Source organism: Streptomyces flaveolus, from assembly GCF_014648815.1.
In the GTDB taxonomy this organism is placed as follows: Bacteria; Actinomycetota; Actinomycetes; order Streptomycetales; family Streptomycetaceae; genus Streptomyces; species Streptomyces flaveolus.
On record NZ_BMRV01000023.1, the window covers coordinates 57,672 to 100,445 of the forward strand.

Consider the following 42,774-nt stretch of genomic DNA (forward strand, 5'->3'; position numbering starts at 1 on the left):
GGAAGTCGAAGACGGCCGGCCGCCGTTCGGGTGCCCCGAGGTCGACCCGGCCGGCGGCACCGCGCAGCAGACCGGCGAGCCGCTGCGCACGCGCGTCCGGCGGCCCCGGAGCCTCGGGCCCCGGCGCCGGGGCCCGGCACACCGGCAGGCCCGCCGCCGCGCGGCCGTAGTCGGCGAGCAGCTCCCGCCACACGAGCGCGGCCGACCAGGGACCGGCGACGGCCCGGTGGTGGAGGAAGGACAGCAGATGCCGTCCGGGTGCCAGCGGCGCCAGGACGAACGCGACCGGCGGCCGCCCCGCAGCCGCGGCCGGCCGCGCGGCGCCCCGGGCCAGTTGCCGGTGCACCGCGTCGACGCCGTCCGCTTCCCCCGCCACCGCGCAGGGACCGGCGACCAGCGGCACCGTGTACGCGTCCAGCACCCGCCGCACCGGCCCGCCGGCCGAGGGGGCGAAGAAGGTCCGCAGCCCCTCGTGGCGGGCGCTGAGCGCGGCGACGGCGGTGCGCAGCGCGGCCACGTCGAGAGGGCCGGACAGCTCGGCGCTCAGCACACGGTGAGCGGCCCGCGATCGGTGACGGTCCGCCAGCGCCGCGCGCTGCCCGGCAAGGAGGGGCCGCAGCGGCCCGCTCTCCCGCCGGGCCGGCGCACTGGCCGGCACCGCGCGGGCCAGCGCCTCCGCGAGAGGGGCGGGCCCCATGAGCGCCGCCAGGTCCAGGGACAGCCCCAGCTGCTCGCCGGCCCGCCGCTGGAGCCGCATCGCCTGCTGGAGGGTGCCGCCCAGGGTGACGAACGGCGAGCCCGCCGCCGCGCCCCGCACCGTGCGCCGTTCGCGGCCCGTCACGTCCGCGGCCAGGTCGAGCAGCGCGTCCAGACAAGTCGGGGTCAGCATGAGGTCCGCCCTCTCTGTGGCTGTCTTGCCCCGCATGCTGCCCACCGGCCCTCGAAGCCCGCTCGAGCCGGTACACCGCAACCCGCCGTTGCCGAGAGCAGATTCCCTATCACTGACAACTTGAGTATCGCTGAAAGTGCTAGGGTGGCTCCATGACTCCCCGCGACCGCCGCCTGCGCGAACAGGTCCGCCGGCATCAGCTCATCCTCGCCACCGCACGCGAGATGGCCGAGTCGGAGGGCTGGGACAGCGTGACCACACGACGCCTCGCGGACCGCATCGAGTACAGCCAGCCCGTGCTCTACCAGCACTTCAAGAACAAGGACGCCATCATCCGCGCGGTGGCGCTGGAAGGCTTCGCCGAACTCGCCGCCGCCCTGCGCGCCACCCGCCGCCAGTACACCGGCGACCCGCAGGAGACCCTGCGCGAACTCGCCCGCGCCTACGTCGGCTTCGCGTCCCGCTCACCCGTCCTCTACCAGGCCATGCTCGTCCTCGACACCGGCGACGACAGCGACGGCCCCCGCACGCCCGCCCCGCTGGCCGAGGCCCTGGCCGAGATCGAGGAAGCCGTCGCCCCCCTCGCCGCGGGCCGCGATGCCCGGGTGCTCACCGAGGTGCTGTGGAGCGCCTGGCACGGCATGGCCACCCTCGTCGACGCCGGCCGCCTCGACGCGGAGCCGACCGGGGCACGCCTGGCGATGCTGACCGACCAGCTCACCGGCCCCGCCGCCCAGCTGGCCTGAACCGGCCAGGCCACGGGGGAGCGCAGCCGCAAACCGGCGGCTCAGACCGTGCTCTTCACCTGCTCCGGCTCCCCGGCGGGCGGCTGCTGCCGCCCGGCCGGCTCCTTGAGCCGCTTGCCCAGCAGCGTGAACAGCAGGATGAGCCCGACCGTCAGCAGGATGTGCCCCAGGCCCGCGACCAGCGACAGGGCCTCCGGCATCTCATGGCCGAGCACCGTCAGACAGCCGTGCACGCCCATCATGCCCACGGACACCGCGATACCCGCGTTGTAGAACCAGAAGAAGTTCGTGAACAGCTTCGACGGGGAAAGCCCGAACTGCTTGTCGAGACCCAGAACGATCAGGAAACCGAACATGCCCAGCGTCAGCAGGTGCGTGTGCATCACCGACAGCTGCGTGTCCCCGGTGAAGTCATTGATCTTGGTGAACTCCCGGTAGAACAGCCCCGAGACCACCCCGATGATCATGTAGACATGCGCTGCGTAAAACGACTTTCGCATCGCGGTGCTCGCTCCCTGCGGTCGATTACCGTGCCGACACCGCTCATTCAAGCACCCCCGGACGACTCCAACTGCCCTTGATTCAGGGCGGCTCGAGCGCTCGTCCAGCGAAGTTCGAGCGCTCCCCGACCGCCCTGCCGTACCTCAGCCGACGACCGCGTCCGCCCGCGCCCCCTGCACCAGGGCCGCCGGCAGCTCGGCCCGGCCCCGGATGCGCAGCTTGCGGTAGATCCGCGTCAGCCGCTGCTGCACCGTACTCACCGACAGCAGCAGACCCGCCGCGATCTCCCGGTTCGTCAGCCCACGCGCCGCCAGCGCCGCCACCCGCTGCTCGGGAGCCGTCAACGGCTCCCGCTCGACCACCACCGCCGCCGACCCCGGCCACAGCGCGATCTCCGCCATCCGCAGCTCCACCGCGGCCCGCGTCACGGCGTCCGGGCACACGTCGTGGGCGAGCCCCAGGATCCGCCCGGCCTCCTCCGGCCGCCGCTGCGCCAACAGCTCCTCGGCGACATCGCGCAGCACCTCCAGATCACCCGGCCGCACCGGCCGCCGTACCCCCTCGGCGATCGGCGCCAGGAAATGCCCCGCCACCGCCGTCGCCGGAGCCTGCGCCTCACGCAGCGCCAGCGCGGCCCGCCGGTGCAGACCCGCACGGGTACGCGGCGCAGTGAGCGCCAGCACCACGTCCCGCACCGCCGGATGCCCGAACCGCAGCCCGTTCAACAGCCCACAGGCACGCAGCGCCGCAAACCCCGGCCCCGGCATGCCCGTTCCCAGCATCCGCGCCACCACCGCCTCACTCGCCCCCGCACCCAGCACGGCCACCGCCCGGGCCGAGGCGACGGCAGCCGGGCCGCAGCGGGCCAGACACGCGGCAACGGCCCCGGCGAACGGCCCATCACCCGCAAACACCAGCGGCCCACCGGCCGCGCCCGCCTGCTCCTCCTCTTCGAGCAGGGCACGCAGCAGCAGCGGATTGCCCCCGCTGATGCGGTACAACTCCGCCACGGCGCGCACCGAACGGCCCTCCACGGCCTCCGCGACCTCGGACGGAGACAGCAGCCCCAGCGTGATCCGCCGGATGTGCAGGCCGTGCGTCAACTCGGCGACAGGCACCGCAAGCCGCTCCTGCGCCGGCGCGCAGAGCGCCACCACGAGCAGCACCGCCGCCGGCCGGGCGTGCCGGGCGATGTGGTCCAGATACCGCAGCGACTGCGCATCGGCATGCTGCACGTCGTCCACACAGAGCACCACCGGCCCCTCGCCGGCCAGCGCACACAACTGCGCGCAGAACTCCCGCACGGCCTCCTCGCGCAGCGCGCGGTGCTCAGGACCGATGCGCGCGAGCGCGAACGCCGGTGCGCTGGCAACTGCCTGGCGCAGCACCCCCAGCGGTGTGAGAAGCCCGTCCTCGGTCGCGGCGGCCCGCAGCACCAGGGCCCCGGCGGCGCCGGCCTGCGCGGCCACCGCCTCCAGCAGACGGCTCTTGCCGCACCCGGCAGCGCCTTCGATCACGACCGTCCCGGACCGGCCCGCCGCACACATCGCCAGGACCGTCTGCAGAGCACCGGCCCCCGACGCCCCGCCCGCCGCCTCCGTCATGAACCGCCCCTTCGCCGCCGTCGCCGTCCGTCCACTGATTAGGGACGAGGATCCGAGCAGCCGCTCTAGACCGGGTCGAGGACGGACGGAGATCGCACACCAGGCCGTCACGCACCGGCGGCAGGCCAGCCGACATCCTGGGTGGTGTCCTTGGGCGCGACGGGCCAGCCCACGTCGTTCGTGGTGTCCGCGGGCGCGACGGGCCAGCCGACATCGTTCGTGGAGTCCTGCGAGGCAACGGGCCGGCCGACGTCACCGGCGGAAGCCTGCGGGGCGGTGGGCCAGCCGATGTCGCCGGCGGTGGCCGCCGTGGCGGTGCCCGCCGTGGTGAAGGCGGTGACGACGACGGCGGCGACGGCGGCGATCCGGGCGATGCGCTTCATGGCTGGCTCCTGGGGTGACAAGTCCGTGTTCGCTCTTTGGCAACCTCTTGCCTCAAGGTTGGCAACGCGCTCTCGGGACTCACTAAGGAACGAACCGAGAACCACTCGAGAACCTCCTTCGCCTGCACCACCACGGCCGACCGGAACAGCCGCGCCGGCTTGGCAACTCTTGGCAAGCCGGCAACCTGAACGGGGTCGGTTCCCTACGATCACCCGGTACGGCCGGCGAAGGGGGCAGGGATGCGTGCGGACACCGTGGACGCGAGGGTCGCAGCGGTGCGGCTGGCGGAAGGCGCGCCCCTGCGCGGCACGCTCGATGTCACCGCCCCCGACCACTGGCTCGCCCTGGACGCAGCAGTGCGCGACGTGGCCTGGTACCGCTCGCCCCTTCTGCCGCAGTGGGAGCACACCGCCCCGCTGCCCGCCGATCCGGCCCACCTCGACGAGTCCCGGCTCGCCCTTGCCCTCTGCCACCGCGACGGACGCATCCGCCAGGAGGCGGTGCCCTGTGCGGCCCGGTACCCCGGCCTGCTCCCACTGATCGTCATCCGCTGCACCGACTGGGCCGGCCCCGTACGCGAACGCGCCCGGCAACACCTGCGCACGGCCCTTCACGCGGACACTGCCGTCACCCTCGCGCCCGTGATCCTGCGCGTCGGCCGCAGAGACAGAGGCGCCTTCGGCGTCGAGCTGCTCGAAGAGGCCCTGCGCCGGGCACCCCGCGAACGGCTCACAGCCCTCCTGTCTTGCCCCGACCGCACCGTACGGCGGTTCGCACACCGGCTGGCCGTCGGCACCCGGCTGCTCCACCCGGCCGAGCTGGCCCGCGCGGCCGCACAGGACGAGGACACCGTGATCCAGGACCTGTGCGCCACGGCGGCGCTCACCGCCCTGCCCGACGTGCAGGCGTACGAAGACGTACTGCCGCCACTGCTGACCGCGCGCAACCCGCGGACCCGCTCGGCCGGCGTGACCGCACTGCGGCGCGCGGGACGGCCGCAAGCGGCGGAGCCGTTCCTCGGCGACCGGTCCGCACTGGTACGCGCCTGCGCCCGGTACGTCGTACGGCAGCACGGAGGCGACCCGGCCGCCTGGTACCGGCAGCAGTGCACGAGGCCCGACAACCCCCACGTGCCGCCCGGTGCGGTCATCGGGCTGGCCGAGTGCGGGGAGCGCACGGATGCGGGGCTGCTGTGGCCGCTGCTCGCCCACCGGGCGCCCGGCGTGCGAGCGGCGGCGGTAGCCGGACTGCGGACACTGGACTGCGCGTCCGCCGACCGTGTGCGGCCACTCCTCGACGACCCCGCCGCCGGTGTCGTGCGCGAGACCACCCTCGCCCTGCTGCCGTCGGCGAAGGACCTGCCCGCCGACTGGCTGCTGGAACGCACCGGCTCCAAGCGGCCGCCGCACGTCCGCCGCGCCGCCTTCCGCCTCCTCGCCGCGCACGACGCAGTCGTGGCACACCGGGCAGCCCTCGGGCTCCTGCAGGACCCGGACGCGAAGCTGCGCACCTGGGCAGAGCAGTCCCTCCAGCGCTGACGTACACGATATGCACGCATCACGTACGCGATCCGTACGGTTCACCAGGTAGCGTGGGAGTCAGGAGGTGTTCGATGTCCGAGTTGTTCGACGCGGTCGACGCGCTGGTCGCGTCCCGCTCGGCGCTGCCGTCGGCGGAGGAGCGCAAGCGGCTGCGGGTCGCGCACGGCCTGACTCTGGACGAGGTCGCCGCCGCGCTGAAGGTGCGCCGGGCGACGGTGTCGGGCTGGGAGTCGGTCAGGAAGACGACCGAGCCGCGCGGCCCGGAGCGTGAGGCGTACGCGCGGCTGCTGAACAAGCTTGCGGAGCTCTACCCCGCGCCGACTGCCGCTGCAGCCGCGATGCCGTCCACAGACCCGGTCCCCGAGGCTGCGGCCATGACCGCACGCGAGAGCATCCCGGCCGCCCCCGCCCCCGCCCCCGCCCCCGCCCCCGCCCCCGCCTCTGCCTCTGCCGGCCCTGCGGAGCAGACGGGCGGTACCGGCCCGCGGTTCGAGAACGGGCCGCTGGCGGTCGTCGATGTCGAGGACGGGCAGGTGCTGGCGTACTGCACCGGCGGCCTGGTCCTCGAGGTGCCCGCCAGGAGCATGCCGGCCCTGATGGAGTGGACGCTGAAGGAGGCGCGGCTCGGACAGCCGAGGCTGTCCGCCGCCGGGAAGGACGCCGACCCGCTGCTCGTGCTCACCGAGGCCGCGCTGGAACGCTACGGCCTCCCCGTCACCCTCACCCAGCAGGAGCGGCTCGCCGGCCGGATCCCGGAGAACCACAAGGTCGTCAGGCAACTGGTCCGCGCGCAGTGGAAACTGACGAAGCGCGGGTTCGGGCCGTGGGCGCGGATCTACCGCCCGGCCACCGGCTCGGCACGGGCCTGCGTCCAGCTGTGCATCCCGTCCTGGCACGCGCTCGATACGCGTCACTGGGGGAAGGCCGCACAGCTCCCGCCCGCGGAACTCGCCCGCGTACTGGGCGTGTACGCCTCGCGGGTGATGACGCCGCGCGGCTCCACCGCCGTGACCGGCCTGGAACTGATGACCGCCCTGCACCCGCCCACCCGCGCCTCCGGGCCCGACGCCGACGGCAAGCGGCACTCCGAGCACAATCCCGGCTCGCTGGGCAAGGACCCGGTCGACCCGGCGCCGTGCGAGGCCCCCGACGGGCACCCGCTCCTGGCGGACCTGCCGCGCTTCCACGTCCGCGGCCCCGGCGAGAAGCTGTTCGAGGAGGCGTACGACTGGGCGCGGCCGATGACCGACGACGAGTGCACCCTGCGGCACCTGGTCGGCATCGACGTCAACATGGCCTTCGCCGCCGGCGCCAACGGCCTCGTCGTCGGCCTCGGTGCGCCCACCCGTGTCAAGGAGCCGGTGTTCGATCCGAAGCTGCCGGGCTCGTGGCTGGTGGACCTCTCCCACGTCGACCTGTCCCGGGTGAAGGTGGGCAAGGACAAGTGGGCGGAGCTGGACGCCTCGCTGTTGCCCAGCCCGTTCACGCCGAAGGGCGAGCGCCCCGAGGGCCCGGCCTGGTACGCGACGCCGACCGTCGCGTACGCGGTGGAGCTCGGCTACGAGGTACGCCCGGTCGAGGCGTGGGTGCGCTACGACAACGGCCGCTACCTGGACGGCTGGTACAGCCGCCTGCGGGACGCCTACCTCGCCACGATGGCCGACCTCGGCGTCGACGCCGACCTCGCCCCGGCCGACTTCCTGGCGGCGATGGACGACTACAAGAGCCGTGACCCCCAGTTGGCGATCGTCGTCTCGGCGATCAAGGCGACGGTCAAGGGCGGCCTGGGCAAGCTGCGCGAACGGCCCCGGGGCGAGGGCTGGAAGCCCGGACAGCCGTGGCGGGCGCTGTCCCGCCCGACGTGGCGCCCGGACATCCGCGCGGCGGTCATCTCCCGCACGCGCATCAACCTGCACCGAAAGATCGTCAAGCACGCGGCGTTCACCGGCCAGTACCCGGTCGCGGTCCTGTCCGACTGCGTCGTCTACGCGGCCAATGGCGAGAGCCCGCTGGACTTCCTGCCCTACCGCGACGGCAAGCCGCTGCCCGGCGGCTTCAAACTCGGCGTCAACCCGGGCCTGGTCAAGCACGAGGGCACCCAGAGCGTCCTGTGGGGCGAGGAGGTCCGCGAGCGGTTCGACGCCCCCGCGTTGAACCTCGCCCGGTACATCAAGGACGGCACCGTCACCGACGCCGACAGCGGAGAGTAGGAGTAGGCGATGAGCCTGTTCGGGGACGGCCTGGACGCCGCCGTGCAGAAGGCCTTCACCCGCCCCGCGCCCAAGAGCGCGGGCGCACAGATGAGGTACCTGGTCAAACAGCTCAAGGGCACCGGAGCGGTCGCCCGGACGCTGGGGATCTCCCAGCGCACCGTCGAACGCTACGTGAAAAACGAGATCAAAAGGCCCCGCCCGGACCTCGCCGCCCGCCTGGAACGCGAGGTGAAGAAGCGCTGGCAGCCGCAGGTCCGGGCCAGGGCCCGGCAGCAGGCGGCCACCACCGGCGGGATCGTCATCGACACTCGCGCCCGCATGGGCTACACCGCGCCGATCGGGTCGACGGACCAGGACCGCATCCGTCACCTGACCGTCGCCCTGCCCCCGCAGTACGCGGCCCGCCTCTTCACCGCCCAGGAGCAAGGCGCCGGCGACCGCGAGCTCAAGGAGATCGCCGCCGAAGCCCTCAAGGAGGTCTACTTCCAGGACAGCGGCCGCCGCGCCGGCTCCCTGGAGGAGGTCCGCTTCACGGACATCGAGCACCTCGAGTTCGACCTGTAGCCCTCCCGCCCGCGCGCAGCCCGGACCCGGCCAGGTCCGCGTCCGGGCGGGCCGGCGTGAACCCGGTGGACGGCAAGACCGGACTGCTCACCCGGGAGCCCGCTGCCCAACGACCGGCGGGTCATGGCGGCACGGGAGGCGGCCACGCGCCGGGCGAACCGCCTCCCTGCCCCGCGCAGAGCGAGGGCAGCCCTCGCCGCCCGGGCACCAAGAACCCTCCGCGGACGCCTCAGGGCCGCGTACGAGGGGCACATCACCACGGCGGTCGAGGAACGCACGTCGGCGCACCGCAGGCCCGACAGCGCCCCCCGGGCGCAGACCACGCCGTTCCGGCCGCCGCACCACGACCGCCCGCGGAGCACCAGGTTCAGGCACCTGTGGTCAGAAGGATCACGAAGGCACGGACAACGCCGACGCCGCCGTCAGGGCTCCCGCAGACAGGCCGGCCAGGAAACCGTCTCACTCAACCCGAAAGCAGCGGTGAAGATGCGGTCTCAGCGGAAGGCGGCAGCATGGTCCGACGCCCATTGCCGGAATGATCTGGCCGCGGACCCGGTGACCCGGGGAACGGTGTCGCGGACCCTCAGCAATGCGTCATTGACGTCCCCGCCCAGCAAGTCGAGGACCGCATCCGCGGTCTCGTCTCCCATGAAGGAAGCCATCTGCCGGTGGGCTTCCTCCCGGCTGACCTCGATACAGGCCACCTTGCGCCCCAACGCTGCAGCGATGGCGGCAACTTGCTGTCGAACCGTGATGCATTCCGGCCCGGTCAGTGCATACGTCCGCCCCTGATGGCCCGGCTCGGTCAACGCCGCACAGGCCACTGCCGCGATGTCCGCAGGGTGGATGGCCGGGAGACCGATGTCCGCATACGGCGCTCGGACCACACCCTGATCGCGAATCGACCGCGCCCACCACAGGGTGTTCGAGGCGAACTGCGTCGGCCGCAGGATGGTCCAGGCCATGCCGCTGTCCTCGAGCAGCCGCTCAACAGCCAGGTTCTCGCCGGCCGCAGGAAGATGCGGATGAGTCTGCACCGTGATCGACGACACGAGCACCACATGCTCCACGCCGGCCTGCCGGGCAGACGCCAGGACCTCCGCTTCCGCGCCCATACCCGACAACAGGAACAGCGAGCGCGCTCCCTCCAGCGCGGCCTTCAGGGAATCCGCCCGCCCGAGATCACCCTCAACGGCTTCAATTCCTTCAGGGAACGAGGCCCGTCCCGCATCACGGGTCAGACCTCGCACAGGTGCGGCACCAGCCAGGTGCAACTCCCTCAGCAGAGCACTTCCCACGTTCCCGGTCGCGCCGGTCACCAGGATCATCGCCGTCTCTTCCTGTCGTCAGCCGGTGATCACATTCACGGCACGCTAAAACCTCAACCTTGCTTGAAGTCAAGGTTCCACCTCACTGCCTCAGGCCGACTGGGACAGGACACACGCAGCGCCGAAGAAGCCCCCGCCTCCCACCTACGCCGACCAGCCGCTGTCCGAACTGGCGGACATCGAGACGTCCTACGCCGCGGCTGGTCCCGGACGTCGGTCTCCTTCCAGGCCGCCAGTCGGCGCCAGCAGGTCATGCCCGAACCGATAGCCCAGCTCCTGGGGCCGGTACGCCCATGGATGACAAGGTGCCGCGCAAGGCCTGCCTGTCGGGTACTCGCGGCCGTCCCTCGACCAGCTTCGGCTCCGGTTCGGGCAGCAACGGCTCGTTCGAGCGCCACCGTTCGTCAGAGGCGATGCACGGCCGCGACCGACGCTTGCCGATGCCCCGTCAACGAGCGACCTACCGCGCCCCGGCCGCCCGCGAGGCCACTGCCGGCCTTCTGCCGCCGCCGGCCCTCGCGCACGCCGCGCTGCTCGGTGGTGGGGTAACAGGCCCGCCTCTACCGGGCCTACGCCTCCCGCTAGGTCAACACCCGAACTGGCGTGGAGATATGCAGCCACACCATCGCCAGTACACAGAGACAAAGACCCACTTCTACGGCGCGCCGCCGAGACCCCAACGCCCTCCCGGCCACGCAGATGTGGCCCGCTCACCTCGTCGTTCTCGACGCATCTGCCGCCGTCGCAGAGTGTCAACGCGGCGCGGGCAAGCGCCGGGCGCACGGCCACGCGGTGAGATCCCTGTCGCGCCGGCATAGCACGTCGGCGTCGGAGCACCGGGTGAGAAAACAGGTTTGCCGGCTGCCGGCGAGCTGCCACGATGCGTCTGTTTCCCAGGCGGAGGACACGTGTTCATTTTCGTGTGTGCGGGATGCGGCGCCGAGCTGACCACCCCGCTGTCCCGTGTCTCACTGCCGGTCCATGCCCGTCAGAAGTACGGGAACGGGACGCAGCTTCCGGTGCTCATGGAGCCCGGGACGTTCGCTGTCGACCCGGAGCCCTGGGGAGGGCCGTGGCGGACGTGGGACGAGATCGATCCGGGCGAGGCGGAGGCACGCGGCATCTACGCGCCGGTCTACGCCCTGTCCGACAGCACGCCCGGGGCGAGTGTCATCGCGCCTGGTGATGTCCGTGGAACCCGGCTGATTCCTGAGAAGAGCGGCGGTGCCTGCTGCGGCCTCGACGGCGCCGACGGGCCCAACATGGCCTGCCAGACATGTGACCTTTCCGTGGCGACCAGGGTCGACGACTGCTCGCTCTGGCAGGCCGTGCGGCTCAGCTCGGACGCCGTGCACCGCGTCCCCGTCGACGGTATCCACGCGGCTCCCCTGTCCTGGGCGGAGTGGGAACAGAAGGGGGAGAGAACGCCCCCGTTCGAGCCGATCGCCACGTGGGGAGGGCGGTTGGGGTCATCCCACTACTGGTCGTGGAGCCCGCAGTGGGAGGCGGCAGCCGGCCAGGCACTCGCCCACCTGCTGGCCGCCTCCCAAGGACAGCCGGTGAAAGTCCCGGGCGGTCTGACCGCGGACGTGTTCCAACGCGCGCTCGACTCCCTGCTGTCGGCGGACCACCCGAGGCGGCGCGCCGTACTGGCTGGACCGGGACAGCCCTCCCCCGACCGGGGCGTGGACATCCTCCTGGTACCCGTCCATCCCCAGACAGGACAGACCTGGACCCCCGCCGGCCCCTCGGCGTCGGCGTACCTGGTGCCTCTGCCGCTCGGGGTGTGGCTGTACCTGACCTCTCCCCAGCCGTACGTGCCGGTTCCCGCGGCAGGCCGCATACCCCAGGACGTACTGCGCGACGAACCGCTCCCGCTGCTCCCCAACCACCTGTTCCGGGCCGACCGGGGAACGTTCCAGCACACCCTGGTGCGGCTGCCGGCCGTGCGCAGCCCATGGCTTCGCACGATCCTCGAGAACCTCACGCAAGGCGCCTCGGGCCACCTCTTCTAGCCGTCCGGCGCGGTCGGCATCTGCCGTCCAAGACCCCGTGATCGAGCCGGCGACGACAGTTCGCGACCGCTCTTCCGCGACCGGCGACGTTGCCTTGCCGCGACTCCCCGACCGCGGATGACGGGCGAGGCCCGCCCTCCGACCTCCGAACCGTGCGCGGCTCCGCTCGGGGCTCAGTGCGACCCGGCCGCCGTGTCCCTGCCGAGCGCCGTCGTCACGGGCACCTGCCCGCAGGAGACGGCCGGACGACGACTGGAGGACGTGTGGCCGTATCAGGGCAGGCCGCGGCGCCGTCACCGGACCGGGCGACGGCGCCGGAACAGGGACGATGCCGCCGCCCGGCGAGGGCGGGAGAGCAGGACCTACCCGCTCAGCCCCACGACGCCCCAGCCCTTGCCGGCCGCTTCGGTCAAGACCCGGCCCCAGTCCTCCAGCAGGGCCCGGAACGCCGGGAAGTCGCCGACCCATCCACCGGGAGCGGCGGCGTATGCGGCGAAGGGCTCGCGCACCGTGTCGAGGGCGGGCCGCGTCCGCTCCCACACCGAGGCCAGCGCCCGGACGCTGTCCGGTGACCGCGCGAGCAGCACACCGTGGGCCCGGGGACCGTCCCCGGCGAGTGCCGGTTCGACGTGCTGCGCCGCACCGTCCGGCCCGTCCCAGACGAGCCCGCGCAGCAACGCGTCCAGCTCTTCCCGCAGCGCGGCCCCGACGTGGCCGCGGACGGACTCCCACCGCTGCCCGGCCCAGAAGTGCGGCTTGAACGAGCCGCAGGTGTCCCGGAACTCGTACACCGCGAAGAAAGGGGCGTCGGGCCCTCGCGGCCGGCACCAGCCGCCCTCGACGGCTGGGGCGTCGTGGTCCCACAGCCCCGTCTCGTCGGCGTACCAGGCGGCCCTCAACCGCGGCAGCCGCTCCCGGGGCGGGACCTCCTCCAGCCACGCGCAGTCGGTGATCAGCACCGTGATGTCCAACCCCATGATCGTGAGCCTACCGACCGGCACGCGCCGGGCGGCGGCCTCCGCGGCCGGGTAGGTGTACACGTCATGGGCACCGTTCGCCAGGGCGTCGGCGGCGGGGGACGGGGGTAGGCCGTCGCTCGCGGCGATGCGCGGGTGAGCAAGGCTCCGGACCGCTTTCGACTCCGGCCGGACGGACGGCCCCCTGCTCGACGTTCGAGGAGCACCCCAGACCAGCCCAGATGACTCGATCAAACGTTTGCCACGGCTACGCCCACTCCACGCCCAGTTCCCGCAGCGCGTCCAGCTGGTCCTGGGCGAGCTTGTCGCGCCTCGATTTGGTGTTCGAGACCCACACACCCAGCTTGACGACCACCGAGGCGGCCTCGCCTTCCACCGCGATCTCTTCTGCGTGGGCCCTGGGGACGCGGTGGTGGCCCTCACGGGCGATGTACTGCGCAAGGGCCTGAACGCCGCGCTGGAACGCCTGCTGCGCCTTGCTCGGGCCCTTAGCCGTAGGCGTGGCGGCCGGGGCGGGAGACGAAGCCTCAAGCGGCTTGACGCCCAGCGCGGACAGCCGCTCCCGCTGCTCGGGCAGGAGCTGCGCCCAGGTGCCCGGATTCTTCTGCCGCTGGAGCCACTTGCCCAGGTCATCGCCCTCGAACAGCACGCCGGGCTGGATCTCGGGCAGGTGGCCGTCGGCGTCGACCAGATCGGCGAGCACCCGGTAGTGCCGCTGCCAGTTGAGCGGCCAGGGGCAGTTCCAGTCCGGGTCGATCGCGGCCAGCTGCTGCGCGCGCTCCTCCGCCCGCTTCGGGTCCTTCCCGAGACCGCCCTTGCGCCGAAGGTTGGCCATGTGCTGCCCGATGGGCACCATCGCCTCGCCTTCGCCCCACACCGCGTCCTGACGCGGCGCGAGGTGCCCCATGGCCCTCCGGTAGGACCGGAGCGCGGCGAGCTTGTTCTCCCACGCCTCCTCGCCCGGCTCCCAGACCATCCCGGCCTCCGGCGCGTCCAGCAGGGTCTTGCGCTGTCGTGGCCCAGTTTTTCTGAGTTGTTTCTGTCGATGTGAGCTGGGGTTTCTCAGTTTTTCTGGGTGATGTTCGCGATGCCTGAGGTGCTCGTCGCGTAGGGCTGGGTGGGACGGTGTCCCTCTGAACTGCGTGTACGCGGGTGCGCGCGGGTTGATCGAGCGTCGCGCAGTTCCAGTGAGCTGCTACTTGATGGGACAGGTCAGGAGACGGTTTAGCCGGGGTGGATGTCGATGGTGGTGAGGAGATGCTGTTGCTGGGGGTGCAGGCGTGGCCAGTTGCGGTGTTGGGTCTGGATCCATGTGGTGATGCGTGGCGGGTAGGGCTGGCCGGTGTAGTGGCAGGTCTGGGCTTGGTGGTAGGTGCGGTGCCAGTGGTAGGGCCAGGGTGGGTTCCACCAGGGGTCGATGGTGTCGAGGGCGTGCAGGGTGGCGGGGGAGAGGCGGCGTTGGCCTCGACTTCGGTGGGCTTCAGGCCCGGGCCCGCCGTCGCGGCGCCGGTGCGAGGCAGGCGGCCCGGACCGCCCCGGCGCACCTGATCGTTTTCGACGTCCTCGACACCGCCGACGGCCCGCTGCTGGACGAGCCGTACCGGGCACGGCGGGCACGGCTGGAGTCGCTGTTCGCCGATGGGGTGCTGGCCGCGCCGTTCGTCCTGTGCCCGGCGACCACCGACCGGGCGACCGCTGAGGACTGGCTCGACCCGGCGTGGGGCGCGGCCGGCATCGAGGGCGTCGTCGTGAAAGGCCTGGACCAGAAGTACCAGCCGGGGCGCCGCGGCTGGATCATGGTCCGTTCCCGCGCCAGCGCGGAGGCGGTCGTCGCCTCGGTGACGGGCCGGGTGGCCGCGCCGTCGACGCTGCTGCTGGGCCGCTGCGACGAGGCGGGCCGCCTGCGGTTCATCGCCCGGACGGCACCCCTGTCGGCGGCCGCGCGGCGGGAGGTCGGCGGCCTGCTCTACCCGGGCGGGGCGGAGTATCCGTGGCAGCACCGCCGTTTCTCCGCGGGCTGGGGCACCCGCGAGTCCATCGACCACCGGCCGGTCGTGCCCGACGTGGTGGTCGAGTTCGCCGGGGACACCGCGGTGGACGAGGGCCGCTACCGGCATCCCGTCCGCTACCTGCGGGTGCGCGACGATCTGAGCCCAGAGCAGCTGCCGCCCCCAGGGGCCTAGCCCGGCGCCACGCCCGCCGTCGCAGGCTGACTGCCCTCTGGCCAGGGTGGTTTTCCGCAGGCCAGGTTGGGACGATGCGGGGATGGCGAGTGATCTGGCGGAGCCGTCAGCTTCAGAGTTGGCAGAGGTCATGCGCGCTGCGCTCATCCGTGCCCGGTGGGATCCGGACGGTGATCCGGCGGTTGCCGTTGATGTGCTGAACGCCTTGGTAGCAGGTGTGTGCGGTCCGGTCGATTCGGTGGCGGCCGGACAGATGGTCTTCGACTCGCAAGCTCTGGGGGCGGTGTACCTGTTCTGCGCTTCAGTGAACAAGGCCCTTGATCGACATCACCCGGCACGGCCCTCTGCCCACCGGGGTCTGTCTCTTGCCGATCATCTCGCCTTCGTGCATCCCCTGCTGCCCGGACTTCACCGGCGGCAGCAGGAGGTACTCCAACTCCTGGAGCGGGAGTTTCCGCCCCACAAGTGATCCCGCAAGGAAGCGGAGCAGCACGTCCAGAGCCCAGGCGCGCTCACCGTGTGCAGTCGCTGGGAGCCAGCCGTCAGATCCTGGACCTGGCTGAAGAGGACAGTTCCTCCGCAGGTTCGACGTAGCGTTCACGATGGGTAACAGAAAGAGGTAACGCAGTCACGAGGAGCGACATGATGATGCAGAACGACACCGAGCACCCCCTGCGCGAGGCTGGCTACGCCGCTTACGTCGACCACCTGAAGAACTGCGCCGAATGCGGGCCCACGCGCTGCCCGGTCGGTGAGACGTTATGCACCGACTACCTCACCCGCGTCCGGACGATGACCCGAACCGCTCTCCCGTGACACCGGGGCGAGTACCCGCAGCGACGCAGCGCCGGGTCGTGCTCGCCCCGCCACGCCCTGCCTGCCGCCGAAGCGGCCGCAGAAGCCGAAGCGGTCGTTCATCCTGCGCCCGGGCGCAGGATGAACGAGGAGCAAGCGCGACCCGTGGCCGGGGCACGGCCGCGATACTGGCCGCCATGACCAGGACCCCCGAGGTGCCGGCCGCCCCGTTCTCCCGGATCAAGGTCCGTACCGGGGCTCTCGTCTTCTGCGGCGACGACGTCGCCCTGATCCGCCGTGACCGGGCCGGCTCCGTCCACTACACGCCGCCCGGCGGCAACGTCGAGGACGGGGAGGACTTCCGCCAGGCCCTCGCGCGCGAGCTCGCCGAGGAACTCGACCTCGACATCGACCGGGCCGGCGGCGGCGACCTGCTGTGGGTCGTCGACCAGCGTGTCACCCGCCCGGGCCCCACCCCGCCGCCGCGCAAGCACCACCTGATCTACCGCCTCCACATCACGCCCGACGTCCGCGCGGGCCTCGCCGAGCAGGAACTGGACGAACTGCCCGACGGCAGCCACGAGATCGGCGTGATCGAGTGGATCGACTACCGCACGGCCGCCGGCCTGCCCCTCTTCCCGCCCATCGGCCCCGCCCTGGCAGCCCTGCCCCACCCCCGCGCCACCGTCGGTGACGCCGCCCTGGACGCCGTCACCGACGACAACTACACCTGGCTGTAGGGCTCCTGACAGGCGCCCGGCCATCCCGGTCGACCCACCGACCCCACCTTGAAAACCTCAGTAGCCGGCGATCCCCGAGTACGTATCGCGTACAAGAACGGGAACGGTGATCACGGCGTCGGTGCCGTCCATGCATAGGGCCCCCTCGTCCCCTGCGAACGAACCGGTGTGCTGACGGCCGCCCGGCGGATCCGTACGGACCTCAGGACATGCTGCCCCGGCACACCGTCCCCACGGCCGGGGTGCGGCCCGTGCGGAGGTATGTGTCGACCGCCTCCGTGACGCAGCGGTTCTGCGGGTATGTGCCGTGGCCCTCCTCCTCGGCCGTCAGGAGTACGCCGACACCGTCGCCCAGGGCGCGGGCCATGCGGCGGGCGCCGGGGTACGGGGTGGTCGGGTCGCCGGTGCCGCCGACCACCAGGACGGGGGCCGCGCCGTCGGCGTTCACCTGGGGCGTGGCGCGCTCGCCGTCGAACGGCCAGTCGTAACAGAGGTAGACGCCGGTGGACCAGGCCTCGCCGAAAACGGGTGAGGCGGCTCTGACGCGGGCCTCGTCCCTGTCGAGGCGTTCGAAGCCAGGACGCAGGCTGGAGTCAGCGCAGGTGATCGCCGTCTGGGCGACGCGGCTGTTGTCGCGCGGGGTCGCTGCACGGTCGGCGGAGCCGGTGTCGTCCGCGCCCTTGCTCAGCGGACCGCCGTCGTTGTGGTCGATCAGCGCGGTGAGCGCCTCGGCGAGTGGCGACCAGCCGTCCGTGCCGAGGTCGAGATGGTCGCTGACGGCGTACGCGAGGTCGTCGGCGGCGAGGTCGTTTCCTCCGCCGGCCGGGGCGGGCTTCTTCTCCAGGCGGTCGGCCAGGCGCGCCATGCGTCGCGCGGCCTCCTCGGGCCCATCACCGGTCGGGCAGTGGCGGATACGGGCCGCGCAGTGCGCAACGAACCGGTCGAACGCCGCCTGGACCGCCTTGACCTGCGACACCTGCTCCTCGAGGAGGTCCTCGGTCGGATCGACGGGCGCCTCAAGGACGAGCCGTCCGACGTGCGACGGGTACAGGTGGGCGTAAACCGCGCCGAGCTCCGTCCCGTACGAGACGCCGAAGTAGTGCAGCCGCTCGTCGCCGAGGAGATAGCGCATCAGGTCAAGGTCGCGCGCGGTGTGCGAGGTGCCGATGTACGGAAGGAACGCCCCGGAATGCTCGGCACAGGCGTCGGCCCCGTCGTAGCCGGTGTCGTCCGCGGTCTTCCCGCAGCGCACCGGAATGGTCGCGCCAACGCCGCGCGGGTCGAAGGAGACCAGGTCGAAGCGGTCGAGGAGCGGCTTGTACTGATCGAGGTGTTCAGGCAGTCCGCTCACGCCGGACACGCCGGGACCGCCGAAGTTGAGGACGAGCGAGCCGATGCGCCGGGAGTCCGGGCCGGTGGCCTTGCGGCGGATCAGAGCGACGTCGATCGTCCTGCCGTCTGGTTTCCGGTAGTCGAGGGGGGTCTTCATGACAGCGCAGTCATAGCCCGTGCGCGCGGTGGGCGGCGAGGTGCAGCGGGACCAGTTCAGGTGCTGGCCGGTGGTGAGCGCGGCGGGCAGACCAGCGGGCGGATTGCTCGCGGTGAACTCCGTACGCGGCTGCGCACTCCGACCGGGAGCATCGTGCTGGAGCCAGGCGCCGACGGCCCCGATGGCGGCGAGGACGACCAAGGCGATGATCCGCGCACCGACCGAGAGGCCCGGTCTGCGGCTTCGTATCGGATGTGCGTCACTCATCGAATCCCCGCGCTCCCACCCCTGGACGCCCGACCCGTGCCCTCGTGGCCGTGTTCATGATTGTCCGATCGTCGAATGAGTGCAGAGTACAAGCCGCCTCCGACAGCAGCTCAGCTCCTGGCGTCACGGATCCCCAACCCGGTGAACGTATGCGGTCACAGCACCAGTAGTGATTCGTTACGTCGAGTGATATCGGGTGGCTATGGGCAGTCTCCCAGGGTGAAGTCGGGCGAAGTGGAACGGCTCCGGGGCGAGTTGGCGGAGTTCGTTGCTGATGTGTTCGGGTCGTTGTCGCGGCGGGATCAGCGGCGGTAGGGCGAGTGTTATCTGCGGGGCCTGATGCCGGAGGGCCGGCGCAAGTCGGTTTCAACCCGCTGGCTACTGGCAGACCCTGCTCGTGGAGGACGATCCAGAGCCGGAGTTCCGCACCCACTGTCACCTCTTCGCTGCCCGCCGGCCCTGGCGACGTGGCTGCATCGACGAGGTGCTCCGTGACATCGCCGACGACAAGGTGGCCGGATTCCTCATCACCGACACTCAGATGCGACGCATCCACCACCCCTACGACGGCAGCGCCGACGTCTTCCTCCCACACCACACGAAAGAGACCGCACTCGCGATCGGCATGTAGCGGGGAGCTGCCTGGCAGGGAGCAGGCGGGGCTCGGTATCAGGGGCTGCGGAGGTGGGACGAGTGGCTGGCGCAGGTCGAGGTAGCAGCGCAGTCGGACGCCCGCCGGCGGCGCGCTGCTGAATGTGGCCGCTGACGATCGCGCCCAGCAGCGTGGGGAGACGGGCAAGTCGTCGGCCTGGGGCCTGGCCGCTGCGGGAGTGGGCATGGAATGCGCTGGAGGGGGTCGTGGAGGGCAAGAGCGGATCAGAAAGAGCGGCAGGTTTGCTGTCGGTTTCATCGGAGCCAAGGCCGGTCTTGCCGCCAAGGCGCTGAAGGCCTTCGTGCGATGGACCTGGATGTCAACGGAACATACTGGGCCGGTGGAGTTCTCGCCGGAGAGGTTATGCAGGAGGAAAAATGTCTCCACAGGCGACGGCGATAACTGACAACTGGCCAGCGACCATCGTCATGCTGGTCTTTGGAGGCGCCGTCATCGTCTTCTTCCTGGTCAAGGGGAAGAAGAGGTACGGGCCGCTCGCACGAGGCCGTGCACCGGCACTTGGGTGCGAATGGTGCTGTATGGACTCCCCTCCGAACGCGGTGGTCTACTGCGCGCCATGACAACTGTTACGAAGCTTCAGCCGGGCCCTGTCATCGACGAGACCATCCGTCTTCTGACCGAGCACTACGTTTTCCCCGAAACGGCCGGACAGCTCGCCGATCTGCTGCGACGGCGCCACAGCGAAGGCGCCTACGCGGTGGATGATGCCGAACAGCTGGCCCGGCTGGTCACCACGGACCTCCAGTCCGTCAACGGCGACCGGCATCTGAGCTTGCAGTATCACGCCGACCGGGTGCCCGAGAAGCAGGGAGCGGCGGTCCTGGAGTCCATCCGCGGGGACTTCGACACCTCGCTGGGCGGTGTTCCCCGGGTGGAACTGCTCGACGGAGGGGTCGCCGTCCTGGAACTGGCACCGATGCTGTTCCCCCTGGAGTGGTCCGCCGAACCGCTGGGCGCCGCGCTGGCGTTGGTCTCCCGCGCACGGGCCCTGATCGTGGACCTCCGGGCCAACCGGGGTGGCGACCCGGACACGGTCGCCTTCGTTTGCAGCCACCTGCTGGACCAACGCACCCACCTGAACTCCATGTACTGGCGCGACGGTGAACGCACCGAGCAGTCCTGGAGCCAGCCGCACGTCCCCGGTTCACGCTTCGGCGGGAGCAAACCGGTGTACGTGCTGACCAGCAACCACACCTTTTCCGCTGCCGAGGAGCTGGCATACGACCTGCAGCAACTCGGCCGCGCGACGGTGGTCGGCGAGCGCACCCGCGGCGGCGCCCACCCGCGGGACGGCTGGACGGTGCACCCGCATCTGGAAGCCTCGATCCCCGTCGGCCGGGCCATCAACCCCGTCTCCGGCACGAACTGGGAGGGCACCGGCGTAGAACCGGACGTCTCCTGCGCTGCAGACGAAGCGCTGGAGCGCGCGCACGGTCTGACCCGGGCGATCTAGGACGCGCGCAAGCGCCTGCCCTGCCGCTGTACGGCCTTGCCGTCGCAGTAGTTGCACAGCGGCGACCGCGCACCGCGCCCGTACTTGTGGGTGGGTCGGCGGCAGACGTCGCACGGGAAGACACCTCGTGGGCCCTGTCCCTGGACGGCCTTACAGTCCGCCAGTAGGGACTCGCGCGAGGGTCCGCTCCACCACCGCAGGGCCTCGGGCGGTCATCCCTCGCTGCCGTAGTTCTCGTCCAGCTCGGGACCGTCGGGGTCGCCTAGCGTGCGCAGGACGCTGGTGGCCGGGGCCGAGGCGGTGAAGCTGTAGCGGCCGAGCAGATTCAGGTTGCGGTCCTTGAGCGGGACAGCCGGGCGATGTCCTCCTCGCAGATTTCGTGGCCCTCGGCGCGGAGCTGGGCGATGACGGCGTCGATGTACTTCGTCGTCCACGCCGTGGAGGACCAGCCGAGCGCGCCGAAAGCTAATCCTCCATCCCGTCGCGGTACGCCTGATGGATGGTGCCGCGCTTGCTGTGGCATACGTCCCGGGCCAGCTTGTGGCGAGACTCCTGCACGGTGAGCTGCCGGTTCACCTACCGCCGTGATCCTGCACACGGGCCTGGAGGACAAGAACGGCATACAGGTTTCTGGGACGAGAGGCCCTGAACCGACGGCGCCTCGGTCACGCACCGCAGAGAAGCGGCTGCACAGCGTGATGCAGCAGGCTGCCTGCTGTTGTCCGGCGAACGGGTGGCCTTTGTCGATGCTTTGACTACTCGTGTGCGTCGACGATGCCGGTGAGTGCGCGCAGGCCCGCGACGATCTCGGGGGCGTCGGGAGCCTGGTCGGGGTCGGTGAGCCACTGCGTCATCAGGCCGGTGAACAGGGCCATCTGTGCGGCGCCCAGGGTGCGGGCCGCGGTGTCGCCGACCTGGTCCTCGGGTGTGCCGAGCAGCAGCGCGGCGAGACCTCGGCGGCCCAGGGCCTGGCTTCCGGCCAGGTAGCGGCGCAGGTCGTCGGAGTGTTCCGCCTGGAGCAGGGCTTCGAGCGTGGCCAGCCACAGCGTCCGGTCGTCCTGGAAGGACTGGATGATCTGCGCCCACATCGCCTCGTAGCGCGCCGCCGGGCTGCTTCCGGTGTCGCCGAAGGAGGCCAGCGTGCGGCCGATCCGCGTGCCCCACTCGTCGATCGCCTCGATCAGCGCGGCGTTCAGGAGCTCCTCCCGGGAGCCGAAGTGGTAACCGATGGCCGCCATGCTCACGCCGCCGGCCGCCGTCACGATGTCGCGCACCGTGGTCCGCGCCCAGCCCTTCTCCTCCAGGCAGCGCCTGGCCCCCGCCAGCAGATCCTCGCGATTACCCATGCCAGGAACGTTACCCGTCCCGTTGTGCGAACGCCTTACGCGGCCGCCTTGCGCGTGCGTCTTATACAAATGTCTTGTGCAAGCGCCCAAATTCTGAGTACTGTCGTGCCGTACCCACCGATCGAGGAGATGTCATGAGCCACAGCCACCCCGTCAGCCGCCGTCTGCTCGGCCAGGCCACCGCCGTCCTCGCCGTGGGAACCCTCGGCACCGGCACCGCCGCGGCGTCGGCCCCCTCGGCTGCCGAGCCCATCAGCGTCCTGAACCGCAGTGCGCTGCCCCTGAACGACCTGGAGGGACTCGGCCGCATGGTCGGCGACGCCCGCGTCGTGGGCCTGGGCGAGGCCAGCCACAGCGCCCACGAGTTCTTCACACTCAAACAAAGACTCTTCTGCCACCTCGTCGCCGCCGAGGGCTTCACCACGTTCGCTCTGGAGGCGAGTTGGAGCACCGGCCTGCGCCTGGACGCCTACGTCACCCGCGGCACGGGTGACCCCGCGCGGATCATGCAAGAGGAGTTCCAGGGGCAGTACGTGTTCTGGAACACCCAGGAGTACCTGGACCTGATCCGGTGGATGCGCCGCTACAACACGAGCCATCCCGGCCGGCCGCAGCTGCGGTTCGTGGGCAACGACCTCGGTTACGCAGGCGGCGAGGCCTTCGCCCAAGTCACCGACTACCTCGCCGCGCACCGTCCCGACCTGGCCTGGCAGGTCTCAGACCTGTACGCGGGCCTGAAGCCGACGGCCGGGACACAGGCGGGGGCGTGGATGGCCGGCCAGCTGGGCAAGGACCCGTCGGCCCGCCGGGCGGAGGCCGACCGGGCCGACGCCGCCCTGGCACTGCTCCGTGACCACGGCCGGCCCCGCACGGCCGGCCGCGACGCCGAGCGGGCGCACGCCTGGGCCCTCCAGAACGCCACCGCCATCACTCAGAGCTTCACCGGCTACGCCTTCCCCGACGACCAGTTCCCCGAGCGCATGCGCTACCGCGACCGGGTCATGGCCGACAACACCGCCTGGTGGCTGCGGCATGAGGGCGGCCGCATCCTGCTCGCCTCCAACAACGGCCACGTCGCCTACACCAGCGACAACCCGAAGGAGTTCCCGGAGCCCACCGGCGCCTTCCTGCGGGCCGGGCTCGGTCAGGACTACGTCAGCATCGGCGTGACCTTCCACCAGGGCACCGTCAACGCCCTGCCCGGCTTCACGGCCCAGCGGCCCCGGCGGTACACCGTCGCACCGGCGCCGAGGGGCTACAACGAGCACACCCTCGACAGGCTTCGCCACCGCGACTTCAGCCTGGACCTGCGCACCGCGCCCGAGGCGGCCCGAGCCTGGCTCGCCGCGGCGCGTCCCACCCGCTCCTACGGCCTGTACTGGTCGACCGACGACCCGGACACCGCGCTCGGCCTGTCGTACGACATCCTCGTCCACTTCCACCGGGTGGAAGCCGCCCACGTCCTCCGGTGACTCAACAGGCGGAGGGAGCCGGGCTCCGAAAAGGGGTCCATCGACACGGAGCGGTGCGGCGACCTCCTTGAGGCTCACTGCGACGACCAGGTTGACGACGAAAGCGCGCCGCCCCCACCCGGGCGACGCGCTTTCGCCGCGTTGTGCAAGAACGCCCGGCGCCACGCTGAGGTGCTCAGTCGCTGGCCACCACCTACCGGACCGGTAGACGAGAAGGCGCCTTCAGCGACTAGGAGCGGTCGCGCCGGCCGGGGCCCCTGTCCTCAGGGAAGTTTCCTTCCGGGCCGAGCGGGTGTTCCTCCCACAGGAGAGCCTGCCAGCCTCGGCCGGGCGAGCCGGAGAGGACGACGACGCCGATGTTGCCGAGCGGGTGGCTGGACGCGTACGCCACGTCGACGTTGGCGGCTCGGGCTGCCACCCACGTACGGATCATTGCGCCGTGGCTGACCATGGCCACTGTTTTCGCACCTGTTCCCGCTGTCTCGGTGACGACAGCGTCGAAGCGGCCCAGGGCCTCCACGCCGTTCTCTGCGCCAAGCATCCTGCGGCCGGTGTCCCCTTCGGCCCAGGCGAAGGCGGTGGAGAGATAGATGGCGGCAGCGTCGTCCTCGCCACGCATCTCCAAGTCGCCGGCGGACAGTTCCCTGATCCCGTCCCGTACTTGGACCTCAAGCCGCGTCGCGGCAGCCAGTGGAGCTGCGGTCAGTTGGGTGCGCAACAGTGTGGAGGCGTCAGGGCATCGATCTGCTCCGCCGCCAGAACCTGCGGTAGCGCGGCGGCTTGCTCCTGCCCCAGGGGTGTCAGCGCCGGTCCCGGTGCCTCGGTGTCCAGCAGGTGCTTCAGGTTGGACGGAGTCTGGCCACGGCGTATGAGCAGCAGACGCATACGGGATTACCTCCACAGGGCGGAACAAGTCGCTCCACTCTGCCACCAGAGCCTTTCTCCCACCGCGCGGGGACCGGCACCGGCACCGGTCACCCCCATCTGCCACCCGCGACGCCGTTGGAGGCGCCGCGGGGCTTGGTCGCGGTGTCGGTCAGCCCGGCAGGCCACCGGTGTAGCGGTAGATGTCGCCGACCGAGTTGACGTGCCAGACGGTGCCGTCGGCCGCGGCTCCGATGTCGGTGCCCGCGCCTGGGATCTGCTGCCAGGGGCTGGCGTCGTTGTTGGTGTACGTGTAGATGCTGCCGCCCGCGTTCACGCCCCACACCGAGGTGCGGGAGCCAGAGGCGATGGCCTTCAGCCCGCCGCTGATCTGCTTCCAATGGCCGCTGTCCTGGTCGCGGTGTAGCGGTAGATGTTGCCGGCGGAGTTGACCCCCCGCACCGTGCCGTCGGCGCCTGCGCCGATGTCGGTGAGGGCGCCGGGGATCTGTTGCCAGGGGCTGGCGTCGGTTCCCTGCCGCGTTCACGCCCCACACGTTGGTCCGCGACCCCACCGCGATCCGCACCAGCGCACCGCTGACCTGCTTCCAATCGGCCATCGCGCCGACTCCCTCCGCTCAGGGATGATGCAGGTGAATGCTCCCCAGGCGGAACGATTCGCCGTGTGGGTGACCTTTCGCGCTCGTCGTTCCGACCGTCCGGAAAGAGGGCTTTTGTAGAAATGATTCTCGTTTGATCTGGGGTCCCGACGGGCCCAGGGTCCGTCAAGGCGACGGGAATCGCCGTCGCCCATACGGGTTCACCGCAGACGCCAGCTTGACGCCTGTCGCCTCCGTACGGCGTCCAGGTGCCCGGGTGCGGCGTCGGCCCATTGTGGCGGGTTAGGTATCGCGCAGGCGGGTGCAGGAGCGCCTGCCACCGGTACAGGAAGCGGTCAAGGCTGTTCGGGGAGGGACGACACCGGCTTTGCCCAAGCCACGCCCCTGTCGCCGGTCAGGGTGACGTGTGCGGGATTTCCGGGCTGGGCGCGGCTACGGGCGCGGTCATGTCGAGCAGCAGCATGGCGTCGTGGTCGGGTGTGCCGGGTTCGGCGGTGTAGACGCCGATGCGCTGGCCCGGGGTGCCTTCCAGGTGCATGGACTGGGAGGTGAGCGTGACCGTGCCGACGCGGGGGTGCTGGAAGGTTTTCTGCGCGGGTTTGCGGCCGGTGACCTCGTAGCGTTCCCACAGCCGGGCGAATTCGGGGCTCTTGAGAAGGAGCTCGCCGACGAGGTTGGTCAGGTCAGGAGCGTCTGGGGCGGTGCCCGCGACAGCGCGCAGCCGGGCGACGCAGCCGGTGATCTGGCGGTCCCAGTCCGGGAACAGATTCTGCGCGGCCGGGTGGAGGAAGAGGTAGCGGGCGAGGTTGCGGTGCTTGGCCGGCCAGTCGTCCAAGCCCGCGTACAGGGCAAGGCCGCCCGGGTTCCAGGCCAGCATGTCCATGCTGCGGCTGATGACGTAGGCCGGGTTAGGCCGCAGCGACTCCAGCAGGAGCTTCAGGTGGGGGCGCACGGTGCGGCTTGGGGCCGGGGGCGGCTCGGGGGCGTAGCGGGCGGCACGTGCGGCGAGCTCACGCAGGTGCTGATGTTCCTGGTCGTCCATGTGCAGGGCGCGTGCGAGGGAGTCGAGGACTGCGGGACTGGGGCGGGTCTCCTTGCCGCGTTCCAGGCGTACGTAGTAGTCGATGCTGATCCCGGCGAGGGTGGCCAGCTCCTCGCGGCGCAGGCCGGGGGTGCGGCGAACGCCGGCGCCGACGGTGAGGCCAACGTGTTCGGGACTGGTCTGGGTGCGGCGGGCGCGCAGGAAACGGCCCAGCTCGGCGCCCTCGCTGTGCGCGCTCGTCGATGCCATGACTCCAGTTTCACCCGCCTGGCACCCGCCCCAGGGGCGGGAGAGGGGTCCTGTCATTACCCCCGAAGAGCCCGCCCTGCCACACCGGAGCAATCCGGGCGAAGGTGAATGAGGAAGACGCCGGCCTCATCGCCGCCGCCCTGGCTCCAACCGGCACGACCCGCCGGACCGGGCGAAAGGGAGAGGCCAGGTGACACCATGATCGGAAGAGGGCGAGATGCGCTACATCAAGCTGCGTGACCTGGAGGTTTCCCGGATCGGGCTGGGCGCGATGGGTATGTCCCACGGCTACACCGGCTCGGGCACCGACGACGCGGAGTCGATCAGAACCGTGCACCGAGCCCTCGAGCTGGGCGTCACCCTCATCGACACCGCCGAGATCTACGGCCCCTACATCAACGAGGAACTGCTCGCCCGGGCGCTGAAGGGCCGCCGGGACAAGGCGGTGCTTGCCACCAAGTTCGGCCTGGTCTCGCACGCCGGCGAGGGCGCGTGGAACCTGGACTCCAGCCCGGCCAACATCCGCACCGCCGTCGAGGGCTCCCTGAAGCGGCTGGGCACAGACCACATCGACCTGTACTACCAGCACCGAGTGGACCCGAACACTCCGATCGAGGAGACCGCCAGCGCCGTGCGCGAGCTGATCGCAGAGGGCAAGGTGCGGGCTTTTGGCCTCTCGGAGGCGGGCCCGGACACGATCCGCCGCGCCCACGCAGTCCAGCCGGTCACCGCAGTGCAGTCCGAGTACTCCCTGTTCACCCGCGGCATAGAGGACCGTGTCCTGCCCGTCCTGCGGGAGCTGAACATCGGCCTCGTGCCGTTCTCCCCGCTGGGCCGCGGCTTCCTGACCGGCACCGTGCGCTCCACCGACCAGTTCGACGAGAACGATTTCCGCCGCGACAACCCGCGCTTCACCGGCGAGAACTTCCAGCGCAACCTGGCGCTGGCCGACGAGGTCAAGGCCCTGGCCGATGAGGCCGGTGCCACCCCCGGGCAGGTGGCACTGGCCTGGCTGCTCGCCCAGGGCGACGACATCGCCCCGATCCCCGGCACCAAGCGCGTGACCCGTGTCGAGGAGAACACCGCCGCCGACGCCGTCACGCTGACCGCCGAGCAGCTCGACAGGCTCTCCAGCCTGCCGCCCGCCTCCGGCGACACCCACACCGAGGCCCAGGCGCAGATGCTCGAACGCTGATTCATCCACCGCCCCGCACGACCCCCCGTTTGGAGAAGTAGTCCCTGATGCGTGCAGCAGTGATGTACGGAGCCGGCGACGTCCGCGTCGAGGACCGGCCCGACCCGAAGATCGTCCAGCCGACCGACGCGGTGGTGCGCACGGTGGCCGCGTGCGTGTGCGGCAGCGACCTGTGGCCGTACGGGTCGATGCCCGCCACCGACGCAGGCCGCCCCATGGGGCATGAGTTCCTCGGCGTCGTCGAGGAGACCGGCGCGGACGTGACGGGCCTGAAGACCGGTGATCTGGTCGTCGCCCCGTTCACCTACAGCGACAACACCTGCGACTACTGCGCCAAGGGCCTGCACATCTCGTGCCGCAACGGCGGCCGGTACGGCTTCGACGGTGTCGACGGCGGCCAGGGCGAAGCCGTCCGCGTCCCCTACGCCAACGGCACCCTGGTCAAGCTGCCGGTGGCCGCCGACTCCGCACTGCTGCCCTCGTTGCTGGCCCTCTCTGACGTGATGACCACCGGCCACCATGGCGCAATCACCGCTGGCGTCACCCGCGGAGATGCAGTGCTCGTGGTCGGGGACGGCGCGGTCGGCCTGTGCGCGGTGATCGCAGCCAAGCGGCTCGGCGCCGAGCGGATCGTGCTCGCCGGCCGCCACGAAGCCCGCACCAGCCTCGGCCGGGAGTTCGGCGCGACCGACGTGGTCGCCGAGCGCGGCCAGGAGGGCATCGCCCGCATCCGCGAACTGACCGGCGGCGTGGACAAGGTGATCGAGGCCGTCGGCACCCGCCCGGCCCTCGACACAGCGCTCGGTGCAGTCCTGGACGGGGGCACCATCAGCCGACTGGGCGTCCCCCAGTACGAGCAGGGGCCGATCGGCCCGGCCGAGTTCATGCGCAACATCACCCTGACCGGCGGCGCCAGCCCCGCCCGCGCCTACATCGAGCAGCTGCTGCCCGATGTCCTGGACGGCACCATCACCCCCGGCCGTGTCTTCGACCAGACCTTCCCCCTCGACCGGGCACCGGACGCCTACCGGGCCATGGCCGACCGCCAGGTCCTCAAGGCGCTCATCCGCCCCTGACCACCCGCCCCCGCCCTCCAGCGAAGGACATCCCACTCATGCAGACCGTCACCCTCAACAACGGCGTCGAGATGCCGCTCCTCGGCTTCGGCGTCTACCAGATCCCCGCCGAGGACACCGAACGCGCCGTCTCCGAGGCCCTGGCCGCCGGCTACCGCCTGCTGGACACCGCCGCCGCCTATGGCAACGAGGAAGCCGTCGGCCGCGCCATCAAGTCCAGCGGCATCCCGCGCGAGGACCTGTTCGTCACCACCAAACTGTGGGTCCAGGACGCCCCCGCCCAGGACAACACCCGCCGCGCATTCGAAACTTCCCTGACCAAGCTGGGCCTGGACCACCTCGACCTGTACCTGATGCACCAGCCCTTCGGCGACGTCTACGGCCAGTGGCGCGCCATGGAGGCGCTCCACCGCGAGGGCGTGGCCAAGGCGATCGGGGTCGCCAATTTCTACCCTGACCGGCTGATCGACCTGATCGTCAACAACGAGATCACCCCGCAGGTCAACCAGATTGAAACCCATCCCTTCTTCCAGCGCGTCGACTACCAGGACCTCATGCGTGAGCACGGCGTGCAGATCCAGTCCTGGGGCGGATTCGCCGAAGGCAAGAACGACCTGTTCACCAACCCCCTGCTCGCCGAGATCGGCAAGCAGCACCACAAGTCCGTCGCCCAGGTCGTCCTGCGCTGGCTCACCCAGCGCGGCGTCATCGCCATCCCCAAGTCCGTGCGCGCCGAGCGCATGGCCGAGAACATCGACGTCTTCGACTTCCAGCTCACCGACGAGCAGATGGCCCAGATCGCCACCCTCGACACAGGCAGCTCCCTCTTCTTCGACCACCACGACCCCGAGATGGTCGCCTGGCTCGCCAAGCGCCGCCTGGACAGCTGAACGGCGCTCATTGCTGGCCGCGGGTGCCCTGAAGCCAACGTCCGGGGCGCCCGCCCGGGCCTCCACTCCGCCAATGCCGGGAGCCGTCCACCATGATCACCCACACCGTCCTGCCGAACCGGCGCACCGTTCTGCGCAGCGCACTGGCGACCGCAACCGCCGCTTTGAGTGCGACCCACCTAGCGGGCTGCTCACCGTCCTCACCGAACTCCAGCGCCTCCTCCGAGTCCACCGCGACGACCGGAAGCAACGAGAAGCGAGTCCTGCTGGCCTACTTCTCCCGACCGGGCGAGAATTACTACAACGGCGGACGTATCGACCTGAAGGTCGGCAACACCGAGGTGCTCGCCGACAAGATCGGCAGCCGCATCAGCTGCGATACCTACCGCATCCAGGCCGCCGACCCCTACCCGCACGACTATGACGCGACCGTAGAGCGCAACGTCCGCGAGCAGGACACCGACGCCCGCCCGGCCATCGAAGGCGGCCTGCCCTCCCTCGACGACTACGACACCATCCTCCTGGCCAGTCCCATCTGGAACGTCCGAGCACCCATGATCATGACGACGTTCACCGAAGCACTCGACTTCCGAGGCAAGACCATCCACCCGGTCACCACCTACGCCATGAGCGGCCTGGGCACCACCGAACGCGACTACGTCGCCTCCTGCCCCGGCGCGACCATCGCCGAGGGCCTCGCGGTACGCGGCGAAGAGGTCAAGGACGCCGACACCGAAGTTGAGGCATGGCTGCGACGTATTCGGCTGCCCAACCGGTAAAGGCTCCTGCCGGGCACGTCACGGCCCGTCCGGATGCCAGTGCTTACGGCTGTTCATCCTCGCCGCTGACCCGGCCACGCAGCGGGCGCAGACCACCGCCAGCGTGCGACGGCGGCACGGAAGCTGTAGCGGCCCAGGCCGTTGAGGTTCGCGTGGCGAGCACTCTGGCTGGGGCAGGACTTCAGCGCCGGCTGGGGCAGTCGCGACGTCCTGGACGTCACGCTCGTCGCCCCGGAGTTCGTGGTGGAAGTCGCGGCCGATGTCGCCCGTGACGCGGCCAGCCGGTGGCGCCATCCCGTACGGCCGCAGCCTCCGTGCCCCGACGTGTCTCCGGGTGCTGTGACGCGGTTCGGTGACTGATCGCACACGGGCGCGAGCGTTCGAGGCGACATGCCACGGCCACCAGGAAGGAGAGGAAGGCGCCAGATCACCGGGCTATCATCAACTGGACGACCCGCACCGTGGCCAAGCTGCCGGCACATCAGGCAACCGTGATCCGCCCGTTCGCCGAATGGCACATCGTCCGTGACGCCCGCCGTCGCTCGGCACGCGGCCGCTACACCTACGCCGCCCACAAGGGTGACTGCGGCAACATCCGCGCTGCCATCGACTTCCTCACCTGGCTGGACAGCCAGCAACACACCCTCCAGAACCTCACACAGGAAAGCCTGGACATCTGGGCGATCTCCAGGCCCACCCTACGGGCCCGCTCCATCCCGTTCATCCGCTGGGCCTGCGCCCGCCACCTCACCCGGACCGGCCTGACCATCGAGCACCCGAGCACCCAACTCCCCGGCCAGTTCCGGATCGAGGAAGTCCACTACGAGGAGCTACGCCGCTGCCTGAACGATCGAGCGCTTCCGCCGGACGTCCGCATCGCCGCAGCCTTCATCCGCCTCTACGCCCTCCCCCTGACCCGCATCGTCGAACTCACCACCGACCAACTCCACCACGACGCGGACCACACCTACCTGACGATCAACCGCCACCCCGTCGTCCTGCCACCGAAGCTCGCCCGTCTTATCGACGACCATCTCAACAACGGATCCCGGCACACCAGCGAAGCCACCGCGTACCTCCTGCCGGGCCGAACCCCCGGCCGCCCCCGCAACCCTGCCGGACTGGCCGACAAACTCAAGCGCTACAGCCTGCCGACCCGCGCAGCCCGGAACACCGCCATGGTGCAAGCACTAGCCGACCTGCCACCGGTGCTGATCTCCGATCTGATCGGCATCCAGCCGAGAACAGCGGAACGCTTCGCAGCCTTGGCCGGCGAGAACTGGTCCGACTACCTGGCCGGTCGCCATCGACGTAGCGCAGGTGCCGCTCCTCTGTAAAAGACCGGCACTGGCACCTCGCATCCGGGGGAAGCTGTCGGAGGTCCGTGCCTCACGAGACTGCTTGCCGCCCGTGGTCAGCCGGCTGAGTCGGTCTTCTCCTCAAGGGTGCGCGGCCCGGTGGCCGAAGTTCCAGTCCAGCTGGCGAGAAGGCCCAGGGCTTCGGCGGAGGGGGAAGCGGGTTCGGGGGTGTAGATGGTGAGGGTCTGTTCGGGGTCGCCTTCGACGGCCAGAACCAGGTAGTCGAGGGTGAGATCGCCGACGAGCGGGTGGTGCAGGCGCTTGGTGCCGGTGGTGTGGGCGACGACGTCGTGGTCGGCCCACATGCGGCGGAAGGTATCGCTGTGCAGAGACAGCTCGCCAATCAGCTCGGTGAGCTGCGGGTCGTCGGGATGGCGTCCGGCGTACAGGCGCAGCATGGCCAGGCAATCGCCGGCGACCTTCTCCCAGTCGGCGTACAGGGTGCGGGCGGCCCCGTCGAGGAAGACGAAGCGGGCGAAGTTGCGTTCGCGGCGGGGCCGGGCCTCGAAGTCGGTGTAGAGGGCGTGGGCAAGCCGATTGGCGGCCAGGACGTCCGTGCGTCGCCCCTGGACCACCGCGGGGACGCTGAGCGAGTCCAGGGTCCGGTACAGGACCGGGTGAACCCTCTGGGGGGCGAGCGGGCGCCGGCGGCGGGCCCGTGTGGTGGCGGTGGGCTGGGCGAGGTCGAAGAGGTGAGCGCGTTCGGTGTCGTCCAGGTGCAGGGCGCGGGCGACGGCCTCCAGGACGCTTGCGGAGACACCCTGGGTGCGCCCCCGCTCCAGGCGGATGTAGTAGTCGACGCTGACTCCGGCGAGCTGGGCAACTTCCTCGCGGCGCAGCCCCGGTACGCGGCGGGCGCCGCCGTGCGGTGCGAGGCCAGCCTGTTCGGGGGTGATCCGGGCCCGGCGGGTGCGCAGGAACTCACGGATCTCGCTGCTGCGGTCCATGGGTCCACCGTACGGCGGTGCCCGGCAGGTCAGCGTGCTGAAGGGGGTACTGGCAGACCCCCGGAAGAGCGGTGCCCTTTACCGCGGCCTACGGGGCGTTCGCGGATGGTTGCCTGGATAGCGGGCCCGGGACACGGCACTGATCATTTCGAGCAGTACGCGCCGTAACCGCACGCACGAAATCGTCGCTGCCGCTGCCCGCTGTCTGCCCTCACGCCGTACGTCTGGAGAAGAGGACACCCCATGGCTTCGAAACTGACCGGCACCGTCGCACTCGTCACCGGCGCGAGCAGCGGTATCGGCGCCGCCACCGCCCGCCGGCTCGCCGAGCAGGGCGCCTCGGTGGCGCTCGTGGCCCGCCGCAAGGACCGGCTGGAAGCTCTTGCCGCTGAGATCGAGCAGGCGGGTGGCACCGCCACGGTGGTGCAGGCGGACATCACCGACCGCATCCAGGCCGAGGCCGCCGTACAGCAGGTCCTCGACCGGTTCGGACGGCTGGACACCCTGGTCAACAATGCCGGCCTGATGCTCCTGGGGCCCGTCGTCGGCGCGGATGCCGAGGAGTGGGACCGCATGATCGCCGTCAACGTCCAGGGCCTGCTCTACACCACCCGCGCCGCCCTGCCGCACCTGCTCAAGGCCGCTGAACAGGACCCGCGCCAGGTCGCCGACATCGTCAACATCGGCTCTGTCGCCGGCCGCGTGGCGAGCCGGGGCTTCGGCGTCTACAACGCCACCAAGTTCGGCGTGCACGCCTTCACCGAGTCCCTGCGTCAGGAAGTCACCCAGCGCCACGTGCGCGTCGGCGTCCTCGAGCCGGGCGCCGTGGAGAGCGAACTGGGCACGCACAACAAGCCCGAGGTCCGCGGCGAGCTGATCGACCCCTACTTCGAGGAGACCGAAGTCCTGGCCGCCGAGGACATCGCCGACGGCGTCGCCTACATGGTCACCCGTCCCCGCCACGCCGCTGTCGGTGAGCTGTGGATCATGCCCACTGAACAGGCGTGAGCACTTCCACCGTCGCCTCCCGCCAGCTCCCTAACCCACCGGGTCCCCGCCTACGGAACCCGAAAGGAAATTTCTCATGAGCAAGGTCATCTTCATCACCGGTGCTGGACGTGGTCTGGGCACGGACATCGTCCGCCAGGCCCTCGCGGCCGGGCACCAGGTTGTCGCCACCGGCCGCCGCCCCGAGGAGGTCGAGAAGACCCTGGGCGGCCCGCAGGACAACCTGCTCGTCACCAAACTGGACGTCACCAGCCTCGACGACGCACACGCGGCCGCACAGGCCGCCGTCGACCGGTTCGGCCGCATCGACGTGCTGATCAACAACGCCGGGAACTTCTTCGCCGGCTACTTCGAGGAGATCTCCCCGGAGCACATGCGCCGGCAGATCGAGACCAACCTCTTCGGCCCGATGAACGTCACCCGCGCCGTCCTGCCCGTCATGCGCGCCCAGCGCGACGGCCACGTCCTCACCCTCTCCTCCCTCGCCGGTCAGGTCGGCACGGAGTTCACCTCCGCCTACGCGGCCTCCAAGTTCGCCGTCGAGGGCTGGATGGAAGCCCTCCACCACGACATCAAGCCGTACAACATCCGCACCACCATCGTGGAGCCCGGCTACTTCCGCACCGAGTTGCTCGTGGACGCCTCCACCACCTGGCCCGAACCGACCATCGACGACTACGCCGAGCGCACCATCGCCACGGTCGAAGCCTGGAAGAGCATCAACGGACAGCAGCCCGGCGACCCCGCCAAGCTCGCCCGCGCCCTGCTGACCCTCGCCGGCCAGGACCAGCCGCCACTGCGCTTCGTCGCCGGCGCCGACGCCATCGAGGGCGTCACGGCCAAGGCCCAGGAGCTCCTCACCCAGGTCGAAGCCTCTCGTGAGCTGGGCGGCAACCTCGGCCACGACGACGCTGCCTGAGCGGCAGCCCCACCAGTGTGTCCCCGAGCAATGATCAAGGACAGGTGCCATGGAACACGTCACCGAGACTCCCACCGTGCAGGCCCCGGCCGAGCGGTTCACCGGCGACGTCTACCTCAACATGATCGAGCCGCCGTCTGAACCGTCCCGCCTGACGGCCGCCCTGGTCCGCTTCACCCCCGGAGCCCGCACCAACTGGCACTCCCACGCCCTGGGCCAGGTCCTGTACATCACCGACGGCGTCGGCCTGGTCGGCACCCGCGACGGCCATGTCGTACGCGTTAGCGCCGGCGAAACGGTCAAGCGCCTGGCAGGCGAGGAACACTGGCACGGCGCCACCGACACCAGCCTCATGGCGCACATCGCCCTCGTGGTCGGTGACGGCAACGGCGACGGCACCATCTGGCTGGAACCCGTCACCGACCAGCAGTACGCGGAAGCCCTCGCCAGCCGCCGCTGACCAGTCGACCTGCCCGCCGCCTCCTTCGCACCTCGGCGCGCCGGAAGGCGGCGGGCAGTCCCGTCTCCGGAGAAGCACCCGCGAACCCCTCCGACAAGGGAATAGCGCACTCACCGAATACCGCCTCTTCACCAGTAGGCCCGCGCCAGCGCCGAGGCGGTCGTCGCCTCGGTGACGGGCCGGGTGGCCGCGCCGTCGACGCTGTTGCTGGGCCGCTACGACGAGGCGGGCCGCCTGCGGTTCATCGCGCGGACGGCGCCGCTGTCGGCGACAGGCGCGGCGGGAGGTCGGCGGCCTGGCGCACCGCTGCTGTAACGCCACCTACGACGCGCTCGCCGCACCCCGCCCCCGCGACACCACCGCCCTGGGAGACCGCCCCCTCGGTCCCGGCGGCGCGCACCGAGCTGCGCCAGCTGGTCCGCGCCCGCAGAGCCGTCCGGGCCGCGTGACCCGCCGCGCCTCGGTCGACCAGGAGTACGAGGGTGCGGCCTACTGTTGCGCGACCCGAAGTGCACGTCACCACGCGATTCCGACGTGGCCGGATCGCTGACTTCCACCACCAGCCCCCGGTTCCACCATGACGTCCCGCTGCTGATGAGGGGAGAACGCTGCCCTGCGGGAAGCTCTGCGCGCGCCGACGGCGGACTCACTTCCCTTCCGGCCCCTCGCCCGGGAGGGATCCCCGCAGCCGCATCGTCACCGACAGCCCGGACACCCTCCCGACCAGTGATCACCAGCCGCGACCAGCGGCCCGAGGACGAGCGCGGGCAAAAGCGTCCCCGGTGGCTGGCGGAACACCAGCGCCGGCAGACTGCACGGCTCAGCAGCGGACCTTCTGACGCGGCATGTCGTGCCGAGTCATGCTCACGGAATGCTGGGTGGTTGAAAGTATGAGCACTTGCATCGCTAGGAAGTATCTAATGAGCGGTGTGACCGCATCCGATGCGCTGTGGCGCTTCAACGACACCGGCAACTCCGGCTACATCAGCCTGATCGTCGAGACGCCGGCAGGCACGCACGTGCGCCGAATACCGCCGGCTATGCCCCTCGCGGCCGACAAGGAACCGGGTATCGCGGCGGAAGAAGCCGCGCACACGGCAGCGGTGACCTGGGGGCTGCCCGACTTTGTGTTCCAGTCCGCGCTCACCCGCAAGGGCTCGGGACAACGGGAACTAGGCGACCGACTGCTGCTCAGCGGCCGGCGCGGCGCGGTCATCCAGGTTAAAAGCCGCACTGTGAAGCCGAAGAGCGACGACGAAGAGCGGGCCTGGATCCAGAAGGTGACCAAGAAGGCCATGAGCCAGGCCAAGGGAACCGTGCGCATGCTGCGTCTCCAGCCCGCCGACATGATCAATGGGCGTGGTACAACTCTCTCCGTCGCGGGCACCGCATATGAGTGGATGGCCGTGTCCCTGCTTGATCACGACCAGGTCCCCCCGGACACGGTGCCTACGTTCGAGTCGATCGGCATGCCCGCCTTGACGCTTACGCGCCGGGACTGGGATTTCCTCTTCGACCAACTGCGGTCCACCACAGCGGTCCTGGACTACCTGTTCCGGGTGGCCGCGGAGCCGCCCATCGCGCTCGGCGACGAATCGGTGCGCTACTACGAACTCGCGGCGGCGGATGCTGCCGCGCCGCCTCGGGAGGTGGACACCGAACTCATCGGGCCGGGAGGCCGCCAGTTCTCCACGCCGCTTCTGCCTCAGGCCCCGGCCGGGGCCGGCGAGACCAACGCGCACCTGGTCATTCGCATCGTGCTCGAGGACGTGGCGACCAGCATGCTGCGCAACGGGGTATCGGAAAGCGACCGGCTCATGGTGCTCGCAGACCTCGACCGGCTACCCGTCGGCATACGGGAAGAGTGGGGGCAACTCCTGCTCGACATGCTCGACGAGGTGGAGAAAGCTCCCGACGGTCACCTGATGTGGCGCTCCCGACGGCAACTGCACGATGAGACGGACGAAGACCGGCAGATGCTCTTCACCTGCGCGACGCACTTCGACAAGTATGTGGAGGCCGCCTTCGGTAATTACGTCCTGCTGCGTCACCACCAGGTCGGCACACGCACTGGTCGACCGGAAGCGCTGTGCAGCGCCGGCGTGATGCTGACCCCCAACCACAGCGGTGCACGTCCCTGGGACACGACGCTGGTCAAGATCACCGGCCCCAGCTATCTCACTCCGGAGGAAGTTTGCGAGTTCGAGAAACTGTGGCCCGAAAGCAGCTGTGACTGAAGGCCCGACGGCGAGATCGGATCAAATCACCGCCCGGTAAGCGGTGCACCGCATGTTCCTCAGCCCTCGTATCGGCGGCAGCGGCTTCCTCGGCTCCCGGGGCTCGTCGACGCCGTCCCGGCCGAGGTCCGGTGCAGCGAAGGCAGCGGCCGAGACCGGGATCCTGGCCGTGCGTAGGTTCCTGAGCTGGGCTGCCGGAGCCAGCCCTGCTCGGTCCCCCTCGCCGTGCGGCATACGCTCGGCCCATGGATGACTCGATATGGGTGGGGGTGCGGGAGCGGGTGCAGTCCCTTGGTGCCGCGCCGGCCGGTGACCGTGTTTTCGGCGCGATCGGGCACAAGTTCTTCCTTGAGGACCCCTTGACCCCGGCAGAGCTGGCCGATCTCGAAGGTCAGGTGGGTGTGACGCTGCCCGGGGAGTACCGCGACTTCCTCCTCCGAGTGGGCGCCGGAGGTGCCGGGCCCTCGTATGGGGTCTATCCGGTACGACTCATCCAGGGGCGCTGGCGATGGGAGGGAGATGGAGCCGACCTGGCTGACCTGTCCCGTCTGGCCGAGCCCTTTCCTCGTGAAGGTGCCGATCCTGAAGCTGTCCAGTCGCTCCTGGCCGAGCACCCCGAAGAGGAGGACTTCGAGGACATCGAGGACTTCGATGACGCCATGGAGGCATGGGAAGAGCGCTGGGAACCAGTGATGTGGTCGGCGGACCGCACCGTCGGCGCGGTCGTGATCTCAACGCTAGGGTGTGCCGCCCGCGAGTGGTTGATCATCAGCGGCCCGGAGCGCGGGCGCATCTGGTCCGACAACAGAGTGGATGACGAGGACCTGAAGCCGCTCCTGGATGAGCACGATGCTCCGATCTCTTTCACCCGTTGGTATCTGACATGGCTTGAGAGGGCGGAACGTCAGCTGGCACCGGTTCCTGCGGCGGACTGAGCTGCGGGCTCTGCGGAGGCTGTCCCGGGCTTCCTTGTCCAGCTGCCGGTGCGGGGACCTTTGCGGGGCAGTCGCCTGGTCAGCAGGGGCCGGGAAGAAAGATCCCGAGGCATTGCGAAGGCCCGGACACCTGGTCCGGGCCTTCGCAATGCCAATGGCCTCTAGTCAAGTGTCGCCGGCCACCGCTATGCGGGCTGCACCCCGGCCCAGTCGAGCCCGAGGGCGGCGAGGGCGGCGAGCTTGTCGGCGTCCAGCTTGGCGCGCCTGCTCTTGGTGTTGCTGAGGAACACCCCGAGGCGGACCTCGCTCCCGTCTTCCAGCCGCTCCACGTGGCCCCGGCTCACGGTGAGGGATCCGGTGCGGGCCTTGTACTGGGCCAGCGCCGCAACGCCCCGCTCGAAGGCCGCTGAGCGGCTCCCGGACAGTCGCTTACCCGCTGCCCTGTCTCCCGCTCCCGCCCGTGCCGGAACGGGCCGCAGAGCAGGCTTCACGCCCAGCTGCGTGAGCCGTTCCTGCTGCTTGCTCGACAGGAGTCTCCAGTCCCGGCGTTGTCGTTGGAGCCAGTGTCCGATGTCGTCGCCGTCCATGAGTACGCCGGGTGCGATATCGGGCAGCAGGCCGCCGGGTTCGTCGGCGGCGAGGTGGGCGAGGTGGCGGTAGTGGCGTTGCCAGTCCAGGGGCCAGGGGCAGTTCCAGTCCGGGTCGATCGAGGCGAGCTGCTTCGCGCGCTCCGCCGCCCGGTCCGAGTTCTTCCCGAGGCCGCCCTTGCGGCGGAGGTTGGCCATGTGCTGCCCGACGGGCACCATCGCCTCGACCTCGCCCCACACCGCGTCCTGACGCGGTGCGAGGTGCCCCATGGCCCGTCGGTAGGACCGGAGCGCGGCGAGCTTGTTCTCCCAGGCCTCCTCGCCGGGCTCCCACACCATGCCGGCCTCCGGGGCGTCCAGCAGCTTCTTGCGCCGCGCCTCCAGCTCCCCGGCCCGCAGGGCTTTCCGCTGTTGGTGGACCCATCGCCCAAGGGGAAACGCCTTCGTCGTCCCCACCTCAGTCTCCACGTCATAAGGAACGGCGTAGAGGCCGGTGATCTCGTTCTCTGCCCTCCAGCGCAGCAGGGCCTGGTAGCCCTCCAGCCACACCAGCGATTCGGGCCGGTAGACGCGGGTGCGCAGGAACGCCGCGATCGTGGCCGCGTCCCTGGGGGTGGAGAAGTGAAGCAGGGCAGACTCGACCGCACCGTCCGTGCCGCCCTGCTCCTCATCGCCCTCGCCCTTGCCACCGGTAGTCCCGATGATCCGCCCGTCGGTGTCGCGTTGGATGTGGGTCTTGCGTTTGCCGCTGGTGAGAGCACGGGAGGCGAGCTGCTCGACCAGGCGCTCATCATGCGAGCGCAGGCCCTGGAGGACAGCCACGAGCGGCTTGAAGCTGGCGGAAGCGACCATGTCGGTGGGGTCTTCGCCGGGTTCGAGGAAGACGGGCACGATGATCCGCGCGACCTTCGTGGAGCCGTCGCGGTTGAGCCGGAGGGCCCGGCCGATGTTCTGGACGATCTCGACCTGGGAGCCGCGGGTGTCGGCGAAGCAGACGGCCTCGACTCCTCGCTCGCCGGTGATGTCGACTCCTTCGCCGAGGACGCGGCAGCTGGCGAGGAACGCCCTGTGCACGCGTCGTCCGGTTGCGTCGATGCCGTTGGCGAACTGGCGAAGGGCTTCGCGGCGTTCGGTGACGAGGTGGTCGCCGCACAGCCACGCCGACCACACCCGCTCCGGCGGCACGTGCCGTCCAGCCTCCAGCTCGTAGAACTGAGCGCCGATCGACGACGAGGGCAGCTTCTCTGCGGCCGCCAGGTCCTCCTCGGAGGCATTGTGCGCATACAGCTCGGCTGCCGTCTGCGGCAGCTTCTCCGCGAACGCGGCCGCCTCCTCGACCTTCTGGTGGAACGTCATGACCGTACGCAGGTTGTACGCCGCGGCGTGCTCCAGAAGAGCGGTCTGCAGCAGCGCCAGGCGCCGGCCCCGCCGCGCCTCCTCTGACTCCCCGACGATGGGGGAGGGGTCGTGGATCTCGAGGACGTCGATCTCGAATCCGGCGAGGATGCCCCGCTCGATGGCCTCCGAGAGCCCCAGTTCGGCGCCGGGAAGCCAGGCTCCGAAGGTGCCGTTCGGATCGTCGGCCATGCTCGCGAGTTCCACCTCCTGGCCCTCCTTCCCGCGCTGAGGTCGGGGTGAGGCGAGGATCCGCGGGGTGGCGGTGAGGTAGAGCCGGAAGTCGGCGGGGATGCGGGCGTTGTCATGGATCGCCGCCCACGGCCGACCAAGATCACCGGCGGTTGAGTGAGCTTCGTCCACGATGGCGAGGTCGAACGGGACCATGCGCTGGCCATAGAGCCGTTCCCCGCCCGCCAGGGCGGCTTCCAGCGGCCCGCGAACCGTCCCCTGGCCCGTTGGGTCCTCCGGGTCCTCGCGGTCCACGAGGGAGGCGTACGTGGCGAACACGACGACCGGCCCGGATCCGGCCCACAGCGCCAGCTGGATCGCATTCGTGGTCGTGCGCACCCCCAGCGAGCTCAGCACCGGGTCGTTCTCCAGTGAGCACACCGCCACCATCGGGGAGCGGTGGCCGACCGCCCGCCACGCCTGCGCGGTCTGCGCGAGCAGGTCCAGGGTCGGCACGGTCACCAGGATCCGCCCGCCCGGGAAGCACTCCAGCGCGCTCGCGGCAGCCGTGATCGTCTTGCCCGACCCGGTGGCAGACACCAGCGTGCCCCGCGCCCCCTCAGCAGGCACAGACGATCTTGCAACAAATCGGACCCATTTCCGAATGGCCGTTTTCTGGGTCACCTGATGTTCCCGGAGGCTGATCACAGATTTCGACCTTTCCTTTTTCCGGGCGAAATCAGGTTCTTCCACCACGTGCCCGTGCCCGAAGAGACCGCGCCCCCGTCGGGGGCAGGAGCGGGGTAGGGGTACCTGTCGATGCCGCCGCGTGCGGGCAGCTCGTCCTCGAAGTCGCAGGCGGCTACGGCCTTGAACCCGCCGCGCCACAGCGCCTCAAGCACGGCTGCGACGGCCTGCACCACCTCCTCGGCCGGCGCTCCCGAAGGGGCCTCGCACTCCAGCACGGTCGGCCACTGAAGGAAGTCGAAGGGGTGGGCGTGCCAGTCGGTGGAGTAGTCGTTGTACGCGCCTTCCAGGCGCAGCGGCCCGACGGTCAGCTCTGGACCGTTGTCCTCGGCGAGGCCGAGGGCGTCTCGAAGCCGGCCTACGACCCGCGAGGCAGCCTCTGCGTCCACGTAGATCGAGGCGTCGCTGTAAGCGGAGTCCGGCCCGAGGGGCGAAGGCCCGCGGTCATGCGTCACGCGAGCTCCCCGGGGACTTGGCCGGGGTGAGGGAGAGGAAGCGCTGGAGCAGCCGCTGGGCCGGTTCGTGGTGGTAGTACTCGGCGATCTGCAGGGGAGTCTCGCCGTCGGCGGCCGGCAGGCGGGGATCAGCACCGTAGGCCAGCAGGATCGCCGTGGAGGCCGTGTCGAGCGGGTAGTTCGCCTGCACATGGCCGTCGCCTTCCAGGTCGATCGCGTGAGTCAGCAGCGTGTGCCCGAAGCACACCTCGTCCGGATCGGCCCCCGAGTCCAGGAGCGCGGTGAGGGTCTCGTAGTCATCCATCTCCACGGCCCTATGCGCGGGCGTCCACGACTCCACCTCAGCGGAAGACACGCGACCACTTCGACGCGCTCTTTCCGGAGCCTCCGCCGGTGCGAGGAAGCGCTGGAGCAGCCGCTTGGCTGGCTCGTGGTCGTAGCTCTCGGCTGGAGTCCGCCCGCTGGCAGACGGCAGGCGCGGGTCGGCCCCGTATGCCAGCACGATTGCCGTGCCGGCCGTGTGCAGGCGAAGCTCCGACTGCAGGTGACTGTCCCCTTCCCAGTCGATCGCGTGAGTCAGCAACGTGAGCTCGAAGCACACCTCATCCGGGTCGGCCCCAGCGTCCAGAAGCATGGAGAGGGTCTCGTAGTCACTGACCTCCACTGCCTGGTGCGCTGGTGTCCACCGCTCCACCTCAGGCCAGGAGCTCGGCCTCAGCACATCGGGATCCACAGCGCCCTTTCCCTCTCCACCGGTCTTGCTGGGTCGTGGCTATCGAATCAGTGGACGGACCGCGGGCATAAGACGCCGAAGCTAATGCGTCCTCCGACCCTGCTACCGGGTGTCCCCTCTTCGCGCCAATGCTACATGCTGCATCACATTGAGATGTGGACTTGCGGGACCCCCTCGACAGATCCCCTTCCACGAGATCCCGTCCGACCCTGATGGCCGGCGTGCATCGGGGTACACGGTGCCGCATGGCACCGAAGACCGAACGCATCCAGTTCCTGCGGGCCGAGCGGCAACTGCGCCGCATCCGCTCCTTCTACACTGCGGCCATCCTCCTGTGGGCAGGGTCCGCGGCCTGGACCGGCTGGCGGGCCCCGGGGAGCCGGCAGATGTGGGTGTCCGTCCTCCTCCTGGCCGTCTTCACCGCCCTGCTCGTCATCGCGGGCCTCGCCCTGCGGCGCCTCGCCGTTCCCGCCACGGGCCGGCCCGTACACCATGCTGCCCCGCACAGGCTGCCGAGCACCCGCCGTCACGCCCCTGCCTGAGGGCCCATTACTTTTCCCACGAGTCAATCCGGTCCGCCCCGCAGGGGGCGGAGTCGGGACCTGCTGACGGTCCGCTGCCGGAGCACCCCCGGTCCCTGTAGGTGCCCGGGCCGAAGGCCCGTTGACGGGCCCGCGCAGCGGGTCCGTCTTGTGGCGCGCAGCGCCACCAGGTGGCTGGAGCGCAGCGGAAGCCACCACCGGGGGCCGCAGGCCACAGCAGCTCCGGGAGCGCAGCAGACGGAGCGTCACTAGACCGGCGCAGCCGGTCTAGTGAGCGGGGCGCGCAGCGCCCCGCCAGCGCTCCCGCGGAGCGGGAGCGCAACACCCGCGCGCAGCGCGGGTGTTCGCTTGCCCATCGCGCAGCGATGGGGTACCCGCTCCGCGGG

Annotated in this window: 37 protein-coding genes and 5 pseudogenes (1 of these 42 cut by a window edge); 23 read left to right on the forward strand and 19 right to left on the reverse strand. The window is 70.5% G+C overall.

Annotated features, from left to right (window positions below; genetic code table 11):
• A protein-coding gene (locus tag IEZ05_RS34175; protein ID WP_189234207.1) for a condensation domain-containing protein crosses the window boundary here: on the reverse strand, positions 1-889 show its 5' portion. It extends 689 nt beyond the left edge of the window; only the first 889 of its 1,578 coding nucleotides appear in the window; its start codon is at positions 887-889; the stop codon falls past the left edge of the window.
• Positions 890-1,041: 152 nt separating this feature from the next.
• Between IEZ05_RS34175 and IEZ05_RS34180 the strand changes: the two genes are divergently transcribed.
• Positions 1,042-1,635, forward strand: coding sequence for a TetR/AcrR family transcriptional regulator (locus IEZ05_RS34180; RefSeq protein WP_189234208.1), 594 nt, complete (start codon positions 1,042-1,044; stop codon positions 1,633-1,635).
• 41 nt (positions 1,636-1,676) lie between these two features.
• Here IEZ05_RS34180 and IEZ05_RS34185 read toward each other — a convergent pair whose 3' ends face one another.
• The 3 genes from IEZ05_RS34185 to IEZ05_RS34195 form a co-directional block, all read right to left on the reverse strand.
• Positions 1,677-2,135, reverse strand: coding sequence for a DUF2871 domain-containing protein (locus IEZ05_RS34185; RefSeq protein WP_189234209.1), 459 nt, complete (start codon positions 2,133-2,135; stop codon positions 1,677-1,679).
• A gap of 144 nt (positions 2,136-2,279) precedes the next feature.
• Positions 2,280-3,740 carry a helix-turn-helix transcriptional regulator gene (locus IEZ05_RS34190; protein ID WP_189234210.1) on the reverse strand — a complete coding sequence of 487 codons (1,461 nt, stop codon included), beginning with the start codon at positions 3,738-3,740 and terminating at the stop codon, positions 2,280-2,282.
• 107 nt (positions 3,741-3,847) lie between these two features.
• Positions 3,848-4,123 carry a hypothetical protein gene (locus tag IEZ05_RS34195; protein ID WP_189234211.1) on the reverse strand — a complete coding sequence of 92 codons (276 nt, stop codon included), beginning with the start codon at positions 4,121-4,123 and terminating at the stop codon, positions 3,848-3,850.
• A 240-nt stretch (positions 4,124-4,363) separates the two neighbouring features.
• Between IEZ05_RS34195 and IEZ05_RS34200 the strand changes: the two genes are divergently transcribed.
• The 3 genes from IEZ05_RS34200 to tpg all read left to right on the forward strand — a co-directional run bounded on the left by IEZ05_RS34200 (position 4,364) and on the right by tpg (position 8,442).
• Complete coding sequence (locus IEZ05_RS34200) at positions 4,364-5,662, forward strand: hypothetical protein (protein WP_189234212.1); 1,299 nt, start codon at positions 4,364-4,366, stop codon at positions 5,660-5,662.
• 74 nt (positions 5,663-5,736) lie between these two features.
• A complete protein-coding gene (tap, locus tag IEZ05_RS34205; protein WP_189234213.1) occupies positions 5,737-7,875 on the forward strand; it encodes a telomere-associated protein Tap in 2,139 nt (712 codons plus the stop codon).
• A 9-nt stretch (positions 7,876-7,884) separates the two neighbouring features.
• Positions 7,885-8,442 carry a telomere-protecting terminal protein Tpg gene (tpg, locus tag IEZ05_RS34210; RefSeq protein WP_189234214.1) on the forward strand — a complete coding sequence of 186 codons (558 nt, stop codon included), beginning with the start codon at positions 7,885-7,887 and terminating at the stop codon, positions 8,440-8,442.
• A gap of 494 nt (positions 8,443-8,936) precedes the next feature.
• Here the strand turns inward: tpg and IEZ05_RS34215 are convergent, their stop codons facing one another.
• On the reverse strand, positions 8,937-9,770 hold the full coding sequence (locus IEZ05_RS34215; RefSeq protein WP_189234215.1) for an NAD(P)H-binding protein: 834 nt from the start codon (positions 9,768-9,770) through the stop codon (positions 8,937-8,939).
• A gap of 908 nt (positions 9,771-10,678) precedes the next feature.
• Here IEZ05_RS34215 and IEZ05_RS34220 point away from each other — a divergent pair.
• The gene (locus IEZ05_RS34220) at positions 10,679-11,785 is read left to right on the forward strand and encodes a hypothetical protein (protein WP_189234216.1); all 1,107 of its coding nucleotides are present in this window, start codon (positions 10,679-10,681) and stop codon (positions 11,783-11,785) included.
• Between the two features lie 362 nt (positions 11,786-12,147).
• On the opposite strand, the gene IEZ05_RS34225 is transcribed toward IEZ05_RS34220, so the two are convergent.
• Together IEZ05_RS34225 and IEZ05_RS34230 are read right to left on the reverse strand one after the other, a co-directional pair.
• Entirely contained in the window at positions 12,148-12,762 is a 615-nt protein-coding gene (locus tag IEZ05_RS34225; protein ID WP_189234217.1) for a hypothetical protein, read from the reverse strand.
• Between the two features lie 247 nt (positions 12,763-13,009).
• Positions 13,010-13,771, reverse strand: a pseudogene (locus IEZ05_RS34230) (helicase associated domain-containing protein); the annotation flags it as partial.
• A gap of 388 nt (positions 13,772-14,159) precedes the next feature.
• Between IEZ05_RS34230 and IEZ05_RS34235 the strand changes: the two are divergent.
• The 4 genes from IEZ05_RS34235 (at position 14,160) to IEZ05_RS34250 (ending at position 16,480) form a co-directional block, all read left to right on the forward strand.
• Positions 14,160-14,945 (forward strand): ATP-dependent DNA ligase, encoded by a 786-nt coding sequence (locus tag IEZ05_RS34235; protein ID WP_229869980.1) that lies wholly within the window; start codon positions 14,160-14,162, stop codon positions 14,943-14,945.
• Between the two features lie 82 nt (positions 14,946-15,027).
• Positions 15,028-15,414, forward strand: a complete 387-nt coding sequence (locus IEZ05_RS34240) for a hypothetical protein (protein WP_189234219.1) — start codon at positions 15,028-15,030, stop codon at positions 15,412-15,414.
• A gap of 173 nt (positions 15,415-15,587) precedes the next feature.
• On the forward strand, positions 15,588-15,761 hold the full coding sequence (locus IEZ05_RS34245; RefSeq protein ID WP_189234220.1) for a hypothetical protein: 174 nt from the start codon (positions 15,588-15,590) through the stop codon (positions 15,759-15,761).
• 176 nt (positions 15,762-15,937) lie between these two features.
• Positions 15,938-16,480, forward strand: coding sequence for an NUDIX domain-containing protein (locus IEZ05_RS34250; protein WP_189234221.1), 543 nt, complete (start codon positions 15,938-15,940; stop codon positions 16,478-16,480).
• 202 nt (positions 16,481-16,682) lie between these two features.
• On the opposite strand, the gene IEZ05_RS34255 is transcribed toward IEZ05_RS34250, so the two are convergent.
• Entirely contained in the window at positions 16,683-18,236 is a 1,554-nt protein-coding gene (locus tag IEZ05_RS34255) for an alpha/beta hydrolase (protein WP_189234222.1), read from the reverse strand.
• Between the two features lie 397 nt (positions 18,237-18,633).
• On the opposite strand from IEZ05_RS34255, the gene IEZ05_RS34260 reads away from it, so the two are divergent.
• Together IEZ05_RS34260 and IEZ05_RS34265 are read left to right on the forward strand one after the other, a co-directional pair.
• Positions 18,634-18,867 (forward strand): DUF3885 domain-containing protein, encoded by a 234-nt coding sequence (locus IEZ05_RS34260; RefSeq protein ID WP_229869981.1) that lies wholly within the window; start codon positions 18,634-18,636, stop codon positions 18,865-18,867.
• A 598-nt stretch (positions 18,868-19,465) separates the two neighbouring features.
• Complete coding sequence (locus IEZ05_RS34265) at positions 19,466-20,362, forward strand: S41 family peptidase (protein WP_189234223.1); 897 nt, start codon at positions 19,466-19,468, stop codon at positions 20,360-20,362.
• Between the two features lie 212 nt (positions 20,363-20,574).
• Here the strand turns inward: IEZ05_RS34265 and IEZ05_RS37165 are convergent.
• Both IEZ05_RS37165 and IEZ05_RS34275 read right to left on the reverse strand, forming a co-directional pair.
• A pseudogene (locus IEZ05_RS37165) lies at positions 20,575-20,938 on the reverse strand (Tn3 family transposase); the annotation flags it as partial.
• 179 nt (positions 20,939-21,117) lie between these two features.
• Positions 21,118-21,708 (reverse strand): TetR/AcrR family transcriptional regulator, encoded by a 591-nt coding sequence (locus IEZ05_RS34275; protein ID WP_189234224.1) that lies wholly within the window; start codon positions 21,706-21,708, stop codon positions 21,118-21,120.
• 134 nt (positions 21,709-21,842) lie between these two features.
• Between IEZ05_RS34275 and IEZ05_RS34280 the strand changes: the two genes are divergently transcribed.
• A complete protein-coding gene (locus IEZ05_RS34280) occupies positions 21,843-23,180 on the forward strand; it encodes an erythromycin esterase family protein (RefSeq protein ID WP_189234225.1) in 1,338 nt (445 codons plus the stop codon).
• Between the two features lie 229 nt (positions 23,181-23,409).
• On the opposite strand, the pseudogene IEZ05_RS34285 reads toward IEZ05_RS34280, so the two are convergent.
• From IEZ05_RS34285 to IEZ05_RS34295, 4 genes and pseudogenes are all read right to left on the reverse strand, one after another.
• Positions 23,410-24,065 (reverse strand): annotated as a pseudogene (locus IEZ05_RS34285) (histidine phosphatase family protein).
• Positions 24,066-24,216: 151 nt separating this feature from the next.
• Positions 24,217-24,447, reverse strand: a pseudogene (locus IEZ05_RS34290) (tectonin domain-containing protein); the annotation flags it as partial.
• Entirely contained in the window at positions 24,420-24,551 is a 132-nt protein-coding gene (locus IEZ05_RS37010) for a hypothetical protein (protein WP_308426986.1), read from the reverse strand. The gene IEZ05_RS37010 and the pseudogene IEZ05_RS34290, both read right to left, overlap by 28 nt.
• Before the next feature lie 506 nt (positions 24,552-25,057).
• Positions 25,058-25,954: a helix-turn-helix transcriptional regulator gene (locus IEZ05_RS34295; protein WP_189234227.1), complete on the reverse strand. Its 897-nt coding sequence runs from the start codon at positions 25,952-25,954 to the stop codon at positions 25,058-25,060.
• A gap of 217 nt (positions 25,955-26,171) precedes the next feature.
• Between IEZ05_RS34295 and IEZ05_RS34300 the strand changes: the two genes are divergently transcribed.
• From IEZ05_RS34300 to IEZ05_RS34320, 5 genes are all read left to right on the forward strand, one after another.
• Positions 26,172-27,149, forward strand: coding sequence for an aldo/keto reductase (locus tag IEZ05_RS34300; RefSeq protein ID WP_189234228.1), 978 nt, complete (start codon positions 26,172-26,174; stop codon positions 27,147-27,149).
• A gap of 47 nt (positions 27,150-27,196) precedes the next feature.
• Complete coding sequence (locus tag IEZ05_RS34305; protein ID WP_189234229.1) at positions 27,197-28,225, forward strand: zinc-binding dehydrogenase; 1,029 nt, start codon at positions 27,197-27,199, stop codon at positions 28,223-28,225.
• 38 nt (positions 28,226-28,263) lie between these two features.
• Positions 28,264-29,115: an aldo/keto reductase gene (locus IEZ05_RS34310; protein WP_189234230.1), complete on the forward strand. Its 852-nt coding sequence runs from the start codon at positions 28,264-28,266 to the stop codon at positions 29,113-29,115.
• Between the two features lie 92 nt (positions 29,116-29,207).
• Positions 29,208-29,894, forward strand: coding sequence for a flavodoxin (locus IEZ05_RS34315; protein ID WP_189234231.1), 687 nt, complete (start codon positions 29,208-29,210; stop codon positions 29,892-29,894).
• A gap of 461 nt (positions 29,895-30,355) precedes the next feature.
• Positions 30,356-31,231 (forward strand): hypothetical protein, encoded by an 876-nt coding sequence (locus IEZ05_RS34320; protein WP_189234232.1) that lies wholly within the window; start codon positions 30,356-30,358, stop codon positions 31,229-31,231.
• 77 nt (positions 31,232-31,308) lie between these two features.
• Here IEZ05_RS34320 and IEZ05_RS34325 read toward each other — a convergent pair whose 3' ends face one another.
• Positions 31,309-32,199, reverse strand: a complete 891-nt coding sequence (locus IEZ05_RS34325; protein WP_189234233.1) for a helix-turn-helix transcriptional regulator — start codon at positions 32,197-32,199, stop codon at positions 31,309-31,311.
• A gap of 243 nt (positions 32,200-32,442) precedes the next feature.
• On the opposite strand from IEZ05_RS34325, the gene IEZ05_RS34330 reads away from it, so the two are divergent.
• The 5 genes from IEZ05_RS34330 (at position 32,443) to IEZ05_RS34350 (ending at position 37,758) form a co-directional block, all read left to right on the forward strand.
• On the forward strand, positions 32,443-33,207 hold the full coding sequence (locus IEZ05_RS34330; protein WP_189234234.1) for an SDR family NAD(P)-dependent oxidoreductase: 765 nt from the start codon (positions 32,443-32,445) through the stop codon (positions 33,205-33,207).
• A gap of 76 nt (positions 33,208-33,283) precedes the next feature.
• A complete protein-coding gene (locus IEZ05_RS34335) occupies positions 33,284-34,126 on the forward strand; it encodes an SDR family oxidoreductase (RefSeq protein WP_189234235.1) in 843 nt (280 codons plus the stop codon).
• A 49-nt stretch (positions 34,127-34,175) separates the two neighbouring features.
• Positions 34,176-34,586: a (R)-mandelonitrile lyase gene (locus IEZ05_RS34340; protein ID WP_189234236.1), complete on the forward strand. Its 411-nt coding sequence runs from the start codon at positions 34,176-34,178 to the stop codon at positions 34,584-34,586.
• Between the two features lie 920 nt (positions 34,587-35,506).
• Positions 35,507-36,823 (forward strand): hypothetical protein, encoded by a 1,317-nt coding sequence (locus IEZ05_RS34345; protein WP_189234237.1) that lies wholly within the window; start codon positions 35,507-35,509, stop codon positions 36,821-36,823.
• A 245-nt stretch (positions 36,824-37,068) separates the two neighbouring features.
• Positions 37,069-37,758 (forward strand): SMI1/KNR4 family protein, encoded by a 690-nt coding sequence (locus IEZ05_RS34350; protein WP_189234238.1) that lies wholly within the window; start codon positions 37,069-37,071, stop codon positions 37,756-37,758.
• Between the two features lie 185 nt (positions 37,759-37,943).
• Here IEZ05_RS34350 and IEZ05_RS34355 read toward each other — a convergent pair whose 3' ends face one another.
• The 4 genes and pseudogenes from IEZ05_RS34355 to IEZ05_RS37170 form a co-directional block, all read right to left on the reverse strand.
• On the reverse strand, positions 37,944-40,619 hold the full coding sequence (locus tag IEZ05_RS34355) for a DEAD/DEAH box helicase (RefSeq protein ID WP_189234239.1): 2,676 nt from the start codon (positions 40,617-40,619) through the stop codon (positions 37,944-37,946).
• The gene (locus IEZ05_RS34360; RefSeq protein WP_189234240.1) at positions 40,616-41,113 is read right to left on the reverse strand and encodes a hypothetical protein; all 498 of its coding nucleotides are present in this window, start codon (positions 41,111-41,113) and stop codon (positions 40,616-40,618) included. The genes IEZ05_RS34355 and IEZ05_RS34360 overlap by 4 nt, the downstream gene beginning before the upstream one ends.
• Positions 41,103-41,468, reverse strand: coding sequence for an ankyrin repeat domain-containing protein (locus IEZ05_RS34365; protein WP_373298908.1), 366 nt, complete (start codon positions 41,466-41,468; stop codon positions 41,103-41,105). Before IEZ05_RS34365 ends, IEZ05_RS34360 begins: the two co-directional genes overlap by 11 nt.
• Positions 41,469-41,726: 258 nt before the next feature.
• Positions 41,727-41,846, reverse strand: a pseudogene (locus tag IEZ05_RS37170) (hypothetical protein); the annotation flags it as partial.
• A gap of 245 nt (positions 41,847-42,091) precedes the next feature.
• Between IEZ05_RS37170 and IEZ05_RS34370 the strand changes: the two are divergent.
• Positions 42,092-42,388, forward strand: coding sequence for a hypothetical protein (locus tag IEZ05_RS34370; protein ID WP_189234242.1), 297 nt, complete (start codon positions 42,092-42,094; stop codon positions 42,386-42,388).
• Positions 42,389-42,774: the final 386 nt, after the last annotated feature.

What these genes read in the sequence shown, in the direction of transcription:
- IEZ05_RS34190 (WP_189234210.1), bottom strand. Translation starts at nt 3,740, where the DNA reads ATGACGGAGGCGGCGGGCGGGGCGTCGGGGGCCGGTGCTCTGCAGACG.
- IEZ05_RS34325 (WP_189234233.1), bottom strand. Translation starts at nt 32,199, where the DNA reads ATGGACCGCAGCAGCGAGATCCGTGAGTTCCTGCGCACCCGCCGGGCC.
- IEZ05_RS34265 (WP_189234223.1), top strand. Translation starts at nt 19,466, where the DNA reads ATGACAACTGTTACGAAGCTTCAGCCGGGCCCTGTCATCGACGAGACC.
- IEZ05_RS34345 (WP_189234237.1), top strand. Translation starts at nt 35,507, where the DNA reads ATGAGCGGTGTGACCGCATCCGATGCGCTGTGGCGCTTCAACGACACC.
- IEZ05_RS34295 (WP_189234227.1), bottom strand. Translation starts at nt 25,954, where the DNA reads ATGGCATCGACGAGCGCGCACAGCGAGGGCGCCGAGCTGGGCCGTTTC.
- tap (WP_189234213.1), top strand. Translation starts at nt 5,737, where the DNA reads ATGTCCGAGTTGTTCGACGCGGTCGACGCGCTGGTCGCGTCCCGCTCG.
- IEZ05_RS34275 (WP_189234224.1), bottom strand. Translation starts at nt 21,708, where the DNA reads ATGGGTAATCGCGAGGATCTGCTGGCGGGGGCCAGGCGCTGCCTGGAG.
- IEZ05_RS34240 (WP_189234219.1), top strand. Translation starts at nt 15,028, where the DNA reads ATGGCGAGTGATCTGGCGGAGCCGTCAGCTTCAGAGTTGGCAGAGGTC.
- tpg (WP_189234214.1), top strand. Translation starts at nt 7,885, where the DNA reads ATGAGCCTGTTCGGGGACGGCCTGGACGCCGCCGTGCAGAAGGCCTTC.
- IEZ05_RS34305 (WP_189234229.1), top strand. Translation starts at nt 27,197, where the DNA reads ATGCGTGCAGCAGTGATGTACGGAGCCGGCGACGTCCGCGTCGAGGAC.
- IEZ05_RS34195 (WP_189234211.1), bottom strand. Translation starts at nt 4,123, where the DNA reads ATGAAGCGCATCGCCCGGATCGCCGCCGTCGCCGCCGTCGTCGTCACC.
- IEZ05_RS34335 (WP_189234235.1), top strand. Translation starts at nt 33,284, where the DNA reads ATGAGCAAGGTCATCTTCATCACCGGTGCTGGACGTGGTCTGGGCACG.
- IEZ05_RS34330 (WP_189234234.1), top strand. Translation starts at nt 32,443, where the DNA reads ATGGCTTCGAAACTGACCGGCACCGTCGCACTCGTCACCGGCGCGAGC.
- IEZ05_RS34315 (WP_189234231.1), top strand. Translation starts at nt 29,208, where the DNA reads ATGATCACCCACACCGTCCTGCCGAACCGGCGCACCGTTCTGCGCAGC.
- IEZ05_RS34280 (WP_189234225.1), top strand. Translation starts at nt 21,843, where the DNA reads ATGAGCCACAGCCACCCCGTCAGCCGCCGTCTGCTCGGCCAGGCCACC.
- IEZ05_RS34225 (WP_189234217.1), bottom strand. Translation starts at nt 12,762, where the DNA reads ATGGGGTTGGACATCACGGTGCTGATCACCGACTGCGCGTGGCTGGAG.
- IEZ05_RS34255 (WP_189234222.1), bottom strand. Translation starts at nt 18,236, where the DNA reads ATGAGTGACGCACATCCGATACGAAGCCGCAGACCGGGCCTCTCGGTC.
- IEZ05_RS34370 (WP_189234242.1), top strand. Translation starts at nt 42,092, where the DNA reads ATGGCACCGAAGACCGAACGCATCCAGTTCCTGCGGGCCGAGCGGCAA.
- IEZ05_RS34180 (WP_189234208.1), top strand. Translation starts at nt 1,042, where the DNA reads ATGACTCCCCGCGACCGCCGCCTGCGCGAACAGGTCCGCCGGCATCAG.
- IEZ05_RS34250 (WP_189234221.1), top strand. Translation starts at nt 15,938, where the DNA reads ATGACCAGGACCCCCGAGGTGCCGGCCGCCCCGTTCTCCCGGATCAAG.
- IEZ05_RS34200 (WP_189234212.1), top strand. Translation starts at nt 4,364, where the DNA reads ATGCGTGCGGACACCGTGGACGCGAGGGTCGCAGCGGTGCGGCTGGCG.
- IEZ05_RS34185 (WP_189234209.1), bottom strand. Translation starts at nt 2,135, where the DNA reads ATGCGAAAGTCGTTTTACGCAGCGCATGTCTACATGATCATCGGGGTG.
- IEZ05_RS34215 (WP_189234215.1), bottom strand. Translation starts at nt 9,770, where the DNA reads ATGATCCTGGTGACCGGCGCGACCGGGAACGTGGGAAGTGCTCTGCTG.
- IEZ05_RS34245 (WP_189234220.1), top strand. Translation starts at nt 15,588, where the DNA reads ATGATGATGCAGAACGACACCGAGCACCCCCTGCGCGAGGCTGGCTAC.
- IEZ05_RS34310 (WP_189234230.1), top strand. Translation starts at nt 28,264, where the DNA reads ATGCAGACCGTCACCCTCAACAACGGCGTCGAGATGCCGCTCCTCGGC.
- IEZ05_RS34340 (WP_189234236.1), top strand. Translation starts at nt 34,176, where the DNA reads ATGGAACACGTCACCGAGACTCCCACCGTGCAGGCCCCGGCCGAGCGG.
- IEZ05_RS34350 (WP_189234238.1), top strand. Translation starts at nt 37,069, where the DNA reads ATGGATGACTCGATATGGGTGGGGGTGCGGGAGCGGGTGCAGTCCCTT.
- IEZ05_RS34300 (WP_189234228.1), top strand. Translation starts at nt 26,172, where the DNA reads ATGCGCTACATCAAGCTGCGTGACCTGGAGGTTTCCCGGATCGGGCTG.